This window comes from Streptomyces sp. NPDC006335 (assembly GCF_040612795.1).
In the GTDB taxonomy this organism is placed as follows: Bacteria; Actinomycetota; Actinomycetes; order Streptomycetales; family Streptomycetaceae; genus Streptomyces.
In genome coordinates, this window is the sequence record NZ_JBEXQX010000006.1 from 343,912 (window position 1) to 399,105 (window position 55,194).

A 55,194-nucleotide genomic window follows, 5' to 3' on the forward strand; every position below is an offset into this window, starting at 1 on the left:
CCGAACGGCACGGCTACCGCGCCAGCCGCTCCGCGCACTTCCTGCGCCTGGACCTGGCGAACGCCACGCTGCCCCCGCTCCAGACCCCTCCCCCGGGTGTCGAACTGCGCACCGCCGCCGACTTCGCGGACGACCCGCGGCCCTTCTTCGAGCTGGACGCGGAGACCTCGGGGGACGAACCGAGCGATGTGGACACCGAGTTCACGGACTACCAGGCGTGGATCGAGGAGAACTGGAAGCATCCCCTCCTCGACCATGCCCTCACCACGATCGCCCTGGTCGAGGGCCGCCCGGCCGCCTTCAGCCTCGCCCACACCGACGGCGCCGGACGCTACGCCACCGCCATGACCGGCACCGCCCGCGCCTTCCGCAGCCGCGGCCTCGCCAAGCTCGCCAAGAACACCTCCTTGCACCGCGCCCGCGCCGCCGGCTGCACGGAGGCCCTCACCGGCAACGACGCCGCCAACGAACCCATGCTCGCGATCAACAAGTGGTTCGGATACGAGATCTGCGCCACGGAGGTACGTCATGTCCGCGAACTCACCTGAACTTCCGCAGCGCGTGGAGGTCGTCCTGCTCAAGGCGGGCCGCACGAAGATCCGTTACGCGGCCGAGCTCCTCACCGACGACGGCACCCGCGTCACGGTCCGCGCGCCCTGGGCGGGAGAGGGCGTGCGCGACTTCGGCTTCGTCCGCTTCGAGCCGGGCGACGTGTTCACCGAGCACTACTGGCGGGACCGCTGGTACGCCGTCAAGGAGGTCCGCACGGCTTCCGGCACCCTGAAGGGCTGGTACTGCGACATCACCCGCCCGGCGACTCTGAACGGCGCCGAACTGGTCGTGGAAGACCTGGACCTGGACCTGTGGGTGTCGGCGGACCGCGAGGAAGTGCTGCGGCTGGACGAGGACGAGTTCGAGGAGAGCGGCCTGAGGGAGAGGGACCCCGAGGCGGCGGCGTCGGCGATGACAGCACTGGACGAGCTCGAAGCGCTGGCCCACACATCGCACGGGCTCCCGAGCTCCTAGTCGCCCCTCACCACCACGGCATACCGCTCGTCGTCCACGTCCTTCCCCCACAACAGGGAATCCCCCGACAACCGCTCCACCAGCACGCGCCCGCCCAGCCGCTCCACGAGCCCCGTGACCACCTCGGCCGATATCCCGGCCGCCGCCCACACCCCTTCCACCAGCACCAGCCGCCCGCCCGGCCGCAACAGCCCCCACCACCGCCGAAGCGCCCGCCCGGGATCCGGAAGCGCCCACAGCACATGCCGTACGAGGACCACGTCGAACCGCTGCTCCCCCACCGGCGGCGTCGCGGCGTCACCGACGAGGAACACCGCGTCACGTCCGGCGAGTTTCGCGCGAGCCAGCTCCACCATCGCCGGAGAGCGGTCCACGCCGGTCACCCGGTGTCCCTGCTCGGCCGCGAGGAGCGACAGGCTGCCGGTACCGCACCCGAGGTCGAGGACGTCGGACGCTCTGTCCGGCAGCCACCCGCGCAGCCGCTCCGCCCAGGCCCCGCGCACCTCGGGGTCCCGCAACCCGTGATCCGGCTCCTCGTCGAAAGAGGCGGCCTCGGCGTCCCAGTCCACGCCCCCGACACCACTGTTCTCCGTCATGCACCCAAGAGTGACACCCGCCACTGACAGCCGAATCGTGACAACCGCCACTGACAGACCAGTGACCGATGAGGAACTCTCCCCCAAAGGGTCTACCTCCGTGAGAACGCGGAACTCGGTAGGCACTGAAGGAGGCAGCCATGCGCCGTACCACCGTGCAGAAGCCCCTGAAGAGGACGGACGCCCGGCGGCTCCCGGAGGAGGCCGACGAGCGCCCCGCGGGACGACCCGAGGTCCGCAAGGACATCGCGCGGACCTGGTGGCCCGACGGCTGACGGCGGCAGGCATGCTCCGTGTCAGACCAGTCGCTTGCGGTAGTGGACGCGGTCATAGGGCCCGTCCACTCGCCGTTCCACGACCTCATAACCGAACTTCGGATAGATCTCCTGGTTCTCCCACATCATCGTGTTGGTGTAGAGCCTGACCTCGGCCAGTCCCCGCGCACGCGCGTGTGCCTCGACGAACCGCAGCAGCCGTCCGCCCACGCCCTGTCCCTGGGCGTCGGGCCGGACGGCGATGTTGTCGAGGTAGAGATGGTCCGGGTACTCCTCGACCACCACGAGTCCGATCACGGGGTCGCCCGTCACGAACACCTGCCCCGCGGCCACGTTCGCCGCGTGGTCCCGCTCCATGGGCTGCGGCACCCGCCCGATGCGCTCGATGTAGTGCTCGTAGGCCGCGTCGGTCACGGCCTTCACGGCGGCCACGTCGCCCGCGCCCGCGGGCCGGATCTCCTGGTTCGTCATGCGCGCACGGTACCTACCTGATCTCCGTCTCAGCACTCCCTTAAGAGGGCCATAAAGATCGTCGGCGGCCGTCACAAGCCGGGGATTCCACGGTTTCTTTGATCCGGCACCCGTCAGTTCCGGTTCCGAGGAGATCCCCCATGCCCGCACGCCTGCCCGCACGCCGCAAGGCCGCCGCAGTTGCCGCCGTCGGCCTGGCCCCGCTCGCCCTGACCGCGTTGGCCGCCGGCCCCGCGTCCGCGCACGGCTCGATGGGCGGCCCGGTCAGCCGGGTCTCGCAGTGCTACGCGGAGGGTCCCGAGAGCCCGAGGTCGCAGGCGTGCAGGGCGGCGGTTGCGGCTGGGGGTACCTCCTCTGGGGGAGGCGCCCAGGCGCTCTACGACTGGAACGGCGTCCGCATCGGCGACGCGAACGGACGGCACCAGGAGCTGATCCCCGACGGCAGGCTGTGCAGCGCGAACAACGACGAGTTCAAGGGGCTCGACCTGGCCCGCGCCGACTGGCCGGCGACGAGCGTGAGCAGCGGGTCGTACACCTTCAAGTACCGCGTGACCGCCCCGCACAAGGGCACCTTCACGGTGTACCTGACCAAGCCGGGCCACGACCCGGCGCAACCGCTCGGCTGGGACGACCTGGACCTGGCGAACCCGGTCGCGACCGCCACGGACCCGGTCGCCTCGGGCGGCTTCTACACGTTCTCCGGGACGCTCCCCGAGCGCTCCGGAAGGCATCTCCTGTACGCCGTCTGGCAGCGCTCGGACAGTCCGGAGGCGTTCTACTCCTGCTCGGACGTGATGTTCGGGGGCGACGCCGGCGGGTCGTCGAGCGGTCCGGCTCCCGCTCCGAGCGCCTCCGCGCCCTCCGAGGAGCAGATCGAGGAGGGCGCCGACAGGTCGACGGTCGAGCACCACGGGCACGGTGACGACGACGCCGGTACGTCGGCGGAACCGGTGGTCGCGGCGACGGAGAGCCTTCCGGTCGACGACGTGCGGGCGGCGGGCACTTCCCGGAGCCTCGCCGAGACGGGCGGCGACAGCGGTACGCCGTATCTCGCGATGGGCGGTGCGGCCACGGTCGCGGTCGGCGCGGCGATCGTGTTCGGCTCGGTGCGTCGGCGTGCGGTCAACAGTGGTGGGCGGAAAGGCCGTTGACCGGATGAACTCCGGGGCCTGACCGGCGGCTCAGGCCGGACAGGCCCCGGTGCGCTCAGCTCAGCGCCGACGCGCAGGTGGTCGGGGTGGCGTGGGCCGGGTCGAGGGCGTTGGCCACCTCGTGGAAGGCGATCCGGTCGAACAGTCCGATGGCCACGTGCTCGGAGAGGTCGAGCGGACACAGGTCCTGGAGGAGGACGTTGTGGACGCCGGATCCGCTGAGGAACTGGCTCCGGTACGGGGTCACGACCTCGTCGTACTTGGTGGCGAGGACCGTGTACCTGACGCCGGGGACGGTGTCGCCGCCCGCGTTGAGCTTGGTCAGGAAGGCGGAGCCCGCGACCTGGTCGGCGAGGGCGGGGGTGTTGGTGGTGAGGAGGTCCCCGACACCCGGGAAGTACGGCAGCAGGTTGGTGAGGCCGGACAGGGTGGTGCCGTGGTTGTCGGGGGCGATGCCGACGAGGGCGTTCACCTTGGCGGCCCCGCCGAGGAACTTGAGGTAGTGGCGGGGCATCAGACCACCCTGGGAGTGGCCGACGAGGTCGGTCTCGGCGGCGCCGGTGGCGGCGAGCACCTTGTCGACGAAGGTCTTCAGCTGCTCGGCCGACTTGTCGATGGGGCCGAGGCCGTGGACGAGGGGCACGCCGGGGAGCTGGCCGTAGTCGAAGGAGAAGACGCAGTAGTCGCGGTTCTCCAGATACGGGGCGAGGGCCAGCCAGTTGTCGACGGAGTTCGCGAAGGTGCCGTGGACGAGGACGACGGGGCGGGGGTGGGCGGCGGAGGGCTTGCAGGAGTAGTCGTTCCAGCCGGCGCTGGGAGCGCCGGCCGCCTGGGCGGTTCCGGCGGCGGGGACGACGGCGACCGCGGCCGTCAGGAGCAGGGCGGTGAGGGGTCTGAGCAGTCGTTTCCAGGGCAGCATCGGGTGATCTCCTTGCGGCTCAGGGGAGTTGCGAGGGCCGTACGCCCTGTGACCCGGATCACGAGGATGCTGTTCAATTCGAAAGTTACGGACGAGTAGTGCACTTGTGAAGTTACGCGTCAGTAAAAACTTCCAGTGCTAACCGTGTCGGACGCATCCGCTGATGAACCGTCACCAGGTGGGCCTGATGGGACCATAGGGAGCGATCCGCCCCAATCGCTCGCGCAACGCGCGCACTTCACTCTCACCGAGTACGTCGACCCACGTCCGCACGGCCTCCGCGGCGGCCTCCTCCGCCGCACGGGTGCAGGCCCACCCCCGCTCGGTCAGCACGACGAGCCGGGCCCGCGCGTCCCCAGGGTGCGGCCGCCGCTCGGCGTACCCCTTGCGCACGATCTCGTCGACGAGCTGACTCGCGGCCTGCTTGGTCACCCCGAGGTGAGCGGCGAGCTCCGTGACCGTGGCCCCGTCCGGCGCGAGCCGCGCGAACGCGAAGCCCCAGGCGGGCCGCGCCTCGAATCCCCTGGCCACGACCCCCTCGTTGATGCGCTGGGTCAGATCACCGGCGGCGGCGAGCAGGACGGCGGACAGGGCGAGGGCTTCGGAGTTCTGCACCCAGGCATTGAAACACCCTTGACGAATTGGTCAAGCAGCTTGACCATAGAGCCATATAGTCAACCTGCTTGACCATTTCTGACTCGGAGGTCCCGCATGCCCGTAGTCCGCTCGTCCGAAGCCGTCACCCATGAGATCCACGGCGCCCGATTCATCTCGTACGCCACTCCCCTCAGCGGTGCCAAGGAGCTCTGCGCCTGGCGCGGCGAGATCCCCGCCGGGACGAAGGCACCGGCGCACACCGTCAACCGTGAGGAGATCTTCCATCTGCTCATCGGCGAGCTCCTGATCACCCTCGACGGAGACAGCCATCGGATCACCGCGGGCGACACGGTGATCGTCAACCCCGGGGTGACCTTCGCCGTGGAGAACCCCACCGATCACACCGCCCTCACCTGGGTCACCACCTCCATCGGCCTGGAGGCGACACTGGCGGACGGCACCCGGATCACCCCGCCGTGGGCCAACTGACCCAGGGCTGGGCCTACGCGGCCAGCGTCCCCGGCACCACCGCCAGCGGTCCGAACCTCGCCCGGGCGCGGTCCGCGGCCTCCTCGATACGGCGGAGCTTCTCGTCGGTGGGGTCGAAGGTGAGCTGGTGGGAGGCCTGTTCGGCGGGGTCGAGGCCCTCGGCGCGCAGGGCGACGCAGCGGACCCGGGCGCGCTGGAGACCGAGGGCCTCGTACATGCCGTAGGCCGCCTTGGTGAGGGCCGCCGAGTGGGCGGTGGGTTCGCCGAGGGTGCGGCTGCGGGTGGTCGCGGTGCGGTCGGCGTAGCGGACGGTGAGGGTCAGGGTGCGGCAGACCTTGTCGAGGGCGCGCAGCCGGGAGCCCAGTTCCTCGGCGGCGGAGAGCAGCGCGCGACGGTGCAGGCCGGGGTCCAACTCGTCGCGGTTGAAAGGGCGTTCGGTGGCGAGAGAGCGGGAGACGCCGTTCGGGACCACTCGGCCGCGGTCCACGCCGTTCGCCTTCTCGTGCAGCTCGCGGCCGGCCTTGGCGCCGACCAGGCGCTGGAGCGTGGACAGGGGTGCGGCGGCGACCCGGCCCAGGGTGTCGAGGCCGTACTCGCACAGGGTGCGGGCGGTCGCGGTGCCGACGCCGGGGAGCGCGGCGACGGGACGGTCGGCGAGGAAATCGGCCACGGCGTCCTCGGGAACCGAGCGGGTCAGCCCGGGCCGGGCGTCCTTCAGTGCCATGCGGGCCAGCATCGGCCCGGGCCCGGCGCCGATCGCGCAGTCGACGCCGTGCAGGGCGAGGGCGCGGACCCGGATCACCGAGGCCAGTTCGACGGCGTCCCGCTTGAAGTAGCGTTCGGCGCCCCGCAGATCGGCCAGTGCCCGGTCCGGCGGCAGCGCCTCGACGACCGGCGTGAACTCCTCCAGGAGGCCGAGCAGTTCGGGCAGGGCCGCCTCCCGCGTCGGCGGCAGCTGGAAACGTACGCAGAGGATGGTCATCCCGCACTCCCCGGACTCTGGTGCCACAACTTCCGTACCTGTGAGGCCTCTTGACCCGCCGGTCGCAGATCGGCCCACGGATGCAGTTCGTATCCCGTCGGCATTTGGATTCGCCGGCCGCCGGTCGGATCGCCGGTCTCGTCACCGGGCCTGGCCGGCACCGGCTCGGCCAGCCGTGCCGCCACCGCGTCGAGGCCTTCCCCGTCCCGCAGTTCGACCAGTTCGGCGAGGTTCCAGGCGGCCGTGCCCACCACGCTGAGGCTGCGCGGGCCGCGCCGCTGCACCACTCCGCGCACCAGCAGCAGCCAGGAGTGGAAGACGGTGTGCGCGCAGGCGTCGTGGGAGTCGTCGAAGAAGGCGAGGTCGACCAGCCCTGTGCCGTCGTCCAGGGTGGAGAAGATGACCCGCTTGCCGGACCGGATCGGCGGTGTCTGGGTGGCCGCCTTGGCCCCCGCGACCAGCACGGTCTCGCCGTGCCGCGCCTCGCGCAGGCGTCGGGCGCTGACCACGCCCAACTCCCCCAGGAACTCCTGGTGGTCGTCCATCAGATTGCGCGAGACGTCCATGGACAGCACTCCCAGCTCGGCGCTGAGTTTCTCCACGGAGGACAGGTCAGGCAGTCCGACCGAGGCCGTCTTCCGCCCGCCGGACAAGGGGAGTTGGTCCCCGCGCCCGGCGCGTGCGCCCCGGTGCAGCTCGGTCAGGTGCAGTTGCAGATCACGCCGGTTGGCGCCGAAGGCGTCCAACGCGCCGACCTGGGCCAGCCGCCCCGCCACCGGACGGCTCGGACGCGCCCGCTCCCAGAAGTCCAGCAGTGAGGAGTACGGCTGCCCCTGAGCGATCCGTTCCGCCTCGGCCTCGCTGATGCCGTGCACGTCGGACAGGGCCAGCCGCAGCCCCCACACCGGAGGGGATTCAGACACCAGTTCGATCCGATGTGCGACCCCCGACTGGTTCACGTCCAACGGCAGGATCGGCACCCCGCGCCGCCGCGCGTCCGCCAGCAGCAGCCGCTTCGGATACATCCCGGGGTCGTGCGTGAGCAGCCCGGCGTAGAAGGCCGCCGGGTGGTGCGCCTTCAGCCACGCCGACTGGTACGTCGGTACGGCGAAGGCGACCGCGTGCGCCTTGCAGAAGCCGTACGACCCGAAGGCCTCGACGATCTCCCAGGTCCGCTGAATCGTTTCCGCGCTGTATCCCTTCGCCGCCGCGTGCTGGGCGAACCAGAACCGGATCCGTCCCTGCGACTCCGGGTCGGACAGCCCGCGCCGCACCCGGTCCGCCTCGCCGCGCCCGCACCCGGTCATGATGTCGACGATGTCGATGATCTGCTCGTGGAAGACGACGACCCCGTACGTCTCCCTCAGCGGCCGCTCCAGATCCGGGTGCGGGTACCGGACGGGCGCCCGCCCGTGCCGTGCCTCGATGAACGGCCGCACCATGTCGGCGGCGACCGGACCGGGCCGGAAGAGCGAGATGTCGACGACGAGATCGTGGAAGGTGGCCGGCTGGAGCCGCCCCACCAGATCCCGCTGGCCCGGCGACTCGATCTGGAAGCACCCGAGCGTCTCGGCGGACCGGATGAGTTGGTACGTCGCCGGGTCGCCCGGCGGTACGGCGTCCAGGTCGACCCGCTCCCCCGTCGCCCGCTCCACCTCCGTGACCGCGTGCGCCATCGCCGACTGCATCCGCACGCCCAGCACATCGAGCTTGAGCAGCCCGAGATCCTCGACGTCCTCCTTGTCGAACTGCGACATGGGCAGCCCCTCGCCGCTGGTCGGCACGACCGGGGTACGGCGGAGCAGGGACGCGTCGGAGAGCAGCACCCCGCACGGGTGCATGGCGATCCCCCGGGGAAGCGCGTCGAGGCCCTCGACCAGCTCCCACAACCGGCCGTACCGCGCCCCTTCGCGCCGGAACTCCTCCGCGAGCGCCTTGAGTTCGGGCAGTTCCTCCAGCGCCGCGCGGGCGTCCCGGGCCCGGATGTGCGGGAAGGACTTGGCGATGCGGTCGATGTCGGCCGGGTCCATGGACAGGGCCGCCCCCACGTCCCGGATCGCGTGCCGCACCCGGTACGTCTCCGGCATCGACACGGTGGCGACCCGCTCGGTCCCGAACCGCCCGATGATCGCCCGGTAGACCTCGATGCGGCGCGCGGACTCCACGTCGATGTCGATGTCGGGCAGCACGAGCCGCCGCGTGGACAGGAACCGCTCCATCAGCAGCCCGTGCTCGACGGGGTCGGCGTGGGCGATCCCGAGGAGGTGGTTGACGAGCGAGCCCGCGCCGGAGCCACGCGCGGCGACCCGGATCCCCATGTCCCGTACGTCGTCCACGACCTGAGCGACCGTCAGGAAGTAGGAGGCGAAGCCGTGGTGGGCGATGATGTCCAGTTCCTCGTGCATCCGCTCCCAGTAGGCGCGCCTGCCCGTGTATCCCTTCAGCACCATCCCGGCCGCCGCCCGTGAGGCCAGGGCCCGCTGGGCGGTGCGCCGGCCCGCGCCGACGAGGTGCGGTTCGGGGAAGTGGACGGTGCCGATCCCGAGGTCGTCCTCGGGGTCGACCAGGCACTCGGCGGCCGTCGCCCGCGTCTGCTCCAGCAGCCGGTGCGCGGTGTCGCGCCGGAAGCCCGCGGCCTCGACGATCCGCTCGGCCGCCGCCAGCATGGCACCCGCGTCCTTGAGCCAGGCCTCGCCGGAGTCCAGTTCCTTGACGGCGCCGACGGGGACGAGGCGGCGGGCGGAGTCCAGGACGTCGGCGACCGGGCCGAGGCCGGGGTCGGCGTACCGTACGGCATTGCTGAGCACGGGCCGGATCCGCTGTTCGGCGGCGAATCCGACCGTACGGGCGGCCAGCCGCAGGGAGCCGGGGCCCGTGCCCTTGCGTCCGTGCCAGACGGCTTCCAGGCGCAGGGCGTCGCCGTAGGTCTCCCGCCAGGGGACGAGCAGCCGGGCCGCCCGGTCGGGGCGGCCGGCGGCGAGGGCACGGCCGACGTCGGAGGCGGGCCCGAGCAGCACGGTCAGCCCGTCCCCCCGGTTCTCGGCCCGGGGCAGCAGAGGCGTGCCCTGCTCACCCTTGTCGGAGTGCGCCGCCGTGACGAGGCGGCACAGGTCGGCCCAGCCGCGGGCACCGTCCCGGGCAAGGAAGGTGACCCGGGGGGCCGACTCGTCGACGAAGGCACCGCCGCGCACGGGAGCTCGGCGCCGCTCCTGCCGTACGGGCTCGGCCTCCTCGACGGCCAGCTCCACTCCGAACAACGGACGGACCCCCGCCTTGGCGCAGGCCTTGGCGAACCGGACCGTGCCCGCGAGGGTGTCGCGGTCGGTGAGGGCGAGGGCGTCCATCCCCCGCTCGGAGGCACGCTCGGCGAGGCGCTCCGGGTGCGAGGCGCCGTAGCGCAGGGAGAACCCGGAGACGGTGTGCAGATGAGTGAAGCCAGGCATCCGCACCTCCCGCTGTCGAACATCAGTTCCCTATCGCCTCACCTCCACCATAGACCAAAAACCGAACATGCGTACGACTCCGTTCGAGCCACCTCTCACCTGCGAAAACGGCTATTCGGACCCGGTTGTGTCGGTCTCGGGGGATTCCTCGCCGAGGTGCTCGGCCGCGGCGGTCGGGCGAGCCCCGGCGGCCGTCGCGCGCTGCGCGGTCTCCAGGGCGTGCAGACGCCGTTTGATGTCGCGGAGCTCGGTGAGGAGGGTGTCGGGGCGGTTGATCCTGGTCACGGATCGCTCCTTGGGTTCAGGGGGTACCGGTGGCGGGGGTGACGGTGAGCTGGACCTGCTCCTCGCCCGCGTCATTGCCCGGGGTGACCTCGATCCCGGTGATCCGTACGCCGAACTGCGTGCCCTCGGGAAAGAACACGTCCTTGATGACGACCAGCGCGTCGTCGCCGACCTGGTAGGAGCCGAGGACGGGCTCCAGGTCGGCGCGCACGGTCAGCTCGGGCAGGACGACGGGGGCGGAGACGGCGGCGAGGGCCGAGCGGGCCTGGGAGCGCAGCAGCTCCGCGTCGGTGAGATGGACGTAGGAGACCTCGGTCTCGGTGAGCGGGCGCCCGGTGCCGCCGTCCTCGACGACCGCGACGAGCTGGCCGTTCTCGCCCTGCTCACCGAGGGCGAAGACCCGGGTCGCGGTGGAGGCGCCGTCGGCGGGCCAGGTGTAGCCGATGAGGTTGGCGCCGTACTCCCATACGTGCGGGGTGCCCTGTCGGCCGAGCTGCGGGGTGCCGACGCGGAGCCGGCGCACGGGACGGCCGTCGCTGCCGTACGCCATGTCGATGACGAAGTCGGGGCCGTCCTCCAGACTCGCCAGCTCGCGCAGGGCCTCTCCGGTGCTCTTGAGGTCGCTGCCGGGGTAGACCAGGGTGCGGGTGACACCGGAGAGGGCGGTGGACTCGGGGCGCACCCGGATGTCGCCGCCGGGGTGTGCCTGGGCCACGGCGACGAGTTCGCGGGCGATGTCGGACTGGTCGCGGTCGGTGAAGGGGACGGAGACGGAGGCCAGGTCGGTGACGGCCGGGTCGAAGGCCGCGGGCAGCACACGCCGGTGGTCGAAGTAGGAGAGGAAACCGGCCGCGCCGATCTCCAGGTGCTGGTCGGCGGAGGTGTACTTGACGGTCCACACCACCCCGCCCCACACCAGCACGCCGTCCCGCTCGACGTAGAGGGCGGCGCGTCCCGGTTCGGTGAGTTCGCGGGGGCGGTGGACGGTGATCCGCGGGTCACCGAGGGGCAACCGGGCGCGGAACTCGCCGGCTTCGTTGAGCTCGGTGCTGAACGTGACGTCGTACAGCGGGAGTTCGTCGGTGATGACGCCGGTGGCCAGGTCGGCGGTGTAGTAGGTGTAGCGGGTCGGTCGGCCGGCCACTAGCCCACCAGCCAGGTGGTGTTGATGTAGACCAGCTGGTTGGCCGGAAGCGGGGAGTCCTGGGGATACAACGCGATGACACCGTCCGGACGGAGCATGAGTTCGAGGCCTCGCGTGGTGCCACCGATCACCGTGTACCAGTGGTGCCTCACCGCCGGGCGGAAACCGGCCGGGACGGCGATGAGGGAGGCGCCGTTGGCCGTCAGGGCGACCGTGCTCTGGACGGCGCCCCGCAGATGGACAGTGGCACCGACCCGGCGTACCGCCGGTGTCTCGGCGTTGTACACCACCCAGTTGGGCAGGAGGGTGAGGTTGTTCCACCCGGTGTCGTCGTTGACCGCCCGCCATCCAGCCGAACTGTCGTACCACTCCAGGTGGTTGCTGTCCGAGCGGTGGATGTACATCCCGGCGTACGGGTACGCGGGCCGACCGCTCTCGCCCCCGACCCGCAGGATGCCACCGGCCGCCGCGGTCCACGGGCGCAGGTCGTCGATGTCGGGGGCGGTGACGGACGAGGCGTTCTTCGCGACCCTGATCCGGGCGAGCGGGATGAAGTCACCGGTCACCGCGGGGTCGACGGGGGTGGCGGCGGCGGTCCCCTTCACGAGTTCCACGGTCATGCCGGTGGTGGCGTCGCCGTACTGCGCGTCGCGCTGCCGGGCCACCACGAGGTCGTTGCGCGGGTTGCTGGAGTCGGCCGGGTTCGTGCCGAGGACGTCGAGGGTCTTCTGCTGGCCGAGGGTGACGAGGTAGGCGCCGGCCGCGCTGGCCCGGGTGCCCTGGATCACGCCCTGGAAGGGGGCGACGGTGACCTTGCCGGAGACGGTGGCGGTGGCCTGGACCCGGCCGGGGTCCCCGGTGGCGGGCCGGATGCCGCTGCGGGCCTGGACCGGGCTCGGACCGGGCGCGGCGAACACGCCCGTGGCGAGGCGGGCGTCCTCGGCGTCGACGACCCCGCCGGAGATCCAGCCGGAGTCGCGTTCTGGGGTGGGCGTGCTCATGGGTGTCTCTTCCGGTCGGAGGGGTCAGGTAACGGGGAAGGCCAGCACCCGGAGTCCGATGTAGACCGGGATGAGCCAGCTGGAGGGCACGCCCACCGTCCCTGAGCCGACGACTCGTACGACGTGCTGGGCGAGCACCAGGGGGGTGGTGCCGGCGGGCATCAGACGGTGGGCCGTCGCGACGGTCGTGGTGGCGAGCGTCGGCCCGACGCTGAAGGCACTGATGCTCAGATTGGCGCTCTCGCCGAGCACTTTGATCACGTGGTCGAACCTGGCGTCGGCGGACTGCGCCTGGGCGGTCACCTGGCCGGTGCACATCAGCATGCGCGGATAGGGCGCCGGGGGGATCGTCACCTGGTTGAACTGGAAGGCGGTCCCCTCGGTCGAGCCGGCCTTGGGCCAGCCCGCGTCGGCCGGGCCGAAGAACTGGACCGCGCCGGTGACCGCGGGACGCCATGCGGTGTCGGCGCGGACCAGGTCGAGACCGGTCTCCAGGTCGTACACCCGCTGTCCGGGGTAGCCGTCGGCCGGGAGCGACTCGTGGGACTGCAACGGCAGCACCCCGCCCGTGGCCGCGGTGAACACCCGTAGGTCCTTGATGTCGGCCTGGGTGATGGAGCCCGCGTTCGCCCGCACGGTGATCTGGGCGAGAGGCAGGTAGTCGCCGGTGAGCCTCGGCGCGACCGGCGTCGGCGCGGGCGCCCCGGCCTCCACCTGCACCACCATTCCGTTGCTCGCGTCGCCGTACTCCCGGTCGTTCTGCCGGGCCACGACGAGGACGATCCGGGCGTACGACGAGTGGGCCGGGGCCTCGCCGAGCACGTCGAGGGTCTTGAGCTGACCGAGCGTGATCAGGTACGCGCCCGCGTACGTCGCACGGGTGCCCTGGACGACCCCCTGGAAGGGCCGGACCGTCACCTTGCGGGAGGGTGTCGCCTCCGCCTCGACGCCGCCGGGGTTGCCGGGGCCGGGTTTGATGCCCGTGCGGGCCGCGATCGGGTTGCCGGGGTCGGCCCCCGCCGAGGCGAGCACGCCGGTGGCGAGCCGCGCGTCATCGGCGTCCACGACGCCGCCGGAGAGCCATCCGGAGTCGCGCTCGAGCTTTTCTTCCATGCGGTGCGTTCCTTCTGGTGACTGAGGGCGGGCGGGTGCTGGTGGCCGCGGGTGGCGAGGGTCAGAGCCAGGCGTCCCGCCACTCCGCGGTCAGCCGGGCGGCCGAGGCGTAATCGCGGGCACGGAAGAGCACAGGGGTCGCACCCGGCCGGAGCGGGAACCAGTCCGAACCGGGCAGCAGCGTGGCCCGTCGGGAGGCCGTGCCCTGCAGCAGGACAGACCGCGCGTCGGTGTCGACGACCAGGAACTCCCCTTCCTGGAGGGTGAGTTCGAAGGCGAGTTCCTCACCGGTCGCGGTGTTGCTGATCACCGGCTGTGTGCAGGGTCCGAGAATCCGCCAGACCGGCCAGGTGGGGACGGTGCCCTTGTTCTCCAGCAGCAGCCGGCCACCGGAGGAGCCGGACCCGAAGTCCAGGGGGAAGGAGAGCGGGAAGGTGACACCGCCGCTGGAGGAGGGCAACGGGCAGGTGCTGCTGTTCAGCCCGTACGAGTACCGCAGCGGGTCCGGCGCGGTCATGGTCAGGGAGAACTCGAAGGCACCGGACTTGCGGTCCACGATCTTCGTCTCGGCGGTGAGGCGGACCAACGCCCGCCGCACGCGGTGCGGTTCGGTGACGACGAGCGGCGACAGCGTGCCGCCGTCGGCGAGTACGGCGGCCAGCCGGTCCTTGGCCTCCTCCCGTACGGCGCGTTCGGGGGCGATGGCCATGCCCTCCAGGGTGACCACACGAGGTCCCCGGTAGGAGGGGGCGTCGAACGCGCCGTGCCGCTCGGGGCGGTCGGTCAGGGTGAGCCGGACGGGCGGGGTGGCGGCCCAGCCCTGCTCGCTGGTGACCCACCACTCGACGCCGTCGTCGTCGACGGTGTTCCCGGCCCAGCCGTCCACCTCGAACACCGGCTGCTGGAGCTGGCGGCCGCTCATCGCTTGGCCGCCCAGGCGAGTTCGCGGGCGGTGATCCGGCCGATCTCGTACTCGGACTGACCGGGGCGGGGGTGGACGTTGACGGTGACGGGCCCGTTCGCCGGGGCTCCGCCGGGCCGGGGTGTCGCCCCGGCGGCGACTCCGGCGAGGCTGTAACCGGGCCCGATCACGCTCCGCGCGGTGGCGGTGGCGAGCCGCCCGGCGGCACCGGCCACCCTGTTCCCGGCGCCCTCCATGCCGAGGGCGAGTCCTTCGCCGACGTCTCCGCCGAATCCCATCATCACCTTGGACGGGGACGAGATCCCCAGGATGCTGCGGATGGGCCCGGGAATGGTGTTGACGATGAAGTTCTTCACGGTGTTGAGAAGGGCGGATGCCGAGTTCTTGATGCCGTTGATGAGGCCGTTGACGATGTCGCCGCCCAAGCGCAGGAGTTTGTCGGGGAGTTCGGCGAAGAACCCCCAGATCTTCCCGGGCACGCCCCGCAGGAAGTCCACAACGGCGTTCCACTTGTCGACGATCCAGTCCCGCACCGACCCGACGGCGTCCTTGATCTTGTCCCAGTGCTTGACGATCGCCAGCACGGCGATGCCCACGGGGCCGGTGAGAATGGCGACGAGCAACGGCCAGTTGGCCTTGAGCCAGTTGACGACGTTCTTCCCGGCGTCGATCAGCCAGTTGATGGCGACCGACGCTCCCTTCATGACGGTCCCCACCACCTGCCCGATGATTTTGAACGCCGCCTGCATGACGGCCTGCACGGTCTTCGACTGCATCGCCATGTCGATGAGCTTGGTGATGAGCGGCATGATGAGGGCGAGGATGGCACCGAGGATGTTGGCCTTCATGGCGGTGTTGAGGCCGCGCTGGGCGGTGGTGGCGGTCCGCAGCCCCTGACTGAACCGGCTGAACAGCCCACCCCCGGACGCCGCGCTCCGCCCCGCCCGCTGCACATCACTGGATGCCCGGGCGGCGGCGGTCCGCACCTGGTTGAGCCCGGCGCTCGCCTGAGTGGCGGAGGCCCGCAGCCGGCCGGTGGCGGTACTGGCCTGGGCGGCCGAGTTCTTGAGCCGATCGACCGAACTGCTGGCCCCGGTGACGGCGGTCCGCATACGACTGACGGCACCGCCGGTGCTGGTGGCCGCGGATCGCATCTGGTTCAGCGCCCGGGTGACCGATACGAGTGACGTCTGCATGGTGGGTTGGCTCCGTCGCTGTCGCCGATGGGGTCTTTGGGGTGCGGGCAGGTGAGCGGTTATCTGCGCAGAGCCTGTTCGAGACCGTTGAGTTGGTTGCGAAGGCTCTCGATGGACCGGCTCGCACTCGTGGCGCCCCGCTCCAGCGCGCCGACCCGCTGCATACCCGTCCCGACCTCTTTGTCCAGCTTGCGGACGAGAGTCCGGCCCTTCTCTGCCTCGTGGTCCAGCGCCTTCACTTTCGCGAGGGCCTCATTGGTCTTGGTACGCAGAGCCTTGCTGCGGTCGTCCGCGTTGTGGGCGGCATCGCTGACCTTGCCGACCCTGGTGGTGAGTTCCGACACCCGCCGGTGCAGCACCTGGTCGTCAGCCAGCAGCTTCGTCTGAATGCGCTCGACCTTGCCCCGGAGGTCGGTGACCAGTTGCTGCACATGCCGGTCGCCGACACCTTGGGTCCGCCGGATGTCCGCCGCATCACGCATCAGGTCCTGTTTCACCTTCTGCACCAGGTCCTTGGCACTCACGGCCTCGACGCTCAGGACGTGCAGTCGGCGGTCCTGCTCCTTGTCCCGTTCCTCCTGGACACGGCCTTCAAGGATCTTGTTGATGTCGAAGAGCGTGGCTTCGTGCTTGACCAGGCCGTACTCGGTCTGCACCCCGAAAGCGCTGAGAGCGACGGCGTTGGCTTCCGCCTTCACGCCGGTGACCTCTGCCTTCGCTCCGGTGACCGGCACGTTGTCGGCCAGCCACTTGGCATCCACGACCTTCCTCACGGCGTCCTGGAAGGACCTGGACGCCGCGTACTCGTAGATCCACGGAGGGATGACTCCGGTGGACTCCGAAGGGGGCACGGTATGCCTCCTTTCACATGGGCGAACTCAGAAAGGCCACGATCTCGGCCGGTGTCGCGGAGCGTTCCTCCCCCAAGGTCCGCGGGGCTTTTACGGCCTCGGCCTTCGCACCGGACGGCCGCGGCACCGGCTCCGGATACTCCGCAGGCTCCGTGTCCTCGTCCCGGTTGACCGTCGCGAACATCCAGTTGGCCACGGCGAGATGGTCGACGACCGCCGCCAGCAGATGGTCCGTGACCGTCCAGTCCGCCTGTTCTCCGTGGACCGCCCGGGCGAAGGACGAGTCCGCGGGCAGGTGTTCGACGAGGACCCGCAGTCGGCGCGAGGAGAGCCGGCCCCGGTGCCAGTCGAGCAGGTCGACCCCGTAGTGGCGGAGCAGATCCGCCTCCAGAGCCTCGGCGTGCTCGTCGACCAGCGCGCCGAGGCTCAGCCTTCCCCCAACGACATGCCGGTGTCGTTGCCGTACGCCTCCAGGATCGCGGAGACGTCCTGGACACTGGTGTCGTACTTGCAGAAGCGCTCGAACTGCTCCGCTCCGAGCAGCAGCGCCAGCAGCCCGTCGATGTCGTTGTCGTCCAGCGCGGCGATCTGCTTGGCGATGCTGCGCGGGAACTCGGTGGGCAGCCGGAACACATCGCCGTCCACCTCGAACTCCCAGTTGTTTCCCACTGCTTCGAGACGCTGGGCACGGGCGGCGTTGACGTTGAAGGGGGCCATGTCGATGGTGCTCCTTGATACGGGACGGGAGGAGGGGTCAGGCCGCGCTGAAGCTCGGGTCCTTCATCAGGAAGGTCGCCAGCGGGGCACCGTCCACCGTGGCCAGCGCGGTGAAGGTGACGCCGAGTTTCACGGGGGCGGTACGGACGAGCGCGAGCTCCTCCGTCTCGGTCACCTGGCCGCGGGCGACGATCATGCGGTACTTGACCTCGTCGCCGTCGCTGAACTCCAGCCCGAGCATCCGCTCGTCGAACTTCGGCTCGGCCGCCAGCTCGTACTTGTAGAGGCCGGACCCGGTCGCCGTCTCCTTGACCTGCCCGCCGCCGAAGAAGAACGGCAGGGTGTCCTCGTTCAGCTGGAGGAGCTGGAACTTGAAGCTGAGATCGCGGTCGGAGTAGACGAACCGCGCCGAGCTGACGCTCTGCCAGGTGTCCACGGGGTCCAGCTTGTCCTTCTTGGAGATCTTGACCCCGTCGGTGGTGGTGTAGCCGAGGTCCTTCCACCCGGCACCCCACGCGGCGGCGGTGTCGGCGGGCGGTGCGGTGGCGAGCGGGGCGATGAGCACACGGCCACTGCCCGCGACCCGGATCTCCTTGGCGTTCGTTCCGGCCATCACTGCTCCTTGCTGGGAGTTGGACAAGACGTGCTGGTGTGGGAGTACGGCGAAGTCACGCCGGGCGTACGGCCGTTCAGGCCGGGCGGACCACCAGGCGGGTGGTCGAGACGTAGCGGTTGGCACTGGCGTGCCGGTAGTCGGGCAGCCAGCGCGGCCCGTCCTCCTCGACGACGTCCACGACGGTCGCCCCGCCGTGACGCACGCCTCTGAGCTGGAGCATCAGGGAACGCGCCACGAGGGAGACGGTGTGGGCCGCCGCCTTGGAGGGGCCGTACACCTCCAGGTCGACGAGTGGATTGTCGAGCCGGGGGTCCTCCGCCCAGGCACCGCCCATCCGGGAGACCAGTACGGCGCGCTGCGAACCGTCGAACCCCGAGGGCGGCGCGACGTCGACGACGACACCCGCCAGCTCGCTCCGGTCCTTGAGCAGGTCGACGACCAGTTGCTCCACGTCCGGGAAGGTGACGTACGGCTCGCTCATCGCCCGGACTCCGGCTCCTCGCCGCCGTTCTCGGAAGCCGCGGAATTCTCGGGGTCCTCGGAATTCCGGGGGTCCTCGGAATTTTCGGCGTCCTCGGGGTCCTCCGCGGGCCGCGCGATGACACCGAGCAGTTCCCGCGCGGCCGTGTCGTCGACGTCCACGACATCGCCGGGCTCGTGCCCGTTCCACCAATAGGTCAGCTGGATCTTCTGCACAGCGTTTCCCCCGAAACGATTGGCTGTGAAGGAACTGACGGAAGATCAACTTCCGTCGGTCAAAGGGAAGTTGATGCCCCAGGAACCGCAAATGTAACGGCCTCCCCAAGCGCAGCGTGAGCAACTCGAGGTCTCGAACGGGTAACGATGACAGGAGACACAGAAGCCCCGCCCCTCACAGGAGGGACGGGGCTTCACGCGTCGCCGAAGCGCCGAACCGTCAGCCGATCGACGCCCCGGTGGCCGACAGCGCCTCCGTCACCGGCTGGAAGAACGTCTCCCCGCCGGAGGTGCAGTCCCCGCTGCCACCGGACGTCAGCCCGATCGCGTCGCTCCCCGAGAACAGCGACCCGCCGCTGTCCCCCGGCTCCGCGCACACGTCGGTCTGGATCAGCCCGTTCACGATGTCGCCGTTGCCGTAGTTCACCGTCGCGTCCAGCCCGGTGACCTTCCCGGAGTGCACCTGGGTCGTGGACCCGCTCCGGGTCACCGACTGACCGACGGTCGCCGACGCGGCCCCCGTGATCGCCTGCGCGGACCCGTTGTAGAGGTCCACCTCGCTGGGGTGGTCGACCTCGGCCGTGTACTTCACCAGCCCGTAGTCGTTGCCCGGGAAGCTCGACACCTCATTGGTGCCGATCTTCTTCCCGCTGGAGTCCGACCACGTCGAGATCGACTCGGTGCAGTGCCCGGCGGTGAGGAAGTACGGCTCCCCGCCCTTGACCACGTTGAACCCGAGCGAGCACCGGCCGCCGGAGCCGCTGATCGCGTCACCACCCGCGATGAAGGGCTTGAACTCCCCCTTGGTGCGCTGGAGTTCGGCCACCGAACCCAGCCCGTCGACCACCTTGGTGAGCTTGGCCCACTCGGCGCCGGAGACCGTGCGGTCGGCGGTGACGACGACCTTGTTGGTGGTGGGGTCGGTCACCCAGGACGTCCCGGGGATGGTCGCGTCGTCGGCGAGCGTGGTGCGCGCGCTCCTCAACTCGGCGAGGGAGTTCGACACGACTCTGGCCGAGGCGCCGGCCGCCGAGACGGTCCGCGCCGCGTCCTCGTCGAGCACGTTCACCACGAGACTCCTGGTCTTCGCGTCGTAGAACGTCCCCGCCGCGTCCGCGCCGAGTTCCGCCCCGAGCGTCGAGGCGAGCTTTCCGGCCGCGACGGCCGAGAGGGTCTTGACCTCCGGCGGGGCCGGTGTCTCGCTGGCGTTCGCAGTCTGCAAGGTGACTCCCGCAGCGACCAGCGCGGTGACACCCGCGCCCGTCACGACGATCCGCCGCCTGGGTATGCGTCGGTGCTTCAACTCGCGTCCTCCTGTGGGGGGTCGACCCGGGAGACTGTGGGGGTCTCGCGGGCCGGAAGGCTGGTTGACGAGCCCTCACTCTTCCGAACCCCGCCGGGGGCGCACAAGGGTGACTTCCGGACGCGCGTAGAACGCGGTTGCGCGCCCCCGCCATTTTTGACAGTCCACGGTCACCCCAGCAGCTTCACGCTGCAAACACTACGAGCGAGTAACACTTCATCAGCCTGTGAGGTCTAGTCCTGTCCTGAATTCGACCCCTCGGAATCCCGATCCGGCCGGGGCTCGAGAGACGGACGTTGCTCCTGCACCGGTTGCGGAACGGCGGGCGGCGCTGCGCCCACCCCCTGCTGCGCCTTCTCGAGGAACCGCAGCAGCTCGACGGGGAACGGCAGCACCAGCGTCGAGTTCTTCTCGGCGGCCACCGCCACCACCGTCTGGAGCAGCCGCAGTTGCAGCGCGGCGGGCTGCTCGGACATCTCCTTGGCCGCCTCGGCCAGCTTCTTCGACGCCTGGAGCTCGGCGTCCGCGTTGATGACCCGCGCCCGCCGCTCCCGGTCCGCCTCGGCCTGCCGGGCCATGGACCGCTTCATGGTCTCGGGCAGGGAGACGTCCTTGATCTCGACCCGGTCGATGGTGACCCCCCACTCCACCGCGGGACTGTCGATCATCAACTCCAGCCCCTGGTTGAGCTTTTCGCGGTTGGACAGCAGATCGTCCAGCTCGCTCTTGCCGATGATCGACCGCAGCGAGGTCTGCGCCATCTGCGCGACCGCGAACCTGTAGTCCTCGACCCGGACGACCGCCTCGGCCGGCGAGGTCACCTTGAAGTAGACGACGGCGTCCACCCGCACCGTGACGTTGTCCCGGGTGATGCCCTCCTGCCCGGGCACCGGCATGGTCACGATCTGCATGTTGACCTTCCGGAGCTTGTCCACGCCCGGAACGATCATCGTGAACCCCGGCCCGCGCACCTCCGGCCGGAGCTTCCCGAGGCGGAAGACCACGCCCCGTTCGTACTGCTTGACGACCCGCGCGGCCGCCATCACGTACACCGCTCCGGCGGTCACGAGCGTCACGCCCGCCGCCACCAGCTCCTCGACCATCGCGACCCCCAGGGTCCGAACCAGGTGCTCAAGGTGTGTACTTCGACGGTAACCCCGCTGTGTACACAAAGGGAGACGGAGGACACGGGTGGTCCACGGCATCAGGACACGGGACGGCCGCCGGCTGACGGTCGAGGAGTACGGCGCCCCGGACGGCAGCCCGGTCGTCCTGCTCCACGACACCCCGGGCTGCCGCTTCGGCGTCGTCCCCCAGGACGTCGTGACCGCGCACCCGCACATCCGGTTCATCGCCTACGACCGCCCCGGCTACGGCGACTCGGACCGGCTCCCGGGACGCCGCGTGGCCGACGCCGCCCGGGACGTGGCGGAGCTGGCCGGCGCCCTCGGGCTCGGCCGTTTCTCGGTGCTCGGCCGCGCCGGCGGCGCCCCGCACGCCCTGGCCTGCGCCGCGCTGCTGCCCTCCCGGGTCCGGCGGGCGGCCGTACTGGCGTCACCCGCGCCCCCGGACGCGCGGGATCTGCGCTGGTTCGACGGCATGGCCCCGTCCCAGGTCGAGGAGTTCACCCGGGCGCTCACCGACCCGCTCGCCTTCGCCGAGCGCCTCGCCGTCCGCGCCGCCGACATCCGCCGCGACCCCGCGCAGCTTCTCGTCTCCCGCCGCGACGGGCTCACGGAATCCGACCGGCGGATCGTCTCCGCCCCGGCGGTCGGCGAGCTGCTGCTGCGCACCTACCGGGAGGCGCTGCGCGGATCGTCGTACGGCTGGCTCGACGACGACCTCGCCCTGCTCAGCGACTGGGGTTTCGACCCGGCGGCCGTCACCCGGCCCGTGCTGCTGTGGCACGGCGCCCAGGACACGCTCTCCCCCGTCGGCCACTTCACCTGGCTGGCCGACCGCATCCCCCGTGTCCGGCCCGTCCTCCAGCAGGACACCGGTCACTTCGGCGCCCTGGAGGCCCTGCCGGCCGTACTGGACTGGCTCTGCGCCCCGCCGGAGCGGACCGCGTCGTGATGACGACGAGCCCCCGTACGGCGGATGCGTACGGGGGCTCGCCTTGTACAGGCTGCGCTTGTGGCCGTGTGCGCTTCAGGCCGTCGGTCTAGAAGACGCTGACGCCGTAGGCGCTCAGGGCCTCGGTGACCGGCTGGAAGAAGGTCGTGCCGCCGGAGGAGCAGTTGCCGCTGCCGCCGGAGGTCAGACCGTAGGCGGTGCCGTTGGTGCCGTACAGCGGGCCGCCGGAGTCGCCGGGCTCGGCGCAGACCGTGGTCTGGATCATGCCGTAGACGATGTCGCCGCCGCCGTAGTTGACGGTGGCGTTCAGCGCGGTGACGCGACCGCTGTGGATGCCGGTGGTGGAACCGCGCCGGGTGACCGTGGTGCCGACGGTCGGGGTGGCGGCACGGGTGATGTCGACGCTGCCGACGGTGCCGGAGATCGACGACACGGGGTAGCTCGTCGAGTACTTGACGAGGCCGTAGTCGTTGGTCGGGAAGCTGGACCCGGCCGTCGAGCCGAGCGTGCTGGTGTGCCCGGAGTTGGACCACCAGGTGCCCGCGCCGTCGGTGCAGTGACCGGCGGTCAGGAAGTAGTAGGTGCTGCCGCTGCGGACGTTGAAGCCGAGGGAGCAGCGCCAGCTACTCGCATAGATGGCGTCGCCGCCGGAGATCAGCTTGTTGAACTTGCCCGGGGTCCGCTTGATCGTGAGCGCGTCGGCGTTGCTGCCCGCCTGCTCCTTGATCTTGGCGATCTCGGCCTGCGAGACCGTGCTGTCGACGGTGACGACGACACGGTTGGTCTTGCTGTCGACGGCCCAGGCGGTACCCGGGATGTCCGCCTTGAGCACCGAGCTGCTGGCGCTCTTGAGTTCGGCCGTGCTGAACGGGGTCGCAGCGGTCGCGTTCGCGCTGGGGACCGCGATCGCGGCCGCGGCCACGAGGCCGGTGGTACCGGCGATCAGCCGGGTCCGTCTCGCAATGCCGCTGCGGGGGTTGGTGCGCTTGATCCTCACGTTTCGTTCCCTCCAAGGGAAGTCGGGGGCCCGCGTGGGGTCGGGGCCCGTGAGGCGCAGTCAGCGGCTCGGCCGTCCGGTTTACGAACACGCCGTGCTCCTGACAAGCGCTGAGGGGGAGTATTCGGCCGAACGGACGGTCGGCGCAAGGGCGCCTTTCGGCCGTCAACCTTTGAAAGATCTTTATGCTTCAGCGGGAACGGACAGGCCTCGAATCACGTCCCGCTCCCCCTCCGTGACGGCGATGCCCGGGACCTTCCGCGGCGGCGGAGGGCCCCATACCTGGTGGTCGGCGAGGTGGCGCGGGGTCGAGGGTGCCCGATCGAGCCGGTCGTCGTACGGCCGTCGGCGCCTGGCGCGGACGGGTACGGAAACGGAATCCACGGTTGCCGTGCCCGTTCCCCGGATCGCCGAAAACAGCCCTCGGCCATCCGCCCGCACCCACCCGCCGACCGCCGCCCGGCGGACCGAACGGCGCCCAGGAATGCGGGCATCCGCTCGCGGCTCACGGCGCTCCCCCGTTCCCGGCTCACCGGTTGGCGGGTCTGGCGAGGCCGAGGTGTTCCCGGAGTGTGCTGCCCGGATAGAAGGTGCGGAACAGCCCGCGGTGCTGGAGCAGCGCCACCGTGCCGTTGACGAGCCGTTCCAGGTCGCGCGGCGGTTCGGCGGGCGTGAGGTGGAAGCCGTCGACGACGCCCTCGCCGTGCCAGGTGGCGATCAGTTCCGCGAGGTCGACGGGGCCGCCCCGGTACAGCGGCCCCCGCGCGGTCTGACGGGGGCCGCCTCCGCCGTGTCCCGGCTCGGCCGCGTGCTCGCCGTCGCCGAGGTCGACGAGGAGACCGGCGAGGACCCGCAGTTCGTCGGGGCGGCGCCCGAACTCCGCTGCCTCCGCACGGAGTTGGTCCCGTGCGGCGGCGGCCTGCGCGGCACTCGCGACGCGGACGAGGGCCACGTCGGCGTACCGGGCGGCGGTCCTGCGGGCGGGTCCGTCGGTGGCGTCGACCACGCGGACCGGGTGGTCCTGCGGGGGTCGCGGCACGGTCGGCGGCGCCTTGACGGAGGAGGACCCGCCCAGGAACCCGACGCGGTGCGGCTCGTCCCGGTCGGCGAAGGGGCCGGCCGCCACGTCCCGCACCCCGACGTCGACCAACTCCGCCTCCCCGCAGACGACTTCACCTGTCTCCTGACACAGCGCGTCGACCGGTCCCCCGTACCGGCGGTCGAGGAGGCGGTCCTCGCCCTCGGCGGTCGCGGAGTCGATCCACCAGCCGGCCCGGCCCCGGCTGACCCGGTCGAGGGTCGCGACGGCGGCCCGGACGTGGGAGGGCTCGGTGTGCGCGGTCGGGACGCTGGGCACCAGGCCGATCCGGCCGGTGGCGGGCGCGACCCGGGACAGCACGGCGAGCGCGTCGAGGTCGGGCGGGGTGAGGGTGTCGTCCAGGGTCACGAAGTCGAGCCCGCCGCGTTCGGCGAGCCGCGCCGCCTCGATATAGGGGTGCGTGTCGTGCACCGAAGGCTGATCGAGGGCGGCGGCCAGGTGCACCAGCCCCCGGCCGGGCGAGGAAGCCATGCGGGGAAGTCCTTTCGGGAGAGAATCCGGCCCGCCGCGGCGGGAGCGACCACGCGGACCTGCGACGCCGCCGCTCACAGCACCTCGGAGAGCGGCGTCGGGGACTTCGGTCCGCTCGCCGCGGCGACCGCGTGGCCGGCCGACTCGGCGAGGAACAGCAGCGCGGCCCGCGCGGTCGCGTCGTTCTGCCGGAACGCCGGCCCGCCGGTGCGCGGCCGGGTGAAGGCGCCCGGTGTACGGCCGTCGGTGTGCGGCCCGAGCGCGAAGCGCCGTGGGTGCGGCCGGCCGGACCGGTCCAGGAGCCGCCCGTCGGCACGGTCCACGCGCAGCAGCCCGTCCGGCGTCTCGCCGACGCCCTCGGCGTGCAGCGCGCGCAGCAGCGGATCGCGGGTCCGCCGGACGGTCGGCTCGGGCAGCCGGGCCTCGACCAGCGCCCGCGCCTCGACCGAGTGGCCCGGCACGGTCGGGCTCGACGCCCGGAACACCCCGTCCTCGGCGCGGACCTCCATGTCCGCCCCGACGAACCTGAGCACCCCGGCCCGGGACAGCGCGAGCAGCTGCCGCAGCCGGGGCCCGGGCGGCCCGGAGGCCAGGTAGCTGAAGAACCCGTGCCACCGTCCGCCGATGTCCCCGAGCCGGACCAACTGCCCGTAGACGGAGAGCAGCCCGAGAAACACGGACAGATCCGCACTGAACGCCGGATCATGACGGCGCCTCAGGTCACTTTCGACATACTCCCGCAGCCCCTCCTGGAACTCCTCGTGCGTCGCGTACCGCACCCCCGCCAGCGGCCGGTCGAGCGCGGCGAGGTCGAGCCTGTCGCGGGGATCGGGCACGGCGGAGACCGCCAGGGTCTCCCGTTCGGAGGCGTCCTCGGCGGCCGCGTACTTCTCCTCGAAGTCGGCCCAGGACATCGCGGTCCGCTCCGGATGCACGGTGAAGAGCCGGTGGTAGTGGGCGAATCCCAGCTCCTTCTCCACCAGCGGCCACACGTCCCGCCGGAAGTCGAAGCCCCCCGGCCGGGCGAGCAGCCCGTCGATCTGGGCCGGCCCCAGGAAGCGGGGCAGCGGCGGCCGCCCACCGGTCCAGTCGTAGCCGATCTTCGAGTGGTACGGCACTCCGCGCCGCGATCCGACGTACAGCACCGGCTCCCGTCCCGAGGGGATGTACGTGTCCCCGTCGTGGCATCCGCCCCGGCCCTCGGTGAGCAGTGCCATCAGGTCGACGAAGGCGAGCCCGAACCCGCGCACCAGGACCGGTTCGCCGGGCGCGAGCGCTGACAGGTCGCTGTCGGCGGTGAAGTCGGGCGGCAGGTGGACGAGGCCGTGGCTGCGGGCGTAGGCGGCCAACTCGCGCTGTTCGTCGTCGAGTTCGGCGTCGAGGTGGCCCAGGGTGAGGACGACAAGGTCGGCGAGGAGCGGGCGCGTGCGGCCCTCCAGCCAGACCTGCTGGCGTCCCTCGCGCGGTCCGCTCACCCGCAGGGCACGGCGCTGATGGTGGTGGACGCAGACGGACGGCGGCAGCGCGGCCACCGCCTGCTCGTGCACCCAGCGCAGGTACGCGCCCTGGAGCTGCCGGTCCGCGAAGGTGCGGCCGTCGATGCCGGCCCACTCGTGCAGGGTGGGGCCGGGGCGCACGGGCCCGGCCATGTCCACCGTCTCGTCGGTGAACATGGTGACGTCCTCGGCGTGCGAGTTCATCCACAGCAGCGGCGACTGCGCCGCGCGCCAGACGCGTCCGGCGCCGGGCGCGTGCGGATCCACCAGGTGCAGGTCGAGACCGGAACCGTCGTGGAGCTCGGGCGCGTTGGCGGCGATCCGCTCGATCAGTCCGGTCGCTCTCGGCCCGGCTCCGACGATCACCAGCGAGCGCCTCGGTGAGTCGGCGGGTTCCGGTGTGTCCGGTGCGGCAGGGGCTGTGACGACGAAGGTGTCGGAGGGCATACGAAGGCTCCGTGGCATCGAGTCGGTCCAACTCGGACGGGTGCCTTCACACGGATACGCCTGACACGGCCGAGCCCCTCAGCAGGGCCGCATCCGCTGAGACTACGGGGCTGTTTCCCCGGACTGTCAAGGCTGTCCGCACTGTGAGCCGTACGTCTCAGGTCGGTTGACGCCATCTCGGATGCCTGTTCCACTTGCCCCATGCATCCACAGCAGTGGCTGGTCAAGCGCTCCCACATCGACTTCGGTCGCGTGTGGTCCTCTTCCTGTTGAGCTGACCCACTGCGCGTCCCGCTTCCGCGGGGCGCCCTTTCGCGTTCTCCTTCCCCGCCTTCACACGCGCCCTCGCCTTCACACGCGCCCTCCCCTCACCCGGCGTTTCCCGTTTCCCACAGACCGCTTCACCGTGCGCGCGCACGCCTGCCCGAAGGGGCGCGGGGCCGTAACGGCTCACCGCCCCGCGTCGGCCTCTCCGGCGAAAAAGAATGACGACCGGCCTGAGTCACCGTCAGAATCGGTACCCGCAAGCCGACGGTGACGGGCCCGGGGAATCCGAGTACGGCGATTCCCTGTGGTCGGCACGGCGTTGAGCAGCGGATTCGTCGCGGGCGTCCCGTTCACCCGTACGCCCCGCCCCTCACCCATACGCCGTGAAGAATCATATTTCACTCACAGTCAGCAGCCGTATGGGACACGACCCTTGGGGTACCTGGGCTCTCGACGTATTCGCTGTGCACCAGTACCGTCACAAACCCCCCGCGCGGCGGCTATCCACTTGGCGCGCGATCCGCATCATGGATGACCATAGGGATACAGAAGCAAGAGAAACCGCTGTGAGAGGAGGCGTCCATGGGATCGGTGCGCAAGGCGAGTGCCTGGCTGGGCCTCGTTGACGACAACGATGACGAGCGTTACTACGACGACGACGGATACTCCGAAGGGACCGAGCCCGGGGATGCCTGGGTCACCGACCCCCGGGTCAAGGTGGCCTCGGACGTCGCCGAGGAGAAGGGCCGCCGGATCGGCACGGTGACTCCGGACAGCTTCCGGGACGCCCGCGCCATCGGCGAACTCTTCCGTGAGGGTGTCCCCGTCATCATGAACCTCACCGCGATGGAGGCCGGTGACGCCAAGCGCGTCGTCGACTTCGCGGCGGGGCTGATCTTCGGACTGCGCGGTTCCATCGAGCGCGTGTCCACCCGGGTCTTCCTGCTGACCCCCGCCAACACGGAGATCGTGAACGGCGATCCGGCCGCGCACCGCACGGACGGCTTCTTCAACCAGAGCTGAGGCAGGGCCGCTCACCGGCCCTGCCCCCAGCAGGGTTCACCGGAAGGCATCCAGTCCGGTGAGCGCCTTGCCCAGCACGAGCTGGTGCATCTCGACGGTGCCCTCGTACGTCAGCACCGACTCGAGGTTCGTCGCGTGCCGCATCACGGGGTATTCGAGGGAGATCCCGTTGGCACCGAGGATCGTCCGCGCCGTACGGCAGATCTCGATCGCCTCGCGGACGTTGTTGAGCTTGCCGAAGCTGACCTGCTCGGGACGCAGGCGGCCGGCGTCCATGCGCCGCCCCATATGGTGGGCGAGCAGAATCCCCTTGTGCAGTTCGACCGCCATGTCGGCGAGTTTGGCCTGGGTGAGCTGGAAGCCCCCGATCGGCCTCCCGAACTGCTCCCGCGTCTTCGCGTAGTCCACGGCGGTCTCGAAGCACGACCGCGCCGCCCCCATCGCGCCCCACACGATCCCGTACCGGGCGTGCGAGAGACAGCTCAGCGGCCCCTTGAGCCCGACGACCTCGGGCAGCACCGCGTCGGCGGGCAGCCGTACGTCGTCGAGGACCAGCTCACTGGTGACGCTGGCCCGCAGCGACCACTTGTGCTTGATCTCCGGCGCCGAGAACCCCGGCGCGTCGGTCGGCACCACGAACCCGCGGATCCCCTCGTCGGTCTGCGCCCACACCACGGCGACCCCGGCGACGGAGCCGTTGGTGATCCACATCTTGCGCCCGTTCAGGACCCAGTCCGCGCCGTCCCTCTTGGCGTACGTCCGCATGGAGGCGGGGTCGGAACCGTGATCGGGTTCGGTGAGCCCGAAGCAGCCGATCACCTCACCGGCGGCCATGCGCGGCAGCCAGGTCTGCTTCTGCTCCTCGCTGCCGAACCGGTGAATCGCGTACATGGCGAGGGAGCCCTGCACGGAGACGAGGGAACGGATCCCGGAGTCGGCGGCCTCCAGCTCCAGACAGGCGAGCCCGTACTGCACGGCGGAGGCGCCGGCGCAGCCGTACCCGCTGAGCGACATCCCGAGGGCGCCGATCTCCCCGAGCTCGCGGGCGAGTTCCCTGATCTCCGGCAGCTCGCCCTTCTCGTACCAGTCGGCGACGTGGGGCAGGACGCGGTCGGCGGCCCAGGTCCGCACGGTCGCGCGGATCGCCAGGTCCTCCGGCTCCAGGAGGTCGTCGATGCCGAGGGGGTCGGCGGGGTCGAACGGGGGCATGGCACATCCTCCGGCAGACGAGCGGCTCGAAACTAGCAGCGCTAATTAAGCTGCGCGGCCGACGTTACAGCGCGGTCTCCCGCACAGCCAGACGCCGTCAGGCCGAGACCCGGGACTCCGCGACTTCCCTGGGCGCCGGCAGGTCGAGGGCCGCGGGGGCCTCACCGCACTGCATCGTGCGCGGCAACCGCAGCGCCATCACCGCGCCCAGCAGCAACAACCCCGCGCTCACCAGCAAGGTCACGTGCAATCCGTGCACGAAGGAGTCCTGGGCGGCCCGGCGCAGGGCCACCCCCGCGGGCCCGCCGAGGCGTCCGGCGATCTCGTAGGCCTCGCCCAGCGAGTGTCCGGCCGACCGGGAGGCCGACTCCGGGACACCGGGCACGCCCGCGAGGCCGGGCGTGTACGCCGCGTTCATCACGCTGCCGAGCAGCGCGATCCCGATGCCCGCCCCGAGCTGGTACGAGGTCTCGCCGATCGCGGCGGCCCCGCCCGCCTGCTCCGGCGGCGCCTCGCTGAGCATCGACTCGTACGCCCCGAAGAGCGTCGTCTCCAGACCGAACCCGAGCAGCACGAACCCGAACACCAGCAGGCCCGTGTTGTCCGCCTCGCCCATCGCTGTCAGCAGCAGAACGGCCACGGCCGTGAGGCAGAAACCGGCACTCACCATGCGGCGCGGTCCGAACCGCCGCAGCAGACGCGCGCCGGCGAGTCCCGCCGCCATCGCGGCGATCGTCAGCGGCAGCAGCCGCAGACCGGTCTCCAGCGGGGACAGGTCGAGAACCAGCTGGAGGTACTGCGCCGCGATCAGTTCGAGACCCACCAGCGCGAGCATCGCCAGGACGATGCAGCCGACCGAGGTGCTGAACGCGGGGCGGGCGAACATCCGCAGGTCCACCAGGGGATGCGTGAGCCGCCGCTGCCGCCGTACGAAGAGGAGGAGCAGGGCCGCGCCCACGACCAGCGGGATCGCGGTGAACGCGTCGAGGTCCCCGCCGCCCAGCCGCTTCACGCCGAGCACGAGGGCGAACAGGCCGGCGGCGGCCGTCAGCGCGCCGACGACGTCCCAGGGGCCCTTCCCGCTGCCCTTCGACTCGGGTAGCAGCAGTCGGCCGATCGGCAGGCTGACCAGCATCAACGGGATGTTGACGAGGAAGACCGAGCCCCACCAGAAGTGTTCGAGAAGGAAGCCGCCGAGCAGCGGTCCGACGGCCGCGCCGACCGCGGCGACCGCGCTCCAGACGCCGATGGCGAGCGCCCGCTCACGCCGGTCGGGGAAGACCTGGCGGAGGATGGACAGGGTCGCGGGCATGATCATCGCGCCGCCGACGCCGAGCAGCGCCCGCGCGAGGATCAGCACCTGGGCGGTGTCCGCGACGGCGGCGACACCGGAGGCGACGCCGAAGAGGCCGTAGCCGAGGAGGAGGATTCTCCTGCGGCCCACGCGGTCGCCGAGCGTGCCGAAGAGGATCAGCAGCGAGGCGCAGACGAGCGGATAGACGTCGACGATCCAGAGCAGTTCTATCGCGCCGGGCTTGAGGTCCTCGGTGACGGCGGGCACCGCGACGTGCAGCACGGTGGCGTCGAGGGCGACCAGGAGCAGGCTGACGCAGAGGACGACGAGGACGACCCAGCGGTTTGCACCGGCCCCGGCCGCCCGACGGCGCAGCACATCGGCGGCCGTGGTCGTCCCGGACATGTACGTACCTCCCAGATGTTCCCTCGCGTTCGGCGGGCACACGGGGTGGGGACTCCCCATGATCTCGGCCGGAGAGGAGCGGTGGTCTCCGGCCCGCGCAGCGAACGGCGAGTGACACGTCAGCGTACGCGAGTTCGCGCGTCGGCCCAGTGGCGGACCTCTCACACTTCGGACGGAACACGTGTGGCGTACACCACTTTCGCCGCCTGCCGCACCGCCCCGGCGCGCGGCCGGCTTCAGCGGGCGGTCGATAATCGGGCCCGTGACCGATCTTGGAACGCGCACCGAACCGGCCCTGCGCCGAGCCGCCCCGGCGCTGCTCGGCTACGCGGCCGTACGCGCCCTGGGCCTCCTCGCGCTGGCCCTGTGGAGCGCGGCGCGCGACAAGAGCGCGTACACCCTGCTGACCGCCCGCTGGGACGCCCTCTGGTACACGAGGGTCGCCGAACTCGGGTACGGCTACGAGGTGCGGCTGCCGAACGGCGACGTGCACTCCAACCTGGCGTTCTTCCCGCTCCTGCCGTGGCTGGAGCGGCTGTTGTCCGCGACGACCCCGCTGTCGTACGCCGACGCGGGCTTCGTGATCTCCCTGCTCGCCTCCCTCACCGCGGCCTGGGGCGTCTTCGCGGTCGCGGACCAGGTGTACGGCCGGCGGGCGGGCGTCTGCGCGGTCCTGCTGTGGGCCGTCCTGCCCGTCGGGATCGTCCAGTCGATGGCGTACAGCGAGTCGCTGTTCACGGCGCTGGCCGCCTGGTCGCTGTACGCGGTCCTGACCGGCCGCTGGGTGACGGCGGGCCTGCTGGCCTTGCTGGCGGGCCTGACCCGCCCGGTGGGCCTGGCGGTGGTGGCCGCGGTGTGGGTGGCGGGGATCGCCGCCTTCCTGCGGGAGAGAGGGGACCGCGCCTCGTCCGGGTCCGCCACGGCCGCGGACGAGGAGGCCGCCTCGGCCGTACGCGCCCAGGGCGCCCCGCACGCCGACTCTTTCGTGCGGAACCGAAGCGCGGCCGGGGAGTGCGGCGCACAGGCCACCGGACACGCCCCTGCCACCGGAGGACCGTCACCGGCGGGGCGTACCCCGGACGCGGGGCCCGGCCCGACGCGCGCCCCCTCTCCGGGCACCGCCCTCGTCCGCCGCGCCCTCGGCATGGCCCTCGCCCCCCTCGGCGCCGCCGCCTACGTCCTCTGGGTCGGTCACCGCACCGGCAAGGGCCCGCTCGGCTATCTCGACGTACAGGCGGGCTGGCGCAACGGATTCGACGGCGGGTACGCCTTCGCCCGTTTCGTCGCCGACAAGTTCACGTCGTTCCCGTCCGCCCCGGCCGGGGTCGGGCTGATCGTCGGCGTCGGGCTGGTGGTGTGGCTGTACGTCGTCTGCGCACGGCAGGGCCAGCCACTGCCCCTGCTGGTGTACGCCGGGGTCGTCACCGCGCTCGCCCTGTGCGCGTCCAGCTACTTCGGCTCGAAACCGCGCCTGCTGATGCCCGCCTTCCCCTTGCTGTTCCCCCTCGCCCTGGCTCTCGCCCGGGCAAGGACCCGCAGGTCAGCCGCGATCGTGACCCTGGTCGCCACCGCGTCCGCCCTGTACGGCGCCTTCTGGCTGAACGGCTCCGGTCCGCCATGACGACTCCGGAGCGTCGATGAGCGCCCGGAGAATTCGACCCCATGATTCGGTGAACGAATTCATAAGGCCCATAAAACCGCAACCCGGAATGATCAAAGGAATTGAAGGACGCGGCCGCCCGCCTTTGCGGAATCCTCGGAAATAAACCCCCGGCTGAGAGGAATCCCACATCACATCGTCATCACAAAGCCGCTGATTCGCAGGGGAACACAGCTCACTCGCTGTAACGTCGATTGGGTGCGTACCGAACGAAACCCCACCCGTCTGGACCGGGTGTTCGCCAGGCTGGACCGTGAGCTGGAACGGCCGGCCCACCTCAGCGTGCCGCGGGCGAGCCGCCACCGGACCGTCCTCGTGGTCGCCGCCCTGGCGTTCTACCTGGCGATCGTGTGGCTGGTGGTGACCACCTCGTGGCTGGTCCGCCTCGACTGGCAGGTCATGTTCTTCCGGCCGTACCAGCAGTGGGCGTCCATCCACTGGTTCGTCGACTACTACGTGGTTCTGGGCCAGCGCGGCCCGACCGCGGTGATGGTCGCGGCCTGGCTGGGCTGGCGTTCCTGGCGGCAGCACACCCTGCGCCCGCTGCTGACCCTGGGCGCCTCGCTGCTGCTGCTGAACATCACGGTCGGCGCCGCCAAGTACGGCATGGGAAGGCTCGGACCGCACTACGCGACCGTCATCGGCTCGAACGAGATGGGCCTGGGCGGCGATATATTTCCCAGCGGCCACACCGCCAACGCCGTGGTGACCTGGGGAATCCTGGCCTATCTGGCCTCCACCCCGAGGGCCCGCCGCTGGCTGTCCGCGATCTCCGCGGTGACCTCGCTGGGCGTCGGCATGGCCACCGTCTACCTCGGTACGCACTGGCTGAGCGACGTCCTGCTGGGCTGGGTGGCGGGTCTGCTGATCCTGCTCGCGCTGCCCTGGTTCGAGCCGCTGATCGCCCGCACCGAGGACTACGCCTTCGACCTGCGCGACCGCTGGCGGGCCCGCGGCGGCGTCAAGGCCCCGGCCCCCGTCACCCCCGTCACGGCGCCCGCGCCCGCCCGCCTCAAGCCGCTCACGGCCCCGCAGAACGAGACGGCGGCCCGCGAGGCCACCCCTCCGGCGCGCGGCCCCAGGTCACCGGCCTATCTGGCGCCGGGCCCGCACACCACCCGCTCGGAGCGCACCCCGGTCACCCCGGCCGGCAGCCGCCGGCCCCCGCACCCGGACCGGATCATGCGCGGTACGACGTCCCCGGCCACCCGGCCGGTGACCGGCGGCTGATCCCGCGCCACCCAGCCGACGGGGCCGGTACGCACCACCACCCCGGGCATGGGACGGGCCCCGGATCCCTGTCAGGGATCCGGGGCCCGTCCCATGCAATTCAGCCCTTCCAGGCCCGCGCCACGCGGCCGTCCTTCACCTCGAAGTTCAGCCGGCCCGCGCGGTACTCCATCGTGATGATCGCCCCCGGCGGAAGCGACCGGACCGTCGACCAGCCCCGCTCACGCGCGGTCCGCTCGGCGGCGGCGGAGTCGAGGCCGACGTAGGTGTCGGGGCTGTCCTGGGGTTCGGCGGGCGGTGTCGGAATGGATGCCATACGGCCACGCTAGGCCCTGCCCGGCGGCCGCGGAAGTCCGGATCACGCCCGCCCCCTGTCACGCTTCTGTCACAGGATCCCGCCACCCGTTTCCCTCGCACTCCGTCACACGGACGGGCGTTCCCCTAGTCCTTCCGCGCGTATTCGAACGCAATTCCCGCGTGTCGTACGACTTCTGCGAATGCGCTGCGAGAAGGCTTGTCCGAGAACTGGCCCGGGCCCCTTTGCCCACCGATTTCGGACAGGGCCACACAGGCTGACACCGCATAGGAAATACACGGTTCCGGCACAGAACCCCCTTACGCCCCCTGTCGCCGCGCACGACGGCGCGAGCATCATGGCGTGAGCCGAGCGAAGGGGCGAGCAATGGGGACGCAGACCGTGCAGGCGACGGCACGACCCGTGCGGACCAGGCGGCACGGGCGGCTGATCGTGGACTGGCTGACCACCACCGACCACAAGAAGATCGGTCACCTCTATCTGATCACGTCGTTCGTGTTCTTCCTGGTCGGCGGGGTCATGGCGCTGCTGATGCGCGCGGAACTCGCCCGACCGGGACTCCAGATCGTGGACAACCAGCAGTTCAACCAGCTCTTCACGCTGCACGGCACGATCATGCTGCTGCTGTTCGCGACGCCCAGCTTCGCGGGCTTCGCCAACGAGCTGATGCCGCTGCAGATCGGCGCCCCGGACGTGGCGTTCCCACGGCTGAACATGCTGTCGTACTGGTTCTTCCTGTTCGGCGGCCTGATCGTGATGGGGTCGCTGCTCGTGCCGTCCGGTCCGGCCGCCTTCGGCTGGTTCGCCTACGCGCCGCTGAACAACTCGGCGCACTCCCCCGGCGTCGGCCCCGACCTGTGGATCATGGGCCTCGCGCTGGCCGGCTTCGGCACGATCCTCGGCGCGGTCAACTTCATCACCACGATCATCGGGATGCGCGCGCCCGGCATGACCATGTTCCGGATGCCGATCTTCACCTGGAACACGCTGTTCACGTCGATCCTGATCCTGCTGGCGTTCCCGGTGCTCGCGGCCGCGCTGCTGGTCCTGGAGGCCGACCGGCGCTTCGGCTCACAGGTCTTCGAGGCGGACAACGGCGGGGCACTGCTGTGGCAGCACCTGTTCTGGTTCTTCGGGCACCCCGAGGTGTACATCATCGCGCTGCCGTTCTTCGGGATCATCACGGAGATCCTTCCGGTCTTCAGCCGCAAGCCGCTCTTCGGCTACCTGACACTGGTCGGCGCGACGATGGCGATCACCGGTCTGTCCGTGGTGGTGTGGGCGCACCACATGTTCGTGACCGGCGCGGTGCTGCTGCCGTTCTTCGCCTTCATGACGTTCCTCATCGCCGTGCCCACGGGCGTGAAGTTCTTCAACTGGATCGGCACCATGATGAAGGGCTCGCTGTCCTTCGAGACACCGATGCTGTGGGCGTGCGGCTTCCTGGTGACCTTCCTGTTCGGGGGTCTGACCGGGGTGATCCTGGCCTCGCCACCGCTGGACTTCCACGTCTCGGACACCTACTTCGTGGTGGCGCACTTCCACTACGTCGTGTTCGGCACGGTCGTCTTCGCGGTCTTCGGGGGGCTGTACTTCTGGTGGCCGAAGTTCACCGGGAAGATGCTCGACGAGCGGCTCGGCAAGATCCAGTTCTGGACGCTGTTCGTGGGCTTCCACACCACGTTCCTGGTCCAGCACTGGCTCGGTGCCGAGGGCATGCCCCGCCGCTACGCCGACTATCTCGCGGCGGACGGCTTCACGGCCCTGAACACCATCTCGACGATCGGCGCGTTCCTGCTCGGCGCCTCGACGCTGCCGTTCCTCTACAACGTCTGGAAGACCGCCAAGTACGGCGTGCCGGTGGAGACCGACGACCCCTGGGGCTTCGGCCGCTCCCTGGAGTGGGCCACCTCCTGCCCGCCGCCGCGCCACAACTTCACGACGCTGCCCAAGGTCCGCTCCGAGTCCCCGGCGTTCGACCTGCACCATCCGGAGTACGCGGCGCTGACTTCGCAGCCCGAGCCGAAGAGCGAGCAAGCGAGCGAGCGAGGCGGTCGTGAGCCGTCCTGATCGCCTCGGTCAGCTCGGCAGGCTCCAGCACCTCGAAGTCGAAGCCCGTCATCATCACGTGGATCACCATCACCTCCAGGCTCGACGCCCCGGTGCGCAGGACGCAGCTGTCGGGCCCCTCCGCCTCCAGGACCCCGGCGCTCGGTGAGATCCGCTCGGCGGCCCGCTCCTTGGACACCAGCAGCCGCACGACCGCGTGCGAGGCGTACGCGCGCGTGGAGACGCCCCGCGAGACGTAGGCGGCGAGGTCCTCGGCGGGCGGGGTGCGCGGCGCGAACCGGGGCCCGTGCGGCGGCTTCGGGGTGATCCGGTCCGCGCGGAAGGTCCGCCAGTCGTCCCGGTCGAGGTCCCAGGCGACCAGGTACCAGCGCCGTTCGCTGCACACCAGGCGGTGCGGTTCGACGGTACGGCGGCTGGCGGCGCCGCCGTGGTCGCTGTACTCGAAGCGCAGGCGCTCGGCGTCCCGGCAGAGGTTGGCCAGCTCGGTGAGGACGGCGGGGTCGACGGCATCGGGTTGCGGGCCGCGGAGCATCGGCACGGTGAAGGCGTTCAGGGCGCCCACCCGGCGGCGCAGCCTGCTCGGCAGGACCTGTTCCAGCTTGGCGAGAGCCCGCACCGAGGTCTCGCCGATGCCCTCGATGCCCTGTCCCGCGGCCGTGCGCAGACCGACGGCGACCGCGACGGCCTCGTCGTCGTCCAGGAGCAGCGGGGGCAGCTCGGCACCCGCGCCGAGCTGGTAACCGCCGCCGGTGCCGGGGCTGGCGTTGACGGGGTAGCCGAGCTCGCGCAGCCGGTCCACGTCCCGGCGCACGGTGCGCGGGGTGACGCCGAGCCGGTCGGCGAGGTCGGCGCCGGACCATTCGCGGTGGGCCTGCAGGAGCGAGAGCAGGCGCAGGAGTCGTGCCGAGGTCTCCAACATGACGCCGAGTCTGCCAGCCATCGCGGACAGCAGCTGTCCGCAAGCCCTCCTACCTTGGGCTCATGGCAGACAACAGCGCGACCGCAGAGAACCGTGAGATCCGTCCCTTCCGGATCGACATCCCGCAGGCGCAGCTCGACGACCTGCACACCCGCCTGGACCTCACCCGCTGGCCGGACGAACTGCCGGACGCGGGCTGGGAGTACGGCGCCTCCCTGCCGTACCTCCGCGACCTCGCCGCGTACTGGCGCGGCGCCTACGACTGGCGCAAGCACGAGGCCGCCCTCAACGAACTCCCGCAGTTCGTCACCGGGATCGACGGCGCCCAGGTGCACTTCCTGCACATCCGCTCCACCCGCCCGGACGCGCTCCCGCTGGTCCTGACGCACGGCTGGCCGGGGTCGATCGTGGAGTTCCTCGGGGTGATCGGCTCGCTGAGCGAGGACTTCCACCTGGTGATCCCGTCCATCCCGGGCTTCGGCTTCTCCGGTCCCACCCGCGCCAAGGGCTGGAACGTCAACCGGGTCGCCCGCGCCTGGGCGGAGCTGATGCGCAGGCTCGGCTACGAGCGCTACGGCGCCCAGGGCGGCGACCTCGGCGCGCTGATCTCCCCCGCGCTGGCCCGGGTCGCGCCAGAGTCCGTGGTCGGCGTCCACGTGAACGCCGCCTCGGTCGGCTTCATCCCGCTCGGCCCGGTCGACGAGGAGGCCCGTGAGGGACTGAGCGACCGTGAGCTGAGGAGCCTCGCGAGCATCGCCGACTTCACCACGGACGGCTTCGGCTACAACGCCCTCCAGTCGACCCGCCCGCAGACCCTGTCCTACGGCCTCACCGACTCGCCGGTCGGCCAACTGGCCTGGATCATGGAGAAGTTCCAGGCGTGGACGCACTCCTCGGCCGCGCTGCCGGAGGACGCGGTCGACCGGGACACCCTGCTCACCAACGTGATGCTGTACTGGCTGACCGGCACCGCCGGCTCCGCGGCCCGCATGTACTACGAGAACAGCCATGTGCCGGACTGGTTCCCGACGCAGACCTCCGGGGTGCCGACCGCGGTGGCCAACTTCGGCGAGGACGTGGCGATCCGCCGCTGGGCCGAGCAGGCCAACACCGTCGTCCGCTGGACGGAGTTCGACCGCGGCGGCCATTTCGCGGCCCTGGAGGTGCCCGAGCTGCTGGCCGGTGACATCAGGGAGTTCTTCGGCTCACTGCGGTGACGGGCAGTGAACACGGGCTTCTCGTCGGCGATGTCGTCGAGCAGCCGCGCGATCCGCACCCGCGGTCCGCTCTCGCCGTGCGGCCGCAGCCCCAGGTCCCAGCCCCCGGGCCCGAGCGCCGCGTACGCCACCGAGGAGCCGAACCGGACGTCGTCCACCACGACTTCGCGGTGGCGGCCGGGGCCCGGGGAGTGCCGGGGGCGCACCTCCGCGTAGCCGCCGAGGGCGAGACCGGTGCCGTACAGCCGCCCGCGGGCGCCGAGCGCGCGCAGGTCGGTGGCGCCGGGCGCGAGGCGCGGCGGCTCGTCGTCGGCCACGCACGCGTACGCCTCCCAGCGGCCCTCGGGCAGGGCGACCGTGCCCCGCGGAGTCGGCGACACAGTCGGCGCGCGGCCGTGCGCCCGGCCCGGCGGGCATGGTTTTCCCGTGGTTCATGGTGTCCGGTCAGACCGTCGGACACCCCCATTGCGCTGGATCCGGTGACTCACTGCTGATAGGGCAGTTGCGGAACGTCGAAGCACGTGCGGTTCATGTCGCCCTGGGAGACCCAGCCCCGGCCGTCCTGCCAGCGGGCCACCGACAGACAGGTCCTGCGGGACTTCGGCGGCTCGGCCAGGCGCTCGAACCGGACGGGGACGAGCAGGCCGTCCGCGGTGTAGTCCCGGCCGCCGCGGTTCACGTAGGCGTCGACGCACGCGCGCGTGACGCCTTCAGGCGCACAGGACTTCGCGGCGTCCGTGAACCACATCGCGGCTGCCCACCCCTCCAACTGCCACTGGGAGTGCGTCCTGAGGCCCTTCGTGGCGTCCCTGAACTCCCGTACGGCCGCGTTGCCGGTGTCCTCGAAGTTGCGGCTGGAGCCGGTGGCCCACAGGGCGTTGCGGCAGCGCGGGGCGTCCTCGTAGTCATCGGGGACGGTGGACGTCCAGTTCTGCACGTTGGTGACCTTGGCGGTGACCTCGACGCCGGCCGCGTCCATCGCCTCGCAGAGCCGGGCGTTGCCGTGGCCGTCGACGGCGTCGAAGACCAGGTCGGCGCCCTGCTCCTTCAGGTCGGCCGCCACGGCACGGAAGTTGGGCAGCGCGAAGTCGACCTGTTCGGTGACGACCTTGTAGCCCTCGGCCCGCAGCCCCTGCTCGACGAGCCGGGCGTAGGCGGCGGACGCGGCCTGGTTGTAGGAGACGACGGCGGCCGTGCGGGCCCCGTGCTCGCGCTTGAAGTAGCGGTAGACCTCGGTGCCGCCGTACTGCTTCCCGTCCCAGCCGGTCGTGCCGTCCCGGGGCGCGAGGCTGCCGTAGATGCCGTAGAGGTGCGGCCAGGTGTCGTAGGCGGCGCCGATGGGCTGGCCGCCGATGTCGGGCACGCGCGCGTGGGAGACGCGGGAGGCGCCCGCGTAGTCGAGGGCGGTGGTGGCGACCAGGGCGACCACCTTGTCCTCGTCGATCAGCCGGTGCACACAGGTGTTGTTGCCGACCCCGCTGCCGCCGTCGTCGCACTCGCGCACCTCGACGCGGCGGCCGTCGAGGCCCCCGCGCGCGTTGAGCCGCTCGAAGTAGGCCTTGGCGCCGTCGCGCGGGCCGGTGAAGGCGCTGCCGCCGACCGGGCTGGTGGCGCTGGTGAGGATGCCCACGCGGATCGGGGTGCTGTCCTGGGCGTGGGTCGCCCGTTCGCGGTGCTCGAAGTCGCTCTCCGGCAGCCTGCTGCCGCACGCCGTGGCCGACGCGAGCAGCAGGACCGCGAGGGCGGCCTCAGCAGCCCGGAAGAGCCGACGCCGTGGCATTGCCGCTCAACTGGACCAGCGCGCACAGGGTGTTGACCGACACCTTCCAGGTGTCGCCCTGTTCGACCGCCGTCCCGGAGGCGTCCGGCAGGGCGGTGGCGCCGTTCAGCATCAGGGTGTACGTCACGTCGGCCGCGGTCGGCCCGGTGAACGCGACCTTGGTGACCTTCGCCCGCACCTGTCCGCCGCGCTGGTCACCGCTGAAGGCCTGGAGCACCGGGCCCATCTCGTCGCCGTTCTCCAGGACGGCCTGCTTGTCCTTGGTGGAGGTCTTCGGGTCGAAGAACTTCTCCCAGTTCGTCTTGATCTCGCGCTGGGCGGCTGCCGCGTCGGCGGGGCCGCTCGGCGACGGTGCCGCGGACGGCGTGCTCCGTTCCACGGACGGCGTCGGCGGCGGGCTCTCGCTGCCGCCGCCGCTGTCGTCGCTGCACGCCGTGAGGGCCACGGCGAGGGCGAATCCCACCGCCACCAGCCCCCGGCTGCCGTTCCCCCATGTGCGGTCGCTCCCGAGAACCATCTGGCTCACCACCGGGTGTCGGTCCGGGCCATGCGCGCCCGGTGCTTTCAGGGTCAGCTTCAAGAAGGCATAGTGCAAGCGATTGGCTTACATGGACAGGCATGCGACATGTGGGAGCCAGAGATGCGGACAGCCCGACTGCGGACCGTGCACCCCGTCCTGTGGGCCGGCTGGGCCGCGCTCGCCGCGGGCGCGGTGCTGTGCGTCCTCGGCTGGTACGGCGTCTCGGGCGAGCGTTTCGCCGAGCGGCAGCTGCCCTACCTCGCCTCCTGCACGGTGCCCGGCGGCGCGCTGATCGTCGCCGGGGCGGTGCTCCTGACCCACGGCCGGGGCGCGCTCGCCGCCGCGCGCGTGGAGGAGCTGTACGGCCTCCTGGTCGCCGTGGAGCCCGGCGGGGCCGAGGAGTCCGGTACGGCGGCCGACGCGCCCCTGGCGGTCAGCGGGGACCTGCTGATGGTGCCCGGCGGCACCCTCTGGCATCGCGCGGACTGTCCGCTGGTCGCCGGGAAGGTGGAGTCGGTCCCGGTGGACGCCAAGCTGCTGGCGAGCGGTGAGCTGGGCCCCTGTCCGATCTGCGAGCCCGTCGAGGAAACCGACTGATGTCGTCGCTGACCTACGACCTGACCCTCGCCGGGTTGTCGGTCGGCGGCGCGGCCGCGCTCACCGGGATCGGTCTGATCGTGACGTACCGCGCGACCGGGGTGCTGAACTTCGCGCACGGGGCGATCGCGATGGTGTGCGCGTACGTGCTGCGGCAGTGCGTGGTCGAGTGGGGCTGGCCGCTGTGGGCCGGGGCGGCGGCGACGCTTCTGGTCCTGGCACCTGCCCTGGGCGTGGTGCTGGAGCGTTTCGTCTTCCGGCCGCTGGCCGTCCTGGGCGGCGATCCGGCCCAGACCCTGGTGGCGTCCATCGGTGTGTTCGTGCTGCTGGTGGGCGGGGCCGCGCTGCTGTGGGGCCAGGGTGCCCGGGACGACGCCCCGGAGCTGGTGTCGGCGGACCCGTGGGGGCAGCTCGCGGTGGCCCTGGTCCTGGCGGCGGGCGTCGGCGCGGTGGTGCGTTGGACGCGCTTCGGACGGGAGCTGCGGGCCGTCGTGGACGACCGCGGGCTGGCCGTGCTCGGCGGGATCGACGCCGACCGGGTGGCGGCGGCCGGCTGGGCGTTCGGGTCGTTCACGGCGGGCCTGACGGGCGTCCTGCTGGCCCCCTACGTCCGGCTGGACCCGTACGGGCTGCCCCTGCTCGTCATGGAGGTGGTGGCGGTCGCGGTGGCCGCGCGGATGCGCAGCCTGCCCGTGGCGGTGGGGGTGGCGCTGGCCATCGGGGTCGGGCAGAGCCAGCTGACCCGGCTGCACCCGTCGGGCTGGCGCGAACCCTTGCTCCAGGCGGTGGGGGCGAACCTGTTCGTCGTGGCCCTCCTCGTCGCGGCCCTGGCGCTTCCCCGCGTCGGCACCCGGGACGTGCTCCCGCGGACGGCCACCGCGCGCGTGCCCACGCCTCAGGGCGCGTGGATCGTCGCGGTCGTGCTGTTCCTGCTGCCGCTGGGCTTCGCGGGCTCGGACCTGCACACGTCGGTCCAGGTCCCGGCGCTGGGCGTGGTGCTGCTCTCCCTGGTGGTCGTGACCGGCAGGGGCGGCCAGCTCTCCCTCGGGCAAGCGGCCTACGCGGGCCTGGGCGCCCTGTTCACGGCCCTGCTGGCGGCGGGCCGCTTCCCGGGCCTGCCCCGTCTGCCGGAACTGGCCGCGCTGGCGCTGGCGGTGGCCCTGGTGGCTCCCCTGGGCCTGCTGACCGGCTGGCCCGCGATCAGCCGCCGGGGCCTCGCGCTGGCCCTCGCGACCTTCGCGGTCGGCGTCGGCGTGAGCCGCTTCGTCTTCGCCCAGCCTTACGCCACGTCCGGGCTGTCCCTGGACCGCCCCGAGGGCTTCGACGGGGACCGGGCGTACTACGTCCTGGAGCTCGCCCTGCTCGCGCTCGCCCTGCTGGCCACCCACGCGCTGCGCAGAGGCCGCACGGGCCGGGCCCTGGCCGCCCTGCGCGACCACGAGTCCGGCGCCTCGGCGGCGGGCGTCCGGGTCCCCGCCCTGAAGCTGCTCGCCTTCGTCGCGGGCGCCGCGCTGGCCGCGCTGGGCGGCGGGATGCTCGGCATGGGCCTGCGCGCCTTCGACCCCACCGCCTACGACCCCGTCCGCGGCCTCCTCTGGTTCGCCGCGGTGGTCGTCCTGGGCGCCGACAGCACCCTGGGCGCCCTGGCGGCGGCCGCCCTGCTGGTCGGCCTGGACGCGGGCGCCCGGGGAGGGGTTGCCGCGGCGCTGATCGGGGTGCTGGCGGTGCTGGTCGGGCGTTTCCCCGGGGGCCCGTACGAGGCGGTGCGGGCGGTGGCGGGGCGGCTGAGGCCGAGCAGTCCGGCAGTCCTGACCCCGCTGGGAGCCGAGGTGGGACGACGCCTGCACGCGTCCCTCGGCGCGCCGGCGCCCGTCGAGGATGCCGAACCCGACCACCCAAGCGGTACGGGTGGTGCGGGCGGGAACACGAACCCGGCCGAAGCCCGGCCCGTCCTCACCACCCACGACCTCCACGCCCGCTATGACGGCTTCACCGCCCTCGCCGGAGTCGATCTGACCGTCCCGCCCGGCAGAATCACCGCGATCATCGGCCCCAACGGAGCCGGAAAGTCCACTCTCTTCCACTGCCTGTCAGGCACGCTCCACCCCTCCCACGGCCAAGTCCGTTACGGCGACCGGGACATCACCCACCTCTCGCCCCACGCCCGCACCCGCCTCGGCATCGCCCGCACCTTCCAACAACTCGCCGTCTTCCCCACGTTGACGGTGGCCGAGAACGTCCAGGTGGGCGCGGAACAGGGTCACGTCCCCGACCCGACCGCGCTGGACCGCGCGCTGAGACTGTTCGATCTGAACGGCCCCCTGCGCAACACCCCCGCCGCCGACCTCCCCACCGGCACCCTCCGCCGAGTGGAACTCGCCCGAGCCCTCGCCGGCTCCCCCGGCGTCCTGCTCCTCGACGAACCCGCCGCCGGTCTGGACACCGCCGAGGTGACCGCCCTGGCCCGCGTTCTCAGGGCTCTCGCGGCGGACGGCACCGCCCTCCTGGTCGTCGAGCACGACCTCGACCTCGTCGCCGACCTCGCGGACGTCGTGCACGTCATGGCCGCGGGCCGCGTCGTCGCCTCCGGCCCCCCGGCCCACGTGCTGGACGCGCTCGACGCCCGGGAGACCGCCGTATGACAGCGAGGACGGCCATCTCCCTGCGCCACGCGCGCGTGCGCTACGGCCCCTTGGAGGCCCTGCACGGCATCACGCTCACCGCCCCCGGTCCCGGCCTCACCGTCCTGCTGGGGCGCAACGGCTCCGGCCGCACGACGGCACTGCGCGCCCTGGCGGGGACAGTGCCGCTCACCGGCGGCAGCGTGGTGTGGGACGGCGTCGACGTGACCCGCCTACCGGCGTACGAGCGGGCCCGGCGCGGTCTGTGCCTGGTCCCCGAGCGCCGGGCGGTGTTCGGCACCCTCACCGTCCGCGAGAACCTCGAACTCGCCTCCCCCACCCCCGACCCTGCCCTGGACGCCTACCCGCAGCTCGCCCCCCTGCTCCCCCGCCGCGCCGGCACCCTCTCCGGCGGCGAGCAGCGCATGCTCGCCCTGTCCCGGGCCCTCCTGGCACGCGCGCGTGTGGTCCTCGTCGACGAACCCGCGCAGGGCATGTCCCCCGCGGTCGCGGCCCGTACGTACGAACTCCTCGGCGCACTGGAGGCGTGCGTGGTCGTGGCCGAACAGCGGCTCCCGCCCGCGCTGCACGGCCGGACGGCGATCGTGTACGAACTGCGGCGCGGCGCGGTCGTGTTCGGCGGAGAGGCGGCGGAGCTGAGGCCGGGGCGGCGGCCCTGACCACCGCCCCGTACGCGCCGGGGCGAGGGTAACGGCGAATTCCGGCCACCCACTTCATTCCCTGATTTCCTGATTTGTCGACCAAGCGCCATGCCGATCCATGAGCCACTTCACGCGACCAACTCCCTTACCCTTGCCAGGAATTGACGGGGAGTGCCGGATTCCGCACGACCTGCGACCCCCCGCTGTCGTTGGTTCGATTCCGTTCGCCGTGGAGCGTGACTTGCGCCCAGATCGCCCGTTGTCTCCTTCATGAGCCCGGGACCCACCCGGTTCACGGGCCGGGAGCCACCCGGTCCCGCCACGCACCACTTCCCGAGGGAGCCACCCGTGCCGCGCATGCTCGACGTCAGCGACGAGGTACGCGCTGAGATCGGCGACGAAGAAGCCGACCGGCTGCTCGCCGGAGAGAACGCCCCCGGCAGCTACGACTGCACGTCCTGCCGCACCCAGGGCGACTCCGAACAGGAGCGCACCAGCACCGTCCTGTTCATCGGTGACGAGACCGCCGTCCTGGCCTTCGCCCACGCCACCTGCCTGCCCTCCCAGGTCGTCCAGGTCACCGAGGAGCAGCTCCAGGGCGCGGTGAAGTCCATCACCGGTGACACCGTCGACCTGGACCCGGACAAGGTCGTACCCGAGCAGGCGGTGCTCGGGGTGACCAGCGGACTCGTCCTGATCGCCGGGGAGTTGCACCCGGCGCTGGTCGTGGAGCCGACCGGGCCGATCGCGCGGCCGGGCGCGACGGGACGCGGTGACGACTTCCTGCCGCTGCTGATCGAGCAGGGGTTCATGCCGCTGACGGCGATCGAGTCGGTGCCGTCGGTGCTGCACGGGTGGTCGGTGCTGCTGGCGGTGGGGCAACTGCACGCGGTGCTCCAGCCGTCGCCGAACGGCGGGCAGCCGGTGGCCTGGTGGCAGGCGCACCAGCCGCTCCAGGTGACGGAGAGCTGGCGGGCCGCCGCCAACAAGCACCAGCAGGTGCTGATGTTCGCCGCGCCGGTGGGGTCGATCGGACGGCAGCCCCGCGAGGACCTGCTGCGGGACGCGCTGGACAAGGCCGCGGCCAACGGCAAGCTGGTCGCGGCCGCGATGCCGCTCGCGGGCACGTGAGGACCGGCTGAAGGATCACGGCGAACCGCATCCCCGAGGTCCCGGTGTCGTTTGGACATACGTGCACCCATACGACGCTCCGCGCCGGTTCTCCGGCGGACCATCGGCCACGCCGATCTACGACGCGCTCTACTCCGAGTACGTCAAGACCTTCCGTTCGCTGCCGGGTGACCGCAGCGGCGAGGAGGAGCTGGGCTTCACCGCGTTCGGGAACATCCCGCACGCCTCGGGCTCGTTCAGCAGCTCGTACAGCGCCTACAGCGCGGGGGCGTTCAGCGCCCGCCAGCAGTCGCAGTGGCAGCGGGTGGGACACGTCGGGCAGCAGCACACCGGGATGCGCCACGTCCCGGCGGCGCTGCCACCCGGTCCACGCAGAGGGAACTGACGCATGAGGAAGGGCGGCCCCCGCGGGGGCCGCCCTTCCTCATGCGTACGTCACTTCTTCTTCGCGCCACGCTTCTCGCGCACCCGCACCGAGATGTGGATCGGGGTGCCCTCGAAGCCGAACTCCTCGCGCAGCCGGCGCTCGATGAAGCGCCGGTAGCCCGCCTCGATGAACCCGGAGGCGAAGAGCACGAACCGCGGCGGCTTGGTGCCGGCCTGGGTGCCGAAGAGGATGCGCGGCTGCTTGCCGCCCCGGATCGGGTGCGGGTGGGCGGCGACCAGCTCGCCGAGGAAGGCGTTGAGGCGGCCGGTCGGGACCCGCGTCTCCCAGCCCGCCAGCGCCGTCTCGATCGCGGGCACCAGCTTCTCCATGTGCCGGCCGGTACGCGCGGAGACGTTGACGCGCGGCGCCCAGGCGACCTGGCCGAGCTCGGTCTCGATCTCCCGCTCCAGGTAGTAGCGGCGCTCCTCGTCGAGGGTGTCCCACTTGTTGTAGGCGATGACGATCGCGCGGCCCGCCTCGACGGCCATGGTGACGATCCGCTGGTCCTGGACCGAGATGGACTCGGAGCCGTCGATCAGGATGACCGCCACCTCGGCCTTCTCGACGGCGGCGGCGGTGCGCAGCGAGGCGTAGTAGTCGGCGCCCTGCTGGAGGTGGACCCGCTTGCGGATGCCCGCGGTGTCGACGAACTTCCAGGTGACACCGCCGAGTTCGATCAGCTCGTCGACCGGGTCGCGGGTGGTGCCGGCCATCTCGTTGACGACGACCCGCTCCTCGCCGGCGACCTTGTTCAGCAGCGAGGACTTGCCGACATTCGGGCGGCCGATCAGCGCGATCCGGCGGGGACCGCCGATCCCGGTACCGCCGAAGCTCTGCTCGGGCGCCTCCGGCAGCGCCTCCAGGACGGCGTCCAGCATGTCGCCGGTGCCCCGGCCGTGCAGCGCGGAGACGGGGTGCGGCTCGCCGAGCCCGAGGGACCAGAGGTACGAGGCGTCGGCCTCCCCGCTCGGCCCGTCGACCTTGTTGGCGCACAGCACCACGGGCTTGCCGGCCTTGCGCAGCAGCCGTACGACCGCCTCGTCGGTGTCGGTGGCGCCGACCTTGGCGTCGACGACGAACACGACGGCGTCGGCGGCCTCGATGGCGTACTCGGCCTGCGCGGCCACGGAGGCGTCGATGCCGAGGACGTCCTGCTCCCAGCCGCCGGTGTCGACGACCTTGAAGCGGCGCCCCGCCCACTCGGCCTCGTAGGTGACGCGGTCCCGGGTGACACCGGGCTTGTCCTCGACGACGGCCTCGCGGCGCCCGATGATGCGGTTCACCAGGGTCGACTTGCCGACATTGGGTCGCCCGACGACGGCGAGCACGGGCAGCGGACCGTGGCCGGCCGCCTCGATGGCACCCTCGACGTCCTCGAGGTCGAAGCCCTCTTCCGCGGCGAGCTCCATGAACTCCGCGTACTCGGCATCGCCAAGCGCCCCGTGGTCGTGCTCCTCGCCCGAGCCCTCGGAGTGGATGTGGTCGTTCATGAAGTCCGTACCTCGTTCATCGTGGTGATCGGTGGACCACCCGGCCCTTTTCGCCGGATTGATCCACTACTCAGTGTCGCCCAGGGCCTGTCCGGCGGACCATGCCGGCGTCGCGGGCCCTGGCACGCACATCTGCCGCGTTCTCGTGTGGGCTGCCGAAGTACCGTACCTCGCAGCCGGCCTGATCCGCCGGACAGGCCCTAGCGCCCGGTCAGGCGCCTGGCGTTTTCCAGGTGACTGCTCAGCTGCTTCTGGATGCGCTCGGTCGCCTCGTCGAGCGCCTTGCGTGTCCGCCGTCCGCTGCCGTCGCCGGCCTCGAAAGGGTCGCCGTAGACGACGTCGACGCGGCTGCGCAGCGGAGGCAGCCCCTTTATCAACCGTCCCGGCTTCTCGGAGCTTCCCAGCACCGCGACCGGGACGACCGGCGCTCCGCTGCGCACCGCGAAGTACGCGAGCCCGGCGCGCAGGGAGGCGAAGTCGCCCTCGCCCCGGGTGCCCTCCGGGAAGATGCCGAGGACCCCGCCGGCCTTGAGGACGTCGAGCGCCCGCGTGATCGCCCCGCGGTCGGCGCCCGAGCGGTCCACCTTGACCTGTCCGATGGCGGTCAGGAAGGGATCCAGCGGCCCCACGAACGCCTCCTTCTTGATCAGGAAGTGCGTCGGCCGGGGTGACACGCCCATGACCATCGGGCCGTCGATCATGTGGGAGTGGTTGACGGCGAGGATCGCGGGCCCGGTCGCGGGCATCCGCCAGGCGCCGAGCACCCGGGGCTTCCACAGGCCGTACATCAGCCCGACGCCGATGCGCCGGCCGACGTCGGCGCCCTTCTCCGACGGAACGGTCACTTCCCGGCCCGCTTCTCCTCGACGAGGGTCACGACACACTCGATGACCTGCGCGAGGGTGAGCTCGGTGGTGTCCACCTCGACCGCGTCGTCCGCCTTGGCGAGCGGCGAGGTCTTCCGGCTGGAGTCGGCCGCGTCCCGCTTGATCAGGGCCTCCCGGGTGGCCTGGACGTCGGCGCTCTTGAGCTCCCCGCTGCGACGGGCGGCGCGGGCCTCCGGCGAGGCGGTGAGGAAGATCTTGAGGTCGGCGTCGGGCAGCACGGTCGTACCGATGTCCCGGCCCTCGACGACGATGCCCTTCTCGGCGGAGGTCGCGATCGACCGCTGGAGCTCGGTGATCCGGGCCCGCACCTCGGGTACCGCGCTCACGGCGCTGACCTTGGAGGTGACCTCCTGGCCGCGGATCGGACCGGCCACGTCGGTCCCGTCCACCGTGATCGTCGGGTTCTGCGGGTCGGTGCCGGAGACGATCTCCGCCTTCCCCGCCACGGCCGCGATCGCGGTCGGGTCGTCGATGTCGATCCCGTTGGTCACCATCCACCAGGTGATCGCGCGGTACTGGGCCCCGGTGTCCAGGTAGCTCAGCCCGAGCTGCGCGGCGACGGCCTTCGAGGTGCTCGACTTGCCCGTGCCGGAGGGGCCGTCTATGGCGACAATCACGGGCTGGGCGGCGCCGTTTTCCACGGGGGGACACCTTTCGGGTGCGGTCTGGCGAGTGGTGTGGGGGCGCGACTGTGCCCCGCACAAGGTTACTGGGTGCGCGTCACTCGTCCGGACGCGTCTCGTCGGGGCCGGTCCGGCCGGACCACGCGTCTCCTGGACGCCGGTCCGGACCGGACAGGGGCGGCGGCTTTGCGCGCCCCCTACTGCCGGATGGCCCAGCCCCGCTCCCGCAGCGACGCCGCCAGTACGGGCGCGGCCGACGGCTCGACCATCAACTGCACCAGACCGGCCTGCTGCCCGGTCGCGTGCTCGATGCGTACGTCCTCGATGTTGACCCCGGCCCGCCCGGCGTCCGCGAAGATCCGGGCGAGCTGGCCCGGCTGGTCGTCGATGAGCACGGCCACGACCTCGTAGACCCGAGGAGCGGACCCGTGCTTGCCGGGCACCCGCACCTGTCCCGCGTTCCCCCGCCGCAGCATGTCCTCGATCCCGGACGTGCCCTCGCCGCGCTTGGCCTCGTCGGCGGACTGGAGCGCCCGCAGGGCCCGCACGGTCTCCTCCAGGTCCCCCGCGAGGTCGGTGAGCAGATCGGCCACCGGCCCCGGGTTCGCGGAGAGGATGTCGATCCACATCCCGGGGTCGGACGCGGCGATCCGGGTCACGTCCCGGATCCCCTGGCCGCACAGCCGTACGGCGGCCTCCTCGGCGTGCTCCAGGCGCGCGGCGACCATGCTGGAGACCAGGTGGGGCATGTGCGAGACGAGCGCCACGGCACGGTCGTGGGCGTCGGCGTCCATGACCACCGGCACCGCGCGGCAGTGCGATACCAGCTCCAGCGCGAGGTTCAGCACCTCGGTGTCGGTGTCCCTGGTGGGGGTGAGCACCCAGGGCCGGCCCTCGAAGAGGTCCGCGGAGGCGGCCAGCGGCCCGGACTTCTCCCGCCCGGACATCGGATGCGTGCCGATGTACGAGGACAGGTCGAGGCCCAGCGCCTCCAGTTCCCGCCGGGGGCCGCCCTTCACGCTGGCCACGTCGATGTACCCGCGGGCCACGCCCCGCCGCAGGGCGTCGGCGAGCACCCCGGCCACATGGGCGGGCGGCGCGGCGACGATCGCGAGGTCCACGGGTCCCTCGGGTGCCTCGTCCGTGCCCGCGCCGAGCGCGGCGGCCGTGCGGGCCTGCTCGGGGTCGTGGTCGGCGAGGTGGACGGTGACTCCCCGTCCTGCCAGCGCCAGGGCGGCGGACGTCCCGATGAGCCCGGTCCCGATGACGAGTGCGGTCCTCACTGGGCGATGTCCTTGCGCAGGGCCGCCGCGGCGCCGAGGTAGACGTGCGCGATGTCGGCGCGGGGCCGGTCGGACTCGATGTGCGCGAGGACGCGGACGACACGGGGCATGGCGCCCTCGATGTCCAGCTCCTGCGCGCAGATCAGGGGTACGTCGACGATGCCGAGCTTGCGGGCCGCGGCCGCCGGGAAGTCGCTGTGGAGGTCGGGCGTGGCCGTGAACCAGATGCTGATCAGGTCGTCCGCGGTCAGCTCGTTCCGCTCCATGATGGCGGTGAGCAGCGCTCCGACCTGCTCGTCCATGTGGCCGGCCTCGTCCTGTTCGAGTTGGACGGCGCCCCGGACCGCTCGTACCGCCACGGCATTGCTCCTTGCTGATGTACGACCTGGCTCTTCGTCCGACCAGCCTAGTCAGCCGGTGTGGGGAGGGTGCGCGGCGCCCGCCTCCTGAGACGACCTCCCGGACCGTGCCAATGTCACCCGAATGTCGCAGTTCCGCTACTTGGGGTGAAAACACACCCGTGCGCCTCTGGACTCGGGGCCCCGGGTCCGCTCTGATGACAGGAAACTCGCCTCGGGGGAGGCCCCTTTCATGAAGCGTTCCGGACCGCTGCTGACACTGCTCGCGGGATTGCTGGTCGGTCTGTTCATGCTCGCGCTCAACGCCACCACGGGGGAGAAGGCCACGTCGTCGTACGTGAAGCCGCCGGCCTCCGGGAAGCCCTCGGCCGGCACCAAGGCGTCACCGAGCGCCGCCCCGGCACAGTCGTCCACGCCGCCCAGCCCGTCCCCGACCCGGCCCCGGACCGCCGTGCCCGAGGGCGTCTACACGGGCCGTACCGACGACGACTCCTCGGCGGTCGCGATCACCGTGCGCGACGACAAGGCGATCGCGTACGTCTGCGACGGCCGCAACGTGGAGTCGTGGCTCCAGGGCGATGTCGAGGACGACGGCAGCCTGCGGCTCACCGGCAAGGGCGACGCGCGCCTGGACGGCAAGGTGAAGGGCGCCCAGGAGATCCGCGGCACGGCCCGCGTCGGCAGCGGGAGCCACACCTTCACCCTCGGCAGGTCGAAGAAGTCGTCCGGGCTCTACCGGGCGAACGCCAGCGTGGCCGGCGCGAGGATCGAGGGCGGCTGGATCGTGCTGCCGGACGGTGAACAGGTCGGCATCCTCAAGCGTGACGGCAAGCCGTCCCCGGCACCCGAGATCGACCCGGAGACCGGTGCGGTGACGGTCGACGGACAGCAGCTCACGGCCCGCCCGGTAACCCCCTGACCTCGCCCGAGGGAGCCGATCATGACCGTCGACCCGAACGCGGCCACGCAGAGCTGGCCCTCACCCGAACCCGAGCGCGGCCCCGGCGCCGCCCGCTATCTGGTCCCGGCCCTGGTCGCCGCCGCGGTGGCGGTCGCCCTGGGCGCCTACGGCAAGGTCCACGACCCGGCGGGGACGGCCTTCAACCTCGCCGGCTTCAGCAGCACCGGCGCGGTGAAGTCATGGCTCGCGACGGTCGCGTTCCTCTTCGCGCTCGTGCAGCTCGTGTCGGCACTGATGGTGTACGGCAGGCTGCCCGGCCCCCGTTGGTCCTCGACCTTGCACCGCTGGTCCGGCCGCGCGGCGTTCCTCGTCGCGGTGCCGGTCGCGGTGCACTGCCTGTACGCGCTGGGCTTCCAGTCGTACGAATCACGCGTTCTGTGGCACTCCCTCCTGGGTTGCTTCTTCTTCGGGGTCTTCAGTGCCAAGATGCTGCTGCTCCGTTCGGAGCGACTTCCCGGGTGGCTGCTGCCGATCGTCGGCGGACTCGTCTTCACCACGCTCACGATCCTCTGGCTGACGTCCGCCCTCTGGTTCTTCCGCACCTTCGGAGTCACGACATGACGCACAGCCCGACGCGGCGCACGATCCTTCTCGCGACGGGCGCGGTCACGCTGACCGTCGGCTGCGCCGAGTACGGCGACGAGAACAGCGACTCCGGGTCGAGTTCGGTGGAGGCCGGCACCGAACTGGCCAGGACGAGCGAGATCCCGGTCGGCGGTGGGAAGATCTTCAAGGACGAGAAGGTCGTCGTCACCCAGCCGAAGCAGGGCGAGTTCAAGGCCTTCTCCAGCATCTGCACCCACCAGGGCTGTCAGGTGACCGGTGTGTCCGGCGGCACCATCAACTGCCCCTGCCACGGCAGCAAGTTCAACATCACCGACGGCTCGGTGGCCAACCCGCCGGCGGACCAGCCGCTGCCCGAGAAGCAGATCAAGGTCAGCGGGGACTCGATCGAGCTCGCTTAGGACACCAGCCCCGGCGCACCGGCCGGGTAGGGTCGGGCGGTGCCCGAGTTGCAGCAGCTCCGCGCCGGTCATGCTCCGGCGGTCCTGGCTTTCGAGTTGGCGAACCGCGCCTACTTCGCCGCCTCGGTCTCCGACCGTGGCGACGCCTACTTCGACCGGTTCACCGACGGGTTCGAGTCCCTGCTGGCCGAGCAGGGGGCCGGCATCTGCGTGTTCCACGTGCTCGTCGCCGAGGACGGCTCGGTCCTGGGCCGGTTCAATCTGTACGACCTCCAGGACGGTACCGCCGTGCTCGGCTACCGGGTCGCGCGGCACGTGGCCGGTCACGGCGTGGCGACCGCGACCGTGCTGGAGTTGTGCGGCCTGGCGGCGGCGCGGTACGGGCTGCACACACTGCGGGCGGCCACCTCCCACGAGAACGTCGCGTCCCGGAAGGTACTGGTCAAGGCCGGGTTCGCCCCGGTCGGACCGGCGAACCCGGCCGAACTCGGCGGCAAGCCGGGCACCTGGTACCAGCGCGACCTGCCACTCCAGCAATAGCTCGCGCCGGCCTGCCCGCTCCACCGGCTGAAGCGTCAGGAGTCCCAGAGCGCCCCGAGGGTCACCAGTTCGCTGCCGTACTCGATCCGGTCGGCCCACTCGACGGGCCACGCCTCCGCTCCGAGGTGGGCGCCCGCGAAGGCACCGGTGAGGCAGGCGATCGAGTCGGAGTCGCCGGAGCTGCACGCGGCCCGCCGCAGGGCGGTCAGCGGCTCGTCCGGGAACTGGAGGAAGCACAACAGCCCGGTCGCCAGGGCCTCTTCGGCGATCCAGCCCGCCCCGGTGGCCAGGCACGGGTCCTCCTCCGGTGAGGCGCCGCGCACGGCGTCGTCGAGCCGGTCGAGGACCGCCAGGCACTCGTCCCAGCCCCGCGCCATGAACTGCCCGGGCGTCGGGTCCTGGCTCCTGGTCCACAGGTCACCGAGCCAACGCTCGTGGTACTGGCCCCGGTTCGCCAGGGCGTACGACCGCAGCAGCCCGACCAGCTCACCCGGCGCGGCGCCCTGGGTGAGCAGCCGTACGGCACGCGCGGTGAGGTCGGACGCGGCGAGCGCCGTCGGGTGGCCGTGGGTGAGCGCGGACTGCAACTGGGCGGCGCCCGCGCGCTGTTCGTCGCTGAGTCCGGGGACGAGCCCGACGGGCGCGACCCGCATGTTGGCGCCACAGCCCTTGGAGCCGATCTGACTGGCGTGCTGCCAGGGCAGATCGGTGCGCTCCAGCAGGTCGCAGGCCCGCAGGCAGGTGTTGCCGGGGGCCCGGTTGTTCTCCGGGGAGCGGTTCCACGCGATGAACTCCCGCCGGACCGGCTCCGCCATCTCGGGCCCGAGCACTCCCCGGTCCATCGCCGCCCGCAGCCCTCTCCCCAGCGCCAGCGTCATCTGGGTGTCGTCGGTGACGAGCGCGGGCCTCGGCAACTCCATCTCCCGCCAGGGCCCGCACTTGGCGAGGATCGACGGCACGTCGTGGAACTCGGTCGGGAAGCCGAGGGCGTCCCCGAGGGCGAGGCCGACGAGGGTGCCGGTGGCGGCGCGCTTGGTGAGGATGGTCGTCATGCGGGGCGTCCTTCCGGGGACGGTCGGAGGAGAGGGGGGTGCAGGGTGGTCGCCGATCCGGCGCGGTACAGCGCGGCCGGTTTGCCGCGGCCGCCGGTCAGCCGCGCGGCGCCGGGGACGGCCTCGACGAAGCCGGGCGTGGCGAGCACCTTGCGGCGGAAGTTGGGCCGGTCGAGGGCGGTGCCCCACACGGTCTCGTACACCTGCTGGAGCTCGCCGAGGGTGAACTCGGGCGGGCAGAAGGCGGTGGCGAGGCAGGTGTACTCGAGCTTGGCGCCGACGCGTTCGTGTGCGTCGGCCAGGATGCGGTCGTGGTCGAAGGCGAGCGGTCCCGCCTTGCCGTACGGCACCCAGCGGGCGTCGGCCGCGTCACTGCCGCCGTGCGGTTCGGGCGGGTCGGGCAGCAGTGCGGCGAACGCGACGGAGACGACCCGCATCCGGGGATCGCGGTCGGGCTCGCTGTAGGTCCTGAGCTGCTCCAGATGCAGCCCGGAGAGGTCCGACAGCCCGGTCTCCTCGGCGAGTTCGCGCCGGGCCGCGGTCTCCGCGGACTCGTCCGGGTGCAGGAACCCGCCGGGCAGCGCCCAGTGCCCGGCGTACGGCTCCTGCCCCCGCTCCACGAGCAGGACGTGCAGGGCGCCTTCGGCGACGGTGAGGACGGCGAGGTCGACGGTGACGGCGAAGGGTTCGTGGGCGTACTTGTCGTAGTCCACTCGCGTCCGCCCCCTTTATGGTCAGCATGACTAATAGTCATCACGACTATAAAGGGGGCGGGAGTGTTCGACAAGCCCCTAGGAGTGCCGCCCCAGGAAGGCGAGCAGTCGTGTCCCGGCGGGCGCGCCGGGCGGTACGGCGACCGGTGCGGCGAACCGCACGCCCCGGTCCTCCTCCCCCACCACGCACCGGGCGACGGACAGGAGTTCGGCCGCGAGGCCCTCCGGGATGGGCCGTGGTCGACCACAGGACCGGGCCACGTCCCACCCGTGCACGGCGATCTCGACGGCGCCGACGGCGGCCATCACCCGCACGTCCAGCGGGCGTTCACCCACCACCACGTCCGCGGGCGGCCCGGCGGCCCACGCGCCGAGCACGGCACACGCGCGCGTACGGAAACCGCAGACCCGGTCGGCCTGCGGGAGCGGTCCGATCCGCCCACCGCTCAGCCCCTCGTACAACGCGTCCAGCGAGTCGTCGAGGTGCTCAAGGAGTTCGCCCAGATCCCACTCGGCGCACGGCGTGCCCCTGCCCGGACCCATCGCCTGCGCCCTCGCCACACTGCCCAGCGCGTAGGCGAGCGAGCGCTCCAG

General features: G+C 71.5%; 56 protein-coding genes and 1 pseudogene (2 of these 57 cut by a window edge). 20 read left to right on the plus strand and 37 right to left on the minus strand.

The annotated features are described in order from the left end of the window. Both ABZ098_RS20190 and ABZ098_RS20195 read left to right on the plus strand, forming a co-directional pair. On the plus strand, nt 1-548 hold the 3' portion of the coding sequence (locus tag ABZ098_RS20190; protein WP_356592928.1) for a GNAT family N-acetyltransferase. The gene continues 382 nt to the left of window position 1, outside the view; the window shows 548 of its 930 coding nt (coding positions 383-930); its start codon lies beyond the left edge, outside the window; the stop codon is at nt 546-548. Then, a complete protein-coding gene (locus ABZ098_RS20195; protein ID WP_356592930.1) occupies nt 529-1,026 on the plus strand; it encodes a DUF402 domain-containing protein in 498 nt (165 codons plus the stop codon). Before ABZ098_RS20190 ends, ABZ098_RS20195 begins: the two co-directional genes overlap by 20 nt. Here the strand turns inward: ABZ098_RS20195 and ABZ098_RS20200 are convergent. Next, nucleotides 1,023-1,622: a class I SAM-dependent methyltransferase gene (locus ABZ098_RS20200; RefSeq protein WP_356592932.1), complete on the minus strand. Its 600-nt coding sequence runs from the start codon at nt 1,620-1,622 to the stop codon at nt 1,023-1,025. The genes ABZ098_RS20195 and ABZ098_RS20200 overlap by 4 nt on opposite strands. Before the next feature lie 140 nt (nt 1,623-1,762). Here ABZ098_RS20200 and ABZ098_RS20205 point away from each other — a divergent pair, with 140 nt between their 5' ends. Continuing rightward, nucleotides 1,763-1,897: a hypothetical protein gene (locus tag ABZ098_RS20205; protein ID WP_020117828.1), complete on the plus strand. Its 135-nt coding sequence runs from the start codon at nt 1,763-1,765 to the stop codon at nt 1,895-1,897. Nucleotides 1,898-1,918: 21 nt separating this feature from the next. Here the strand turns inward: ABZ098_RS20205 and ABZ098_RS20210 are convergent, their stop codons facing one another. Beyond that, nucleotides 1,919-2,368, minus strand: coding sequence for a GNAT family N-acetyltransferase (locus ABZ098_RS20210; protein ID WP_356592934.1), 450 nt, complete (start codon nt 2,366-2,368; stop codon nt 1,919-1,921). A 152-nt stretch (nt 2,369-2,520) separates the two neighbouring features. Between ABZ098_RS20210 and ABZ098_RS20215 the strand changes: the two genes are divergently transcribed. After that, nucleotides 2,521-3,519, plus strand: coding sequence for a lytic polysaccharide monooxygenase (locus tag ABZ098_RS20215; protein ID WP_356593076.1), 999 nt, complete (start codon nt 2,521-2,523; stop codon nt 3,517-3,519). 55 nt (nt 3,520-3,574) lie between these two features. Here the strand turns inward: ABZ098_RS20215 and ABZ098_RS20220 are convergent, their stop codons facing one another. Both ABZ098_RS20220 and ABZ098_RS20225 read right to left on the minus strand, forming a co-directional pair. Further along, complete coding sequence (locus ABZ098_RS20220) at nt 3,575-4,438, minus strand: alpha/beta fold hydrolase (RefSeq protein WP_356592936.1); 864 nt, start codon at nt 4,436-4,438, stop codon at nt 3,575-3,577. 171 nt (nt 4,439-4,609) lie between these two features. Continuing rightward, nucleotides 4,610-5,053: a MarR family winged helix-turn-helix transcriptional regulator gene (locus ABZ098_RS20225; protein ID WP_356592937.1), complete on the minus strand. Its 444-nt coding sequence runs from the start codon at nt 5,051-5,053 to the stop codon at nt 4,610-4,612. 96 nt (nt 5,054-5,149) lie between these two features. Here ABZ098_RS20225 and ABZ098_RS20230 point away from each other — a divergent pair, with 96 nt between their 5' ends. Then, nucleotides 5,150-5,524: a cupin domain-containing protein gene (locus tag ABZ098_RS20230; RefSeq protein WP_356592939.1), complete on the plus strand. Its 375-nt coding sequence runs from the start codon at nt 5,150-5,152 to the stop codon at nt 5,522-5,524. Between the two features lie 13 nt (nt 5,525-5,537). Here the strand turns inward: ABZ098_RS20230 and ABZ098_RS20235 are convergent, their stop codons facing one another. The 16 genes from ABZ098_RS20235 to ABZ098_RS20310 all read right to left on the minus strand — a co-directional run bounded on the left by ABZ098_RS20235 (nt 5,538) and on the right by ABZ098_RS20310 (nt 20,896). Then, nucleotides 5,538-6,506, minus strand: coding sequence for a hypothetical protein (locus ABZ098_RS20235; RefSeq protein WP_356592941.1), 969 nt, complete (start codon nt 6,504-6,506; stop codon nt 5,538-5,540). Continuing rightward, nucleotides 6,503-9,949, minus strand: coding sequence for a DNA polymerase III subunit alpha (locus tag ABZ098_RS20240; RefSeq protein WP_356592943.1), 3,447 nt, complete (start codon nt 9,947-9,949; stop codon nt 6,503-6,505). The genes ABZ098_RS20235 and ABZ098_RS20240 overlap by 4 nt, the downstream gene beginning before the upstream one ends. Nucleotides 9,950-10,060: 111 nt before the next feature. Then, nucleotides 10,061-10,234, minus strand: a complete 174-nt coding sequence (locus ABZ098_RS20245; RefSeq protein ID WP_356592945.1) for a hypothetical protein — start codon at nt 10,232-10,234, stop codon at nt 10,061-10,063. Nucleotides 10,235-10,250: 16 nt separating this feature from the next. Beyond that, on the minus strand, nt 10,251-11,378 hold the full coding sequence (locus ABZ098_RS20250; protein WP_356592947.1) for a hypothetical protein: 1,128 nt from the start codon (nt 11,376-11,378) through the stop codon (nt 10,251-10,253). After that, nucleotides 11,378-12,379: a hypothetical protein gene (locus ABZ098_RS20255; RefSeq protein ID WP_356592949.1), complete on the minus strand. Its 1,002-nt coding sequence runs from the start codon at nt 12,377-12,379 to the stop codon at nt 11,378-11,380. The genes ABZ098_RS20250 and ABZ098_RS20255 overlap by 1 nt, the downstream gene beginning before the upstream one ends. 24 nt (nt 12,380-12,403) lie before the next feature. Beyond that, nucleotides 12,404-13,492, minus strand: a complete 1,089-nt coding sequence (locus tag ABZ098_RS20260; protein WP_356592951.1) for a hypothetical protein — start codon at nt 13,490-13,492, stop codon at nt 12,404-12,406. Between the two features lie 61 nt (nt 13,493-13,553). Further along, entirely contained in the window at nt 13,554-14,414 is an 861-nt protein-coding gene (locus ABZ098_RS20265) for a phage tail protein (RefSeq protein WP_356592953.1), read from the minus strand. Next, a complete protein-coding gene (locus tag ABZ098_RS20270; RefSeq protein ID WP_356592955.1) occupies nt 14,411-15,610 on the minus strand; it encodes a hypothetical protein in 1,200 nt (399 codons plus the stop codon). The genes ABZ098_RS20265 and ABZ098_RS20270 overlap by 4 nt, the downstream gene beginning before the upstream one ends. A 59-nt stretch (nt 15,611-15,669) precedes the next feature. Further along, nucleotides 15,670-16,461 carry a hypothetical protein gene (locus ABZ098_RS20275; protein WP_356592957.1) on the minus strand — a complete coding sequence of 264 codons (792 nt, stop codon included), beginning with the start codon at nt 16,459-16,461 and terminating at the stop codon, nt 15,670-15,672. Nucleotides 16,462-16,474: 13 nt separating this feature from the next. Continuing rightward, nucleotides 16,475-16,840: a hypothetical protein gene (locus tag ABZ098_RS20280; RefSeq protein WP_356593077.1), complete on the minus strand. Its 366-nt coding sequence runs from the start codon at nt 16,838-16,840 to the stop codon at nt 16,475-16,477. Nucleotides 16,841-16,887: 47 nt separating this feature from the next. Continuing rightward, nucleotides 16,888-17,178 (minus strand): hypothetical protein, encoded by a 291-nt coding sequence (locus tag ABZ098_RS20285; RefSeq protein ID WP_356592959.1) that lies wholly within the window; start codon nt 17,176-17,178, stop codon nt 16,888-16,890. A 37-nt stretch (nt 17,179-17,215) separates the two neighbouring features. Beyond that, nucleotides 17,216-17,791, minus strand: coding sequence for a phage tail protein (locus ABZ098_RS20290; RefSeq protein ID WP_356592961.1), 576 nt, complete (start codon nt 17,789-17,791; stop codon nt 17,216-17,218). Nucleotides 17,792-17,867: 76 nt separating this feature from the next. Next, entirely contained in the window at nt 17,868-18,275 is a 408-nt protein-coding gene (locus ABZ098_RS20295; RefSeq protein ID WP_280852409.1) for a hypothetical protein, read from the minus strand. Beyond that, entirely contained in the window at nt 18,272-18,490 is a 219-nt protein-coding gene (locus tag ABZ098_RS20300) for a hypothetical protein (RefSeq protein WP_356592963.1), read from the minus strand. The genes ABZ098_RS20295 and ABZ098_RS20300 overlap by 4 nt, the downstream gene beginning before the upstream one ends. A gap of 220 nt (nt 18,491-18,710) precedes the next feature. Further along, nucleotides 18,711-19,793, minus strand: coding sequence for a S1 family peptidase (locus ABZ098_RS20305; protein ID WP_356592965.1), 1,083 nt, complete (start codon nt 19,791-19,793; stop codon nt 18,711-18,713). A 233-nt stretch (nt 19,794-20,026) separates the two neighbouring features. Then, nucleotides 20,027-20,896 carry a slipin family protein gene (locus tag ABZ098_RS20310; protein WP_356592967.1) on the minus strand — a complete coding sequence of 290 codons (870 nt, stop codon included), beginning with the start codon at nt 20,894-20,896 and terminating at the stop codon, nt 20,027-20,029. Between the two features lie 88 nt (nt 20,897-20,984). Here ABZ098_RS20310 and ABZ098_RS20315 point away from each other — a divergent pair, with 88 nt between their 5' ends. Next, complete coding sequence (locus ABZ098_RS20315) at nt 20,985-21,869, plus strand: alpha/beta hydrolase (RefSeq protein WP_356592969.1); 885 nt, start codon at nt 20,985-20,987, stop codon at nt 21,867-21,869. Nucleotides 21,870-21,957: 88 nt separating this feature from the next. Here the strand turns inward: ABZ098_RS20315 and ABZ098_RS20320 are convergent, their stop codons facing one another. The 3 genes from ABZ098_RS20320 to ABZ098_RS20330 form a co-directional block, all read right to left on the minus strand. Continuing rightward, entirely contained in the window at nt 21,958-22,866 is a 909-nt protein-coding gene (locus ABZ098_RS20320; RefSeq protein ID WP_356592971.1) for a S1 family peptidase, read from the minus strand. Nucleotides 22,867-23,395: 529 nt separating this feature from the next. Beyond that, nucleotides 23,396-24,436 carry an LLM class flavin-dependent oxidoreductase gene (locus tag ABZ098_RS20325; RefSeq protein ID WP_356592973.1) on the minus strand — a complete coding sequence of 347 codons (1,041 nt, stop codon included), beginning with the start codon at nt 24,434-24,436 and terminating at the stop codon, nt 23,396-23,398. Nucleotides 24,437-24,510: 74 nt separating this feature from the next. Next, on the minus strand, nt 24,511-26,379 hold the full coding sequence (locus tag ABZ098_RS20330; RefSeq protein ID WP_356592975.1) for an FAD/NAD(P)-binding protein: 1,869 nt from the start codon (nt 26,377-26,379) through the stop codon (nt 24,511-24,513). Nucleotides 26,380-27,228: 849 nt separating this feature from the next. On the opposite strand from ABZ098_RS20330, the gene ABZ098_RS20335 reads away from it, so the two are divergent. After that, nucleotides 27,229-27,669, plus strand: coding sequence for a cell division protein SepF (locus ABZ098_RS20335; protein WP_007381008.1), 441 nt, complete (start codon nt 27,229-27,231; stop codon nt 27,667-27,669). Nucleotides 27,670-27,705: 36 nt separating this feature from the next. Here ABZ098_RS20335 and ABZ098_RS20340 read toward each other — a convergent pair whose 3' ends face one another. Both ABZ098_RS20340 and ABZ098_RS20345 read right to left on the minus strand, forming a co-directional pair. Further along, nucleotides 27,706-28,878, minus strand: a complete 1,173-nt coding sequence (locus ABZ098_RS20340; RefSeq protein WP_356592977.1) for an acyl-CoA dehydrogenase family protein — start codon at nt 28,876-28,878, stop codon at nt 27,706-27,708. Nucleotides 28,879-28,975: 97 nt separating this feature from the next. Continuing rightward, nucleotides 28,976-30,577, minus strand: a complete 1,602-nt coding sequence (locus tag ABZ098_RS20345) for an MFS transporter (RefSeq protein WP_356592979.1) — start codon at nt 30,575-30,577, stop codon at nt 28,976-28,978. Nucleotides 30,578-30,839: 262 nt separating this feature from the next. Between ABZ098_RS20345 and ABZ098_RS20350 the strand changes: the two genes are divergently transcribed. After that, nucleotides 30,840-32,198 (plus strand): mannosyltransferase family protein, encoded by a 1,359-nt coding sequence (locus tag ABZ098_RS20350; RefSeq protein ID WP_356592981.1) that lies wholly within the window; start codon nt 30,840-30,842, stop codon nt 32,196-32,198. 237 nt (nt 32,199-32,435) lie between these two features. Beyond that, on the plus strand, nt 32,436-33,467 hold the full coding sequence (locus ABZ098_RS20355; RefSeq protein ID WP_356592983.1) for a phosphatase PAP2 family protein: 1,032 nt from the start codon (nt 32,436-32,438) through the stop codon (nt 33,465-33,467). A 100-nt stretch (nt 33,468-33,567) separates the two neighbouring features. On the opposite strand, the gene ABZ098_RS20360 is transcribed toward ABZ098_RS20355, so the two are convergent. Next, nucleotides 33,568-33,783 (minus strand): I78 family peptidase inhibitor, encoded by a 216-nt coding sequence (locus ABZ098_RS20360; RefSeq protein ID WP_069761195.1) that lies wholly within the window; start codon nt 33,781-33,783, stop codon nt 33,568-33,570. 366 nt (nt 33,784-34,149) lie between these two features. Here ABZ098_RS20360 and ctaD point away from each other — a divergent pair. Next, a pseudogene (ctaD, locus tag ABZ098_RS20365) lies at nt 34,150-35,823 on the plus strand (cytochrome c oxidase subunit I); the annotation flags it as partial. Here the strand turns inward: ctaD and ABZ098_RS20370 are convergent. Next, complete coding sequence (locus tag ABZ098_RS20370) at nt 35,720-36,772, minus strand: YafY family protein (RefSeq protein WP_356592985.1); 1,053 nt, start codon at nt 36,770-36,772, stop codon at nt 35,720-35,722. The pseudogene ctaD and the gene ABZ098_RS20370 overlap by 104 nt on opposite strands. Before the next feature lie 62 nt (nt 36,773-36,834). Between ABZ098_RS20370 and ABZ098_RS20375 the strand changes: the two genes are divergently transcribed. Beyond that, entirely contained in the window at nt 36,835-37,989 is a 1,155-nt protein-coding gene (locus ABZ098_RS20375) for an epoxide hydrolase family protein (protein ID WP_356592987.1), read from the plus strand. Nucleotides 37,990-38,473: 484 nt separating this feature from the next. Here ABZ098_RS20375 and ABZ098_RS20380 read toward each other — a convergent pair whose 3' ends face one another. Further along, the gene (locus tag ABZ098_RS20380; protein ID WP_356592989.1) at nt 38,474-39,769 is read right to left on the minus strand and encodes an ABC transporter substrate-binding protein; all 1,296 of its coding nucleotides are present in this window, start codon (nt 39,767-39,769) and stop codon (nt 38,474-38,476) included. After that, on the minus strand, nt 39,738-40,298 hold the full coding sequence (locus ABZ098_RS20385; protein WP_356593079.1) for a hypothetical protein: 561 nt from the start codon (nt 40,296-40,298) through the stop codon (nt 39,738-39,740). The genes ABZ098_RS20380 and ABZ098_RS20385 overlap by 32 nt, the downstream gene beginning before the upstream one ends. Nucleotides 40,299-40,409: 111 nt before the next feature. Between ABZ098_RS20385 and ABZ098_RS20390 the strand changes: the two genes are divergently transcribed. From ABZ098_RS20390 to ABZ098_RS20410, 5 genes are all read left to right on the plus strand, one after another. Next, nucleotides 40,410-40,886: a hypothetical protein gene (locus ABZ098_RS20390; protein ID WP_356592990.1), complete on the plus strand. Its 477-nt coding sequence runs from the start codon at nt 40,410-40,412 to the stop codon at nt 40,884-40,886. Further along, nucleotides 40,886-43,528: an ATP-binding cassette domain-containing protein gene (locus ABZ098_RS20395; RefSeq protein ID WP_356592991.1), complete on the plus strand. Its 2,643-nt coding sequence runs from the start codon at nt 40,886-40,888 to the stop codon at nt 43,526-43,528. The genes ABZ098_RS20390 and ABZ098_RS20395 overlap by 1 nt, the downstream gene beginning before the upstream one ends. Further along, nucleotides 43,525-44,187: an ATP-binding cassette domain-containing protein gene (locus ABZ098_RS20400; protein ID WP_356592993.1), complete on the plus strand. Its 663-nt coding sequence runs from the start codon at nt 43,525-43,527 to the stop codon at nt 44,185-44,187. Before ABZ098_RS20395 ends, ABZ098_RS20400 begins: the two co-directional genes overlap by 4 nt. Before the next feature lie 330 nt (nt 44,188-44,517). After that, the gene (locus tag ABZ098_RS20405; RefSeq protein ID WP_356592995.1) at nt 44,518-45,300 is read left to right on the plus strand and encodes a hypothetical protein; all 783 of its coding nucleotides are present in this window, start codon (nt 44,518-44,520) and stop codon (nt 45,298-45,300) included. 61 nt (nt 45,301-45,361) lie between these two features. Next, nucleotides 45,362-45,685 carry a hypothetical protein gene (locus ABZ098_RS20410; protein ID WP_356592997.1) on the plus strand — a complete coding sequence of 108 codons (324 nt, stop codon included), beginning with the start codon at nt 45,362-45,364 and terminating at the stop codon, nt 45,683-45,685. A 50-nt stretch (nt 45,686-45,735) separates the two neighbouring features. Here ABZ098_RS20410 and der read toward each other — a convergent pair whose 3' ends face one another. The 5 genes from der to aroH all read right to left on the minus strand — a co-directional run bounded on the left by der (nt 45,736) and on the right by aroH (nt 50,369). Then, the gene (der, locus tag ABZ098_RS20415) at nt 45,736-47,217 is read right to left on the minus strand and encodes a ribosome biogenesis GTPase Der (RefSeq protein WP_356592999.1); all 1,482 of its coding nucleotides are present in this window, start codon (nt 47,215-47,217) and stop codon (nt 45,736-45,738) included. Nucleotides 47,218-47,417: 200 nt separating this feature from the next. Further along, complete coding sequence (locus ABZ098_RS20420) at nt 47,418-48,005, minus strand: lysophospholipid acyltransferase family protein (RefSeq protein WP_356593081.1); 588 nt, start codon at nt 48,003-48,005, stop codon at nt 47,418-47,420. Nucleotides 48,006-48,058: 53 nt separating this feature from the next. Then, nucleotides 48,059-48,745 (minus strand): (d)CMP kinase, encoded by a 687-nt coding sequence (cmk, locus tag ABZ098_RS20425; protein WP_356593002.1) that lies wholly within the window; start codon nt 48,743-48,745, stop codon nt 48,059-48,061. Between the two features lie 179 nt (nt 48,746-48,924). Next, the gene (locus tag ABZ098_RS20430; RefSeq protein ID WP_356593004.1) at nt 48,925-50,010 is read right to left on the minus strand and encodes a prephenate dehydrogenase; all 1,086 of its coding nucleotides are present in this window, start codon (nt 50,008-50,010) and stop codon (nt 48,925-48,927) included. Continuing rightward, nucleotides 50,007-50,369 carry a chorismate mutase gene (gene aroH, locus ABZ098_RS20435; RefSeq protein WP_007381029.1) on the minus strand — a complete coding sequence of 121 codons (363 nt, stop codon included), beginning with the start codon at nt 50,367-50,369 and terminating at the stop codon, nt 50,007-50,009. Before aroH ends, ABZ098_RS20430 begins: the two co-directional genes overlap by 4 nt. Before the next feature lie 232 nt (nt 50,370-50,601). Here aroH and ABZ098_RS20440 point away from each other — a divergent pair, with 232 nt between their 5' ends. From ABZ098_RS20440 to ABZ098_RS20455, 4 genes are read left to right on the plus strand one after another with little or no spacing between them, the layout of a single operon-like run. Then, on the plus strand, nt 50,602-51,288 hold the full coding sequence (locus ABZ098_RS20440; RefSeq protein WP_356593006.1) for a hypothetical protein: 687 nt from the start codon (nt 50,602-50,604) through the stop codon (nt 51,286-51,288). A 21-nt stretch (nt 51,289-51,309) separates the two neighbouring features. Further along, nucleotides 51,310-51,891, plus strand: coding sequence for a DUF6529 family protein (locus ABZ098_RS20445; RefSeq protein ID WP_356593008.1), 582 nt, complete (start codon nt 51,310-51,312; stop codon nt 51,889-51,891). After that, nucleotides 51,888-52,295 carry a Rieske (2Fe-2S) protein gene (locus ABZ098_RS20450; protein WP_356593010.1) on the plus strand — a complete coding sequence of 136 codons (408 nt, stop codon included), beginning with the start codon at nt 51,888-51,890 and terminating at the stop codon, nt 52,293-52,295. Before ABZ098_RS20445 ends, ABZ098_RS20450 begins: the two co-directional genes overlap by 4 nt. Before the next feature lie 39 nt (nt 52,296-52,334). Then, complete coding sequence (locus ABZ098_RS20455; protein ID WP_356593012.1) at nt 52,335-52,835, plus strand: GNAT family N-acetyltransferase; 501 nt, start codon at nt 52,335-52,337, stop codon at nt 52,833-52,835. 35 nt (nt 52,836-52,870) lie between these two features. On the opposite strand, the gene ABZ098_RS20460 is transcribed toward ABZ098_RS20455, so the two are convergent. The 3 genes from ABZ098_RS20460 to ABZ098_RS20470 form a co-directional block, all read right to left on the minus strand. Beyond that, complete coding sequence (locus tag ABZ098_RS20460) at nt 52,871-53,887, minus strand: ADP-ribosylglycohydrolase family protein (protein WP_356593014.1); 1,017 nt, start codon at nt 53,885-53,887, stop codon at nt 52,871-52,873. Beyond that, complete coding sequence (locus tag ABZ098_RS20465) at nt 53,884-54,600, minus strand: NUDIX domain-containing protein (RefSeq protein ID WP_356593016.1); 717 nt, start codon at nt 54,598-54,600, stop codon at nt 53,884-53,886. The genes ABZ098_RS20460 and ABZ098_RS20465 overlap by 4 nt, the downstream gene beginning before the upstream one ends. Before the next feature lie 78 nt (nt 54,601-54,678). Then, a protein-coding gene (locus tag ABZ098_RS20470) for a TIGR03086 family metal-binding protein (RefSeq protein WP_356593018.1) crosses the window boundary here: on the minus strand, nt 54,679-55,194 show its 3' portion. It continues 18 nt past the right edge of the window; only the last 516 of its 534 coding nucleotides appear in the window; the start codon falls outside the window, past its right edge — the gene reads right to left on this strand; the stop codon is at nt 54,679-54,681.

Excerpts from the sequence above, each read along its gene's own strand:
- ABZ098_RS20195 (WP_356592930.1), top strand. The coding sequence starts at position 529 with ATGTCCGCGAACTCACCTGAACTTCCGCAGCGCGTGGAGGTCGTCCTG.
- ABZ098_RS20200 (WP_356592932.1), bottom strand. The coding sequence starts at position 1,622 with ATGACGGAGAACAGTGGTGTCGGGGGCGTGGACTGGGACGCCGAGGCC.
- ABZ098_RS20205 (WP_020117828.1), top strand. The coding sequence starts at position 1,763 with ATGCGCCGTACCACCGTGCAGAAGCCCCTGAAGAGGACGGACGCCCGG.
- ABZ098_RS20210 (WP_356592934.1), bottom strand. The coding sequence starts at position 2,368 with ATGACGAACCAGGAGATCCGGCCCGCGGGCGCGGGCGACGTGGCCGCC.
- ABZ098_RS20220 (WP_356592936.1), bottom strand. The coding sequence starts at position 4,438 with ATGCTGCCCTGGAAACGACTGCTCAGACCCCTCACCGCCCTGCTCCTG.
- ABZ098_RS20230 (WP_356592939.1), top strand. The coding sequence starts at position 5,150 with ATGCCCGTAGTCCGCTCGTCCGAAGCCGTCACCCATGAGATCCACGGC.
- ABZ098_RS20235 (WP_356592941.1), bottom strand. The coding sequence starts at position 6,506 with ATGACCATCCTCTGCGTACGTTTCCAGCTGCCGCCGACGCGGGAGGCG.
- ABZ098_RS20240 (WP_356592943.1), bottom strand. The coding sequence starts at position 9,949 with ATGCCTGGCTTCACTCATCTGCACACCGTCTCCGGGTTCTCCCTGCGC.
- ABZ098_RS20255 (WP_356592949.1), bottom strand. The coding sequence starts at position 12,379 with ATGAGCACGCCCACCCCAGAACGCGACTCCGGCTGGATCTCCGGCGGG.
- ABZ098_RS20260 (WP_356592951.1), bottom strand. The coding sequence starts at position 13,492 with ATGGAAGAAAAGCTCGAGCGCGACTCCGGATGGCTCTCCGGCGGCGTC.
- ABZ098_RS20265 (WP_356592953.1), bottom strand. The coding sequence starts at position 14,414 with ATGAGCGGCCGCCAGCTCCAGCAGCCGGTGTTCGAGGTGGACGGCTGG.
- ABZ098_RS20270 (WP_356592955.1), bottom strand. The coding sequence starts at position 15,610 with ATGCAGACGTCACTCGTATCGGTCACCCGGGCGCTGAACCAGATGCGA.
- ABZ098_RS20285 (WP_356592959.1), bottom strand. The coding sequence starts at position 17,178 with ATGGCCCCCTTCAACGTCAACGCCGCCCGTGCCCAGCGTCTCGAAGCA.
- ABZ098_RS20290 (WP_356592961.1), bottom strand. The coding sequence starts at position 17,791 with ATGGCCGGAACGAACGCCAAGGAGATCCGGGTCGCGGGCAGTGGCCGT.
- ABZ098_RS20295 (WP_280852409.1), bottom strand. The coding sequence starts at position 18,275 with ATGAGCGAGCCGTACGTCACCTTCCCGGACGTGGAGCAACTGGTCGTC.
- ABZ098_RS20310 (WP_356592967.1), bottom strand. The coding sequence starts at position 20,896 with ATGGTCGAGGAGCTGGTGGCGGCGGGCGTGACGCTCGTGACCGCCGGA.
- ABZ098_RS20325 (WP_356592973.1), bottom strand. The coding sequence starts at position 24,436 with ATGGCTTCCTCGCCCGGCCGGGGGCTGGTGCACCTGGCCGCCGCCCTC.
- ABZ098_RS20330 (WP_356592975.1), bottom strand. The coding sequence starts at position 26,379 with ATGCCCTCCGACACCTTCGTCGTCACAGCCCCTGCCGCACCGGACACA.
- ABZ098_RS20335 (WP_007381008.1), top strand. The coding sequence starts at position 27,229 with ATGGGATCGGTGCGCAAGGCGAGTGCCTGGCTGGGCCTCGTTGACGAC.
- ABZ098_RS20340 (WP_356592977.1), bottom strand. The coding sequence starts at position 28,878 with ATGCCCCCGTTCGACCCCGCCGACCCCCTCGGCATCGACGACCTCCTG.
- ABZ098_RS20345 (WP_356592979.1), bottom strand. The coding sequence starts at position 30,577 with ATGTCCGGGACGACCACGGCCGCCGATGTGCTGCGCCGTCGGGCGGCC.
- ABZ098_RS20360 (WP_069761195.1), bottom strand. The coding sequence starts at position 33,783 with ATGGCATCCATTCCGACACCGCCCGCCGAACCCCAGGACAGCCCCGAC.
- ABZ098_RS20370 (WP_356592985.1), bottom strand. The coding sequence starts at position 36,772 with ATGTTGGAGACCTCGGCACGACTCCTGCGCCTGCTCTCGCTCCTGCAG.
- ABZ098_RS20375 (WP_356592987.1), top strand. The coding sequence starts at position 36,835 with ATGGCAGACAACAGCGCGACCGCAGAGAACCGTGAGATCCGTCCCTTC.
- ABZ098_RS20380 (WP_356592989.1), bottom strand. The coding sequence starts at position 39,769 with ATGCCACGGCGTCGGCTCTTCCGGGCTGCTGAGGCCGCCCTCGCGGTC.
- ABZ098_RS20390 (WP_356592990.1), top strand. The coding sequence starts at position 40,410 with ATGCGGACAGCCCGACTGCGGACCGTGCACCCCGTCCTGTGGGCCGGC.
- ABZ098_RS20395 (WP_356592991.1), top strand. The coding sequence starts at position 40,886 with ATGTCGTCGCTGACCTACGACCTGACCCTCGCCGGGTTGTCGGTCGGC.
- ABZ098_RS20400 (WP_356592993.1), top strand. The coding sequence starts at position 43,525 with ATGACAGCGAGGACGGCCATCTCCCTGCGCCACGCGCGCGTGCGCTAC.
- der (WP_356592999.1), bottom strand. The coding sequence starts at position 47,217 with ATGAACGACCACATCCACTCCGAGGGCTCGGGCGAGGAGCACGACCAC.
- ABZ098_RS20420 (WP_356593081.1), bottom strand. The coding sequence starts at position 48,005 with ATGTACGGCCTGTGGAAGCCCCGGGTGCTCGGCGCCTGGCGGATGCCC.
- ABZ098_RS20440 (WP_356593006.1), top strand. The coding sequence starts at position 50,602 with ATGAAGCGTTCCGGACCGCTGCTGACACTGCTCGCGGGATTGCTGGTC.
- ABZ098_RS20445 (WP_356593008.1), top strand. The coding sequence starts at position 51,310 with ATGACCGTCGACCCGAACGCGGCCACGCAGAGCTGGCCCTCACCCGAA.
- ABZ098_RS20450 (WP_356593010.1), top strand. The coding sequence starts at position 51,888 with ATGACGCACAGCCCGACGCGGCGCACGATCCTTCTCGCGACGGGCGCG.
- ABZ098_RS20460 (WP_356593014.1), bottom strand. The coding sequence starts at position 53,887 with ATGACGACCATCCTCACCAAGCGCGCCGCCACCGGCACCCTCGTCGGC.